This window comes from Glutamicibacter bergerei (assembly GCF_054495185.1).
The window spans coordinates 2,473,498-2,530,099 of record NZ_CM137131.1 but is presented as its reverse complement, the minus strand read 5'-3'; the positions used below and the strand labels follow the sequence as shown (position 1 = coordinate 2,530,099).

The following is a 56,602-nucleotide window of genomic DNA, read 5'->3' as shown; positions in this document are numbered from 1 at the left end:
CTTTCTTCGTTTAAATATTTCTTACTCTTCTTTGGATGATGACTTCATCGCCAGAGCTCTGACCTGTTCCATCAAGGTCTCGTCGAACGGTTCCCCCACCGTGGGAGACTCTGCATTAACATCGTGGCCATGAACCGCGGTATGGAGCCGTTGCATTTGCAAGTCCAACTTTTCCGCGGCGTTTGCCGCATCGGTGAGCTCTTCGACCAGATGTTCAGGAACATCACCCTCGTACTTGTAAAAAATCTTATGTTCAAGACTTGCCCAAAAATCCTGGGCGATGGTGCGTATTTGGACTTCAACGATGACCGGGACTGGACCTTCGGATAGGAAGACCGGGATCTCCAGAATTAGATGCAAGCTCTTATACCCATTGGGTTTTGGATGCTTGATGTAGTCCTTGATCTGCAACACTTTCAGATCATTTTGTGCGGTGAGCGTGTGCAGTACCTTGTAAGTGTCTTTGATGAAACTGCAAGTGATACGGATACCTGCAATATCGGTGATGTTGGCTCGAATGGATGCCAGATCCGGATTGATGCCACGTTTGACGACTTTGCGCAGAATACTCTCCGGAGATTTCACGCGTGACGAAACATGTTCGATGGGGTTGTACTTGTGCAGGTACAAAAACTCCTCGCGCAGAATCGAAACCTTAGTCAGCACTTCGTCAGCGGCGAAACGGTACTCCATCATGAACTTCGGAAGCGACTGCCGTAGCGAATGAGCGAAATCGTAGACCATGGCGCCGTTGGAATTTGAAAACTCCGTGGCAGGCATTGGAATCACCGCGTGGGGTTCATCTGAATTGGAAGAAATCTCGACCACCTCTAGCTCAGTTAGCAGACTCGAAACACACTATTTGTTCGTCTTTTCTTTCAACCCTAATCCTGTCGACTAAGAATTGCGCATGAATCCGATGCACATTGCGCGTGCAGATCCGAGATGTTCAATGCTCTAACGTTGAATGCAGAACTTGTTGAAAGGCGCAGATGATTCTCGAACGTGAAAACCGGCAGCTTTGCCATGGCATTAGCTTCTCGCCGCATGAGCCAGTCCCAGTGCTCAGACTGCGTCGCGGTGAAGAATGGGTTAACGAACCACTGAGTGAAAACCGCTCAATCAGGTTGCGCGTTGGGCAGACTAAATTTTGTTTAGGTTATGTCACCATGCGTGATGATGGCTCACGAACATTGCATAGCTGCCCCAAGCTCAAAGGACTAAATACCGGAACTCAATGCGACGGGTGCCGGCGCTTGGACCAGAGCAAATTCATGCACCAGTTTCACAAGACCGGTGAAGCACCACAGGGCCTGCGCAAATATTTAGAGCAACCACATTTCCTCTATGTCGCAAGTTTTGCCCATGGAGCCACCAAGGTTGGTACGACCTCCACACAGAGTAAATGGACCCGTCTGGCACAGCAAGGAGCGGTGAGCGCCCGATATGTGGCGCGTGCCAGTGACGGTGGTGCGATTCGAGTGTTGGAAGATCTAGTGACTGAGCACGTGGGTCTTAAACAACAAGTCCGGCAGAAATCCAAGGTCAAGGGGCTGACCTCCTGGGAGCTAGACGAAGTAAGTTTGGACGCAGCCAATGCGTTAGAGGCGACACGTGCCAAGAAATTCTTGGAGTCCCAAGGTGAACTAGCCGCCTACGGAGTGGAACTGCTAGACCAAAAGTGGGTGCAGCCTGCCTACGCTCTGGAAGTGGTGCGAGCCTGGGATTCAAAAACAGTACATCCGTGGACGGAGCCCATTGCCGGCCATGAAATGAATCTGCGCGTGCGCGGAGTACTAGGGCAGAGCATCCTGGTCGACAGCGGGGAAAACACTACTTTGCGCTTGCTAGACGCGGCGGAGTTGAAAACCCGTGAAGTGAATGTCGAAGCGCAACGCGGTGAGTTCTTCGAAGAACAATCACCACTGTTCTGAGTTTCACCCGTGTTATCGCTTCATCTGGGCTTTGTACCGCGCACTCTGAACTAAACTGGATGCCATGACCAACACTCCATGGGAAGCGGCCTCACCGCGCTACAAAAAGTTTGTGTTCACTGCCATGGGGGTCATGGGCTTTGGCATCATATTGGCAATTATTGGCTCGAACATCCCCTCGCTGTCGCTGGTATACACGGCCATAGGCATCATGATCGTTGGCATGCTGTGCCACATCATCGGCTTGGTTATCCGTGCCAGGGACACCCGCAAGTGGCGTATCGCCAATGGGCTTGCCGTTCCGCGCGCCAAGAAGCAAAAGTAACCGAGTAACTCGCAACGTTCAGGAGAACTAATGGGTATCAACCCTGACCTCGTGGGGCATATTTACCCCGCTGGCGCGTCCTACCAGGTAGGTCGCGAAAAAATTCGTGAATTCGCCACGGCCACAAAAGCTAGCTCCCCGGCGCACTTTGACGTGCAGGCCGCCCAAGCATTGGGTTACGCAGATTTGGTGGCCCCACCAACTTTTGTCATCATTATCGCGCAGCGAGCAGATGCTCAGCTGATCGCAGATCCTGCCTCCGGAATTGACTTCTCACGTGTGGTGCACGCAGATCAGCGTTTCACCCACCACCGCCCTATCGTGGCCGGAGACGAACTGCTGGCAGAACTCTATGTGGACCAGATCCGCGAAATGGGTGCCGGTGCAATGATCACCACGCGCGCCGAAATCACCACGGTGTCCGGCGAGAAGGTCGCCACCACCACATCATCGCTACTGGTACGGGCAGGGGACTAAACCATGATCAAATTCTCTAGCCTAGAAAAAGGTCAAGTAATCGGTTCAAAGACCGTCACGGTGAACCGTGGTGACCTGGTGCGGTACGCAGGTGCCTCGGGAGACTTCAACCCGATCCACTACAGCGAACGCTTTGCAACCGAAGTTGAGCTACCCTCGGTAATCGCCCACGGCATGTTTACCATGGGTGCTGTTGTTGATCTTGTCGGCGCGTGGGTAGGAAACCCGGGCGCCATTGTGGATTACCAGACCCGCTTCACCAAGCCGGTAGTGGTAGAAGATCCCGCAGGGAGCAACCCGAGCGATGCCGAAGGTACCGCCATTGAGGTTGAGGGCAAGATCGGTGCACTGGACGAAGAAGCGCAAACGGCACGCGTGGACCTGACGGTCACCGCTAACGGCACGAAGGTACTGATGAAGTGCCAGGCGGTAGTCCAGCTCTGAACAAGCAACTAGGCGGCGAGGGCACGGTATTCGCCTGGCGCAACGGGCTACTTGCCGCCTACCTGGCCAGCGGCCTCTTGATCTCTGCCCTGGTCTCCAGGCTCCCGGCATTGCGCGATGCCTTGCAACTAGACCACGCAAATGTGGGCTTACTACTGTTGTGTCTGAGCGCCGGTTCGTTTTTGTCCGTGGCGTTGTCCGGACAGGCAGTGCTGCGGCTAGGAGCCACCAGCGTCATGCGCATCGCTTCGACCCTGGCAGGTTGTTCGTTGCTGCTGATCGGTATCAGCGCCTCGGTGTTTGAATCCACCTTGCTGACCGGGATTTTCCTGTTCACTCAAGGATTGGGTACCGCTTCGTGGAATGTGGCCTCGAATGTTCAGGGCGCAGCCATGGAACGGGCGCTAGGCCGAAGCATTATGCCGGCGCTTCATGGATTTTTCTCCATTGGCACCGTGCTGGGGGCCGGCGTTGGCGCGCTGGCAGCGGCGGCTAATCTGCCGCTCTATGTGCACTATGCGGTGATGGGCGTGATTATCGTGGTGACGGTGCTGGTCAGTGCCCGGAGCTTCGGTGAAGATTTCAGCCGTACCCCACGCAACCATTCGGGCCCGTCTCTGGCCCAAGCGTGGAAAGAACCACAAACCATCTTGCTTGGCGTGCTGGTCCTAGGCATGGCATTGGCCGAGGGAGCAGCAGGGGATTGGGTAGCCTTGGCATTGGCCGACGGTTACCAAACGAGCGAGGCCACCGGCGCGATTGGGTATGGCGTATTTGTCAGCACCATGACTCTCACGAGGCTACTATCCGGTGATCTGATCTTGCGTCTGGGACGCGTGATCATGATTCGATCCAGTGCCATTGCAGCCCTGATAGGTGTCTTGCTTTTTGCCTTTGCTGGAAACCTGCCCTTAGCATTTATTGGCTTAGCCATTTGGGGAATGGGAGTTGCCCTGACTTTCCCACTGGCCATGAGCGCCGCCTCACAGGACCCACTGCGGGCAGCGACCCGCGTCTCGGTGGTCTCCACCATTGGTTATGGCGCGTTCTTAGGCGGACCGCCGCTGCTGGGCCTTTTAGCCGGGGCAATTGGCCTGTTGCCGGCATTAGGTTCCATCTCGATTCTGGTGGTCCTGGCCTTCTTCCTTTCTTCGAATGTAGCCGATCACCGAAGCGAAAAATAGCACCGCGAAAATATGCGAAAGTAGGAGCATGCTGAAGAATTTGACGACCTCACAGGTCGGCGGGCCCGCCGACCAGTTGGTGGTGGCAGGTACCGAAGAAGAGCTGGTCTCTGCGCTGGCTACAGCCGACGCTGCCGGGACACCGGTACTGCTCATCGGTGGAGGTTCAAACCTGGTGATCAACGATCGTGGCTTCCGGGGAACCGCCATTCAGATCGCCACCCGAGGGTTGCAGCTTGAAACTTTGGACACCAATACGGTGTTGTTGCGCGTCGCTGCCGGTGAGAATTGGGACGCTTGCGTGGAGTACAGCCTCGTAGAGGGACTGAGCGGCTTGGAGGCGCTGTCCGGCATCCCCGGTTGTGCCGGGGCCACCCCGGTGCAGAACGTGGGTGCCTACGGAGCTGACGTGTCCCAGCACCTGGCGTGGGCGCGGGTTTATGACCGCCACCTAGGTACCGGGCTGACGCTGCATCGTGAAGAGCTCGAATTTTCTTACCGGGATTCGCTGATTAAGCGCACCAGCGTTGCCGGTTCACCACGCTTTGTGGTGCTCGAAGTTGCCTTTGAGCTTACTCGTACGGATGATTCGGCGCCGATACGTTATGCGGAACTAGCTCGCCGTTTGGGCGTTGCCCCCGGTGAATCGGCCCCGGCACAGCTGGTGCGCCAGCAGGTGCTTGAACTACGCCGCTCCAAAGGCATGGTTTACGAACCGAAGGACGTGGATTCGCACTCCACCGGGTCCTTCTTCACCAACCCGATTGTTGACGTATCGGTGCTTGAACGATTGCCAGAAGGTGCCCCAAATTATCCGGTGGACACTGACGGCCTGGTGAAGCTTTCCGCAGCTTGGCTGATCGATCAGGCGGGATTCTCCAAGGGCTTCGGGCTCGAAGGCACCGAGGGGTTCAGTTTGGCTCATGGCCGCGCTAGCTTGTCGACCAAGCACACCCTGGCGGTCACCAACCGGGGAAGTGCTACCGCTGAAGACCTACTGACTGTCGCCCGCGCCGTGCGTGCCGGGGTACAACAACGCTTTGGCATTGAACTGGTCAACGAACCGTTGCTCATTGATTTAACGCTTTAGCGCACAAAAAGCCCCTTCGAATCGAATTCGAAGGGGCTAAATGTTTGTCTTTACAGGCGACCTTGAGCGATGGCCAGCATGCGGCGCAACGGCTCTGCGGCGCCCCAGAGCAGCTGGTCACCGACGGTGAACGCGGAGATGTACTTAGGTCCCATTTCCAGCTTGCGAATACGGCCCACCGGGATATCCAAGGTGCCCGAGGCAGCGACCGGGGTCAGCCTATCCATGGTGGCTTCCTTTTCATTTGGCACCACCTTGGCCCACTCATTGTCCTCGTCGAGCAGCGATTCGATCTCCGAGACCGTGAGGTCATCCTTCAGCTTGATGGTCAACGCTTGCGAGTGTGAACGCATCGCGCCGATACGCACGCACAGGCCATCAACAATGATGTGATGATCCCCGGAGGTCTGCAAGATTTTGTTCGTCTCGGCTCCGGCCTTCCACTCTTCGCGGGACTGGCCGTTGCCTAGGTCCGCATCGATCCATGGGATCAGCGAGCCACCTAGCGGTACCCCAAACTGGCTGGCGTCCAGTCCACCGCGCTGAGCTTCGAGCACCTTGCGGTCAATGTCCAAGATGGCGGAGGCTGGATCAGCTAGTTCGGCGGAGACCGCCGAATTGATGTCCCCAAACTGGGTCAGCAGCTCGCGCATATGGCGTGCGCCGCCACCGGAAGCTGCCTGGTAGGTCATGGAAGTGCTCCACTCAACCAGGTTGTTCTTGAACAGCCCACCCAAACCCATAAGCATGCATGAGACGGTGCAGTTGCCGCCGACAAAGTCTTTAACGCCTGCGACCAACGACTGGTCGATGACATTTCGGTTCACCGGATCCAATACGATGACCGAGTCTTCGTTCATACGCAAGGTTGAGGCTGCATCGATCCACAGGCCATCCCAACCGGACTTACGCAGCTCGCTGTGCACCTTAGCGGTGTAATCTCCGCCCTGTGCGGTGACGATAATCGGCAGCTTGGCCAAAGTCTTAATATCGTAGGCGTCCTGCAACGGCTCGGCACCCTGCGCAAAGCTAGGGGCTGCGCCGCCGGCATTCGACGTCGAGAAAAAGACCGGGTTCAGTTGCGCAAAATCGCCCTCGTCGAGCATGCGCTGCATCAGCACGGAACCAACCATGCCACGGTAACCAACAAATCCAACAGATGAAGTCATATCTCCATGTTAGGACGCTTCACGGCAACCGGCTCGGTTCGTTACAGCAGTTAAAGCAGAATCACACCCGAGCCCCAGCAGGGTTCGAGTGTGATTTGAGTAAGCAGAAGCTTTACTTCTCCTCTAGCAACAGTTTGCGATTTTTGATCGCCCACATTGCGGCAAAGATAAATAGTTGGGTGGGAACCAACAACAAGATGAGGCCGAAGATCTTAGCGCCGTCGAGCACCATGAAGAATCCCAGCACCGCTACCACAAGGGCGAGCAACGGGAACAGCATGTATCCGAGGATAAACAGGGCGTCAGAGTGTTGTTTGAGCTCGCTCAAGTATTTTTTCACGTAGGTTAGTCCTTTTCACGGATCCAGGATTCGAAGCGGTATTCGGTTCCGCTTTTTGAACTGTGCCATTGCTCAGCCGGGTCGGCTGAGGACAGGACAAAGTCTTTAGTCAATGTGGGGGCTTTGGTATCCCCGGTGGGATTGAGGTTCAGCCGTGTAATCACGGCGATGTCCAACAAATCCAGGGTGGCGGCGTAGAGCTTGCCTCCGCCGATAATCCAAATTTCTTCGCTGCCTTCGCTTTGTTTAGCAAGAGCTAAGGCTTCGTCTACCGAGCCGACAGGAAGTGCGCCGGCGGTGCGTAGCTGCTCGTGGTCACCGGAGGTCACCACGATATTACTTCGGTTCGGTAGCGGCCGATATTTCTCCGGGAAAGAGTTCCAGGTATTGCGACCCATCACCACCGGATGACCGGCTGTGACTCGTTTAAAATGCGCGAGATCTTCTGGCACATGCCAGGGCATCGTGCCGTCAGCACCAATAATGCCGTTGGCGCCCTGCGCCCAAATGGCACCTATGAGGCTCTGAGATTCTTTGGCGTGGCGTGAACTCATACCGCAACGCTCCCCTTGATCGTTGGGTGATGCTGGTAATCCTTGAGCACAAAGTCTTCGAGCGTGTAGTCAAAAAGCGACTGTGGTTTGGACGCGAATTCCAGCGTTGGGTACGGATACGGATCGCGGCTGAGCTGTTCACGAACCTGGTCCAAATGGTTGGTGTAGATGTGTGTGTCTCCACCGGTCCAGATGAATTCGCCCGGTTCCAAATCAAGCTGTGCGGCGACCATCTTGGTCAGCAGCGCGTAGGAGGCAATATTAAAGGGGACTCCGAGGAACATGTCAGCGCTACGCTGATAAAGCTGGCAGGAGAGTTTTCCATCGGCGACATAAAATTGGAAGAACACGTGGCACGGAGGCAGCGCCATGTGCTTAATTTCCGAGACATTCCATGCCGAAACGATATGACGACGAGATTCCGGATTGCTGCGCAGGGATTCCATGACCTCGGAAATCTGGTCAATGTGCGAACCGTCCGGGGTGGGCCAGCTACGCCATTGCACACCATAAACCGGACCGAGCTCGCCGTCTGCATCGGCCCACTCGTTCCAAATGCGCACGCCTTGATCCTGCAACCACTTCACATTCGATTCGCCACGCAAAAACCACAGCAGTTCCGCGGCGACAGATTTGAAATGCACCCGCTTAGTGGTGATCAGGGGGAAAGATTCGCTCAGATCAAAGCGGAGCTGACGACCAAACACCGAAAGTGTGCCGGTGCCGGTGCGGTCCTCTTTTGCGGTGCCGTTTTCCAGCACGTCACGCAACAGATCTTCGTATGGGGTCTCGATGTTCTGGGAAGTCACCATTACATCGTAGCTGTAGCGCGGAAGCTCGCGCGAGAGCTACAGGCGAAATGTGAGACTTCGCTAGCTATTGTGTGGCAACCATGTCGTGGTATTCCGGGTAGCGGTTCAAATAGTCCTGCACGTAGCTGCACTCCGGAACGATTTTTGCTCCCTCGGCACGTAACTTATCTAGCACCATGGTCACCAGCGCACGAGCGTAACCACGCTTGCCGAATTCCTCATTCACGATCGTGTGTTGCAAGGTCACCAGCTGATCTTCGCGCTGATAACCAATAAAACCGATGAAGGTCGAACCATGCCAAAGGCTGTAGCGCTGGCGACTCTCGTCATGATCCAGACGCAACCCTTGATGCACAATCTTCTGAACCGGCTGCTCTGGCTGATGAGCGGACATGGCATTAGCCTCCTTGGACGTGACTTCTCTCACCTCTAGTCATAGTCTCTTTTAAGGGTAGATGCAACGCGTGTCCAGCGGTTAGTCGTGATAAGGCGCGTGGATCTCCACCGAAACGAACTTATGTTTGGATCCGGGCACCTGATGGGCGACAATAACTCCGCCCGGTTCTAAGAATGGATCACTGCTCGGCAGCACCGCGGCGGCCTTCGCCGGAAGCTTAGAACGCAATACTGCAATGACTAACGGAAGCACCGGGCGATGCATGCACACCACCTGAGAGCGTGTCTTGGCAACGAGCTTCTCAAGGGCGCGGGTGGCCTTCTCTGGTTTTCGATTGGCCGCGTGCTCGGTGATCGCGTTGATGGTTTTCAGTTTGATCTCGTGCAGGGACACGTAGGGGGTCACCGTTTGGACACAACGAATCCAGGGGGAAGAAGCGACATGTGATGGACGCCAAGCTTCGAGCATCCGGGCCACCGCGAGCGCCTGCCGTCTGCCGGTAGCAGCTAACGGACGTTCCCCCTCAGCACGAGTCCATTTGCCGCGCGGCTTCGCTTTGGCATGACGCACGATGATCAGAGGCATGCTTTCTAAACGCTGATGGGCATGTGCCTTGATCAGGTCATCGAGCGGAGCGATATCCGAGGGGTTAGTTAATTGCTCCCGAGCCTGTTCTGCCTGGACCCAGAGCGACTGATCACATTCGCTCCCGTCGGGTTGCTCAATGATTCCAGCACCAACCTGTGCCGCCCAATAGTAGACAACCTTCGTTTTGTTTTTGACCGTGTATGCGGTGGCCGCTAGCGGCAGTCCTAGGGTGATATTCAGCCCGACTTCCTCGCGGACCTCCCGAATCGCGCATTCGGGGATTGATTCTCCGGCGTCAAGCTTGCCCTTGGGCCAAGACCAATCGTCATAGCGCGGACGATGGATGAGCAACACCTGCAATTGTCCATGTTCAATTCGCCAAGGGATGGCGCCGGCCGCAATTACCTCAAATTCGCCGAGTCGGATCTCTTCGGCATCGCTGGAACGTTGCAGTGAACAAAGCACCAAGCGGGAGTCTGGAGTACTGGTCACTAGTTGTGCAGCCCGCTCATTCGACGTCGGGCATGTTCTTCCATGAGCCAAAATTGGATATCCGTCAGCGGGTTTCCATCGGCATCACGATGATGTCGGGTCCAGGCCCCGTCGGGTCCCAAATGCCAGCTCATGGTGGAGTCATCCATATAACGCTTCATCAGTCCCGTCATGGTATCGATGTCTTCCTGATCGCGGAGTGAAACCAATGCTTCCACTCGACGATCCAGGTTTCGATGCATCATGTCGGCGCTGCCGATATAGACCAAGGGGTCTCCGGAATTAGCAAAGACGAATACTCGGCTGTGTTCCAAGAATCTGCCGAGGATCGAACGAACCTCGATGTTCTCGCTCAAGCCTGGAAGACCTGGGCGCAACGCACAAATACCGCGCACGATCACATTGACCTTAACCCCGGCCTGGCTGGCTCGGTACAGCGCGTCAATAATGGCTTCATCAACCATCGAGTTGACCTTGATGTAGACCGAGGCATCTTTCCCGTCGGCGGCGCTGCTGATTTCTTTTTCAATCAATTCAAGTAGCCCGGTACGTACGGTGCGTGGGGCCACAAGCAACCGGTGATAGGTGGAGCGCGGGGCGTAACCCGAGAGCTGATTGAAGAGTCTTGAAACGTCTTCGCCTACGGCTTCATCACAGGTCAGTAAGCCGAAGTCCTCGTAATAGCGGGCCGTGCGTGGGTGGTAGTTACCGGTGCCGATATGGCAGTAGCGACGTAGCTTGTCGCCTTCCTTACGAACCACCAAGGAAAGCTTGGAATGAGTTTTTAGGCCCACAATCCCGTAGACCACGTGCACGCCGGCTTGCTCCAGTTTGCGGGCCCAACTGATATTTGCCTGCTCATCAAAGCGGGCCTTAATTTCCACCAGGGCCAGGACCTGTTTGCCAGCCTCCGCAGCGTCAATCAATGCGTCAACAATGGGGGAGTCTCCACTGGTGCGGTACAGGGTCTGCTTGATCGCCATGACCTTAGGATCAGCGGCTGCTTGCTCCAAGAAGGCCTGCACCGAGGTGGAGAAGGAATCGTAGGGGTGGTGCAACAGAATGTCGCGCCGGCGGACCGCACCAAAAACGTTGGCGGCCTTCGCGGTTTCCGATTCGTTGAGGAATCGGGAGGTATGGCCAACATGCTTGGTGTAGTGCAGTTCGGTCCGGTCCAAGGATGCGATAACACCGAGCCCACGTAAGTCCAGTGGAGCGGGAAGTCTGAAGACCTCGTCGTCTTCGATATTTAGTTCGCGCACCAACAGTTCGAGGATCTGCGGATTAACATCATCGACGACTTCCAAACGAACCGGTGGGCCAAAGCGGCGGCGCAACAGTTCCTTCTCCAAAGCCTGGAGAAGATTTTCTGCATCGTCTTCTTCAACCTCTAGGTCCTCGTTACGGGTCACCCGGAAGAAATGATGCTCCACGATTTCCATACCTGGGAACAACAGATCCAAGTGCACCGCGATGAGTGCTTCAAGCGGGATGAAGCGTGCGGTGCGTTGGGAGGAGTGAGCGGCTTTGACACCATCGATGCCTACTAGCCTGGCAATGGTGTCCGGCACCTTCAGACGGGCAAACAGTTCCTTGCCGGTCAGTGGATTGCGCACTACCACTGCAAGGTTCAGCGATAGCCCCGAGATGTACGGGAACGGGTGGGCAGGATCCACGGCGAGCGGGGTGAGTACCGGGAACACCTGGGAGACGAACCATGCGGAGAGTGTTTCGCGTTCGGTATCGCCTAGCTCGTCCCAACGAGTAATGCGAATGCCTTCTTCGGCTAATGCCGGACGTACCTGGTCGGCAAAAACCATCGCATGGCGGGTCTGCAGTTCATGAGCTGAATTGAGCAGCAGTTCAAGCTGGTCTACCGGGTTCATGCTGTTGGCTGCGGGAACTGCCATGCCTGTGGCAATACGGCGTTTGAGCCCGGCCACACGCACCATGAAAAATTCGTCCAGATTTGAACCGAAGATTGAGAGAAAATTGACTCGTTCAAGCAGCGGCAGGCTGGCGTCTTCGGCGAGTTCTAGGACTCGCGCGTTGAAGTGCAACCAAGATAGTTCGCGGTCCAAGAAGCGTTCATTGTTAAAATCACCCTCGGGGTGCCGCACGGGCGATTTTATCGCCGGCTCAATGCGGTCCTCATTCATCTTGGATGCTGGCACATCACGAAGTTGTGATGCCGGCTGTTTCGGGGTGGTAGTCATCTACTTAACTCGCTTCTTTCTGCAAGTGGAAACCTCATTGCACCTCAACGCACCGTTCAAAAACTGGTTTATCGCTGGGGCACTATTATTCTATCGGCTGTGGGCCGTACATGATGTCGGTGTCCCAAAGTGTGAAGCCCAATGACCGGTACAGGTTTACCGCAGGCTCATTATCTGCGTCTACGTACAGCAGTACCGAGCCAACGCCGAGCTCCAGCAGGTAGTTCACACCCATAGCCGTCAAGATTCGGCCCAGACCCAAGCCTTGTGCCTCGGGAATCACACCGACGACATATACCTCGCCCATCGGGCGAACCTCGTCGGCTGTTGCTGGATGGATCTTGGTCCAGTGGTAGGCGACCAACTGTTCTTCTGCATCAAAAGCCAAGAAGAAGCCCGTAGGGTCAAACCAGTCCTCGGCCATGCGTGAATCTAGATCCGTCAAGGTCAGCGAGCCCTGTTCCGGGTGATGCGCGAAGGAGGCGCTATTTGCTGCCAACCAGGCAGGCTCGTCCTCGCCCACGCGGAAGGTACGCACCGTGCTGCGTTGTTTGAGTTCGGGAACTTCTAAAGCTTCGGAATCATCACGACGTAACTTGTAAAGCTCGCGCACGGTGGCAAGGCCGATGCCGGCTGCTAACTTTTTAGCTGCTGGATGTCCACCATGAGCCCAAGCCTGAATGCTGCTCAATTCAAGGTCTTCGCCTAGGCGTTCAAGCAACGCTGAACCAATTCCTTGCTCGCGGTGTTCTGGATGCACCACAAGTTCTACCACCCAGCTATTTGACGTGGTGTCACGTACCGCGACAAGCACGCCGACCAAGGCAGTTTCCCCTGGTTCTAGCTGGAGTTCTGCGCGCAGGCTGAGTACCGATTCGGCGGAATCTTCCGTGGCTAGAGCCACCAGAGTCTGGTCGCTGAGCGGGGGATTCCCATCGGATTCTTGCGCCCTGGTGGCAAGTTTGCGAACGTCGGAAAGGTCGCGTTCTTCCAGTTCACCTTGCGTTTTTTGGATGGACAAAGTTGTCTGTGGCAGTTCGCTCATACCTTCACCTTAGCCCGATGATCCGCGCGTGGACTAGTAGCGGAACAAACTTAAACTTCGCTGTGGAAGCGGTAGCCGACATTTCGCACGGTGCCAATCAATTGTTCGTGATCGGTACCAAGCTTTGCGCGTAAACGACGCACGTGAACGTCCACGGTTCGAGTGCCTCCGTAGTAGTCGTAGCCCCACACCTCGTGTAGTAGCTGTTCACGGGTGAATACTCGGCCAGGAAATTGCCAGAGATATTTGAGCAGCTCAAATTCTTTGTACGTCAGATCCAGTATGCGGCGATCGATTCGAGCGGTGTAACTAAGCTCATCGATGGTTAATCCGGAAGTGTTCTTCGGAGCAACGGTTTCGGGTTGCGCCGAAAGGATCAGCCTGAGACGCGTTTCGAGTTCTCCGGGTGCCGCGGTGGGCATGATGAAATCCGAAACGTTCCATCCTGCGTTCAACACTCCAAGGCCACCCTCGCCAATGACCAAAAGCAGTGGCAGGTTGGCTGTAGAGTGTATGGTTTGCGCCAAGGTTCGGGACGCGACTAGGTCGGTGCGAGCATCAAGAATGACCGCTTCGCTCTCACCTAGTTGACTTAGAGCCTCGGAGTTTGCAGGCAGGCAACGAACTTCGTGAAGCAGTAGTTCTAACGCCGGAAGTACCTGAGCGCCGGTGTCTGCATTATTGCTCAGGAGCAGTAGGTGCGCCATGACGGACTTCCTCCTGCCAAATAGTTACAAAAATTTAGTTTTTACGTGTCACAGTATAAGGAAAGAACCATTCAAAGCGTGCATGTGGACATGCAAGTGCCCCGACTATTACCGATGGGAAATTTGGTTTGCGAATCAAGGTACTGATCAGTGGGCTGCTGGCGGCCGCCCTATTGCTTGGAGCTGCCGCTTGGAGTTCGGTGAACTTTGCAATGGCAGTTGTCGCCGTAGTGGTGCAACTAATTTTTGCCTACGCTTGGCCTCGTATGACACGTTCGGAGACTCCGTGGACCCTGAGCGTGATCCTCTCGATCTGTGCGTTAGCGTCCACCGCGGCGACCCTTTTTATGCCGGGAGCCACGCAAACTTCACATAGCGTGGAGGTCATTGCCGCCGGCGTGCTATTAATTTTCATTACGCAAGTATTGCGTGGTGCTTCCTCCGAGGGACGACTAGCCGGTGTGGTCTCTGGAGTGACCGGTTTGGCCATTGTGACCCAAGGTTCCGGGTGGGCTGCGATTGGGCTTACCGACGGGGCCTTTGGAACCACGCTGACCACGTTGTTGGCGCTGCTCGGTGCCGGAGCTATCGCGATTACCCGCTGGCCTGACCGCATCACCTTTATCCTTGCACCGCTTATTGGTGGCGCCCTTGGTGCGCTAGCTAGCGCGTTGACCTTTGGCCCGGACTGGGCTCCGGCGCTTTGCATCGGAATTCTTTCAGGACTGCTGGTCGGTAGCTTGCGCGCGTTGGCTTTGTCCTCGCGCAGTGTGCGCACTATCTCAGGAGTACTCGCGCTAGCCTGTGGAATCTTGCTGCTGGCCGGGGCACTGAGCTGGTATGCGATGGCCCTGTTGAACTAATTGAAGAAATGTGATGCCTGCTTCGTCACGAGTGTCGGAAATGGCAAGGCGCTCGGGCTAAGATGTAGGCATGAATGAAAATTACCTTGCACTCGAAATTTTCTTCCTCGCCTTGCTGACCGTTGCAGGTCTGGGCATGGCCGGATTCGCTGGACTTGTTGTAAAGCGTCTTTTCAAGGGGCAGAAGTAGAAATAGCGCACACAAAAATGTGTGCGCTATTTTCATTTAACGAGGCTTTAAGGAGCAGCTAGTTTAATGGCTTTTGATATTCCCACGGATCTCACGCCGGAACTCGTCCCCTTTGCTTGGCTTATTGGTAGCTGGGAAGGGACCGGGCGCCTCGGTGAAGGGGAAGAGTCGGATCCGCACTTCTGGCAACATGTCGCCTTCCGCGACGTTGGCGCACCATATTTGGAATACCGTAGCGAAGCGTGGCTGACTGATGTCGATGGCACCAAGCTACGCATCCTGTCCGTGGAAAACGGCTTTTGGGCGTTAGAACGCCAACAGCAAGATGCCGACGCCGGTCCAGGAATGACACCCGGAGATATCTTCCCGGCACTACGTTCGGCAGATGATGTGCAGAAATTGCACACCAAAGAGGGATTTAAGATCCAAGCGCATATTGTGCAGCCTGGCGGAATCTCGGAACTTTATTACGGGCTCATTGATGGCCCGCGTATCCAGCTGGCTACCGAAGCGCTACTGCGTAGCAAAAATGCTAAGCAGTATGCCTCGTCCACCCGAATGTATGGACTCGTTAACGGAAACCTGTTCTGGCGGTGGGATGTTTCCTTAGGCAACAACGACCTCAAGGCACATGCCTCGGCCGCCCTCAAGCGCGTCACTGCAGAAGCGATGGAATCCTAAAGATGAGCGAAAATTCGTACCGATCGGTACTCCTAGACCGACAGTCAGCGATTGCAGGTACCGGTGCAGACGCCGGTGTGGCATCCCACTACGGTGCACCCACCCGCGAAGCCCGTGACCTCTTTGCGGGCAAGGCCATTGCTGATCTAAGCCACCTGGATGTGTTGGAGCTACGCGGTGAGGATCGCCAAAGCTGGTTGAACACGCTCAGCAGCCAATCGATCACCAACCTGAAGCCCGGAGAATCTAGCCAGGCGCTGCTGCTCTCGGTGCAGGGACGTATTGAGCATGAGATGAAGGTGCTCATTGACACCGATCGGGTACTGCTCATTACCGAGCTTGGCCGTGCCGAGCCACTGCGTGAATTCCTTAATTCAATGCGATTCATGTTGCGTGTAGAGATTACGAATCTCTCCGAAACCCACGGTGTACTCGGTGCAGTGCGCGAGATTCCCACCTGTAATGACCTGGTGTGGCGTAACCCTTGGCCACAGGTCAATGCTGGTGGCTGGGCCTACTCACGCGAGGACCACCCCGGTCTGGAGCGCCCTTGGTTCTTGCATATTGTTGAACTTGATCGACTGGCTCAGGCCGTTGGCGAGGAACAGCTTGCCGGAACAATGGCTGTGGAGTCTCTTCGCATCGCGGCGTGGGAACCACGCTTTGGCTTTGAAAATGATGACAAAACCATTCCGCACGAGCTGGATTGGTTGCGTACCGCGGTACACCTAGACAAGGGTTGTTACAAGGGTCAAGAGACCGTTGCCCGGGTGCACAATATTGGACACCCGCCACGTCGTCTGGTCTTTTTGCACCTAGATGGTTCGATGCATACTCTTCCAGCCGAGGGCTCGGAGATTAAGCTTGGCGAACGCACCGTTGGAAAGTTGACCTCGACGAGCCTGCACTTCGAAGCGGGTCCGATTGCCTTGGGTGTCATCAAGCGCAATGTTGATCCCGAAGCGGTGTTGACCGTGGTGGATGGCGAAAGTAATTATCCGGCCTCACAAGAAGTTATTGTGGCCCCGGACGCCGGACAAACCGCTGGCCGGTTCACCGGGTTCTTGCGTACCCCACCGAGCAAGTAACACACCACGCATCAAAAATGGTCGTGTCCTTCCGGAATCCGGAAGCACACGACCATTTCTTTTAACGTGTTTTAGCCGAAGAGCACACGCGCCTCTTCATAACGATCTGTAGGTACACGTTTGAGGTTATTCAACGCCGCTCGCAGTGGCACCCGGTTTACCTTGGTGCCATGAATAGCCACCATGGTGCCCCATGCCGAGTCCGCCACCGAATCTACAGCTGCCATACCGAGACGCGTGGCTAACACCCGGTCGAAGGCGGTGGGGACGCCACCGCGCTGGATATGTCCCAGTACCGTGGCGCGAGTTTCTAATCCGGTCTGCTCTTCGATAAGTGGGGCGAGCATTTCACCGATGCCGCCCAGCCGTGCCCGGCCGAAACTATCCACCCCGCGCACGGAGAACGCTTCATCAAGACCTTCGGGAACAAAGCCCTCGGAGACAACAACGAGCGGGGCGCGTCCACGCTCATGTGCTTCGCGGACCCACTGGTAGATCTCCTCCATGGTCGTGGAAACCTCGGGGATCAGGATTGCGTGAGCGCCGGAGGCCATGCCAGCGTGCAGGGCAATCCAGCCCACGTGCCGTCCCATCACTTCGGCGATCATGCACCGGTGATGTGAATCGCCGGTGGTGCGCAACCTGTCGATTGCTTCAACGGCAATCTGGTTGGCGGTATCAAAACCGAAAGTGTAGTCGGTGGCATCAAGATCATTGTCGATAGTTTTGGGCACACCCACCACCGGCAAACCGGCCTCGCATAGGCGCTGTGCGCCGGCCAGAGTTCCTTCGCCACCGATGGCAATCAGTGCATCGATTTGGTGCTCTTTGAGCATTGCCGCGATATTTTCCGCCCCGCCATTTTCACCTTCAAAAGCGTTGGTGCGTGAGGTTCCCAGAATGGTTCCGCCTTGTTTGGCGATACCGCGTACTGCGGTGCGTGGCAGCTCGAAGTAGTCTGCGTCTTTGACCCCGCGCCAGCCATCGCGGAAGCCAACAAATTCATAGTCGTAACTTTTGATGCCGTTGAGCACGGCTCCACGAATCACTGCGTTGAGACCCGGGCAGTCGCCACCCGAGGTCATGATTCCAATGCGCATTAACCCTCACTTAGTAAGCAGGGAAGACCTCGAATATTCGGTGAACCTAAGAAATATTATGTGCATTAGGCGCCGGATATCCGCGGAAAACCCTTCGGACGTCTTTCGATTCCGCGCGCCATTGAGCATCGAGTTGTGTTCGATTCTACGTGTTTAAAACCACAAGAGCGAGTTGCCTCCACTACTAATGGAAAGCAACCCGCTCTATGGGGAAGAGATGATTAGAACTTGCGGAGCATCTTCTGCAACACAATGCTGTCGTCCTGCGCCGGGATGAGCAGCCACGCCACGATGTAGGCGCCAATACCAATGACCGGTAGGAGGAAGGAAAGCAGCATGCCAATGCGTACCAAGGTGACATCCCAACCGAATTTTTCGGAAATGCCGCCGGCGATCCCGGCGACCATGCGGGCTGGACCGCGGCGTAGTGGCATTGAACGGATCTGGTTAAAGAAGGTATCCATGATTTCTCCTGAAGTTATTTGTTGTTGCTAGAAAAGTTGTCGTTGTTCTTGAGTTTAGCTTTGCGTGCCGACGCAATACCCGAAAAAATCATGGCTACACCGGCCAGTGCTACGAGGCTGATGAAGAATAAGGGAGTGTCGAACTGCCAGTTAAAGACGGTCTGGCTGAGCGAGGCAAGCGCAATGACGATCAGGATCAGACCGAAAACCAGCGTGCCGGCAGGGAACTTTGATTCGCTCTGTGGTGAGGTGTTCATGGTGTCTGCTCCTTAGAAATCTGTCTTGGTTTCGGTGAGGCCCGGTGTTGAAATGCTGGTGTCAAAACTGGAAAAGACACCATCAATCTTGACCGTGAGCACCGGAGCGTCTGCTGGAAAATTCATGTTGTCCTGGGGCAACTGCGCACCATCATTGGAAAGAAAAAGCCCGTTAGTTTCGATTTGGACCGGCACGTTCGCCGGTAAGGCAATATCAAGCTTCGAAAAAACCGAATCAATTTCAACGGTTTTTGGGGCGGTGATGTTGTTCAGGCCCCGTAAATCCACGGTTGAACTGCTGAAGACCGCGCTGTACTCACTGTCCTTATCAGCTGACTGATAAATTCCGTTATTTCCCGGGCGGAAGTCTGAACCGGAAAAGACGACCGTTAGGACGAGCAGGGGGATTGCTAGTCCTAAAAGCCCGCCACTGGTGCGATTTGAAAGTGCGGCAAAGACCATGGACAGGCCCACAAGGAACAAACCGGATGCTAAGGCTACGGACCAACCGTTTCCTGGCAGATCCACCATCTTGAGGTAGTCGAGGCTGAGAATCAGTGCGACGGCTAGAACAGTCACACCGAGGATTACCGTTGAGACCCATCCGGGGATCGGAGGAGCGTTGCGTAACTTCTTTGCCGGCTTACCGAAGGGTGGATCCTCCTGTGGCGGCGTGTGGCGTGGCTCTTGGCCGGCGCCGTAAGTATCGGGTTCCACTGGCTTCTCCTCAAACTTCGGTTGCTGCTGACGTGTGGTGGCGAAGGAAGTGGTCGCCGAATCTGCGGCAGTCGGCATGGTCGCGCTGACGCTAAAAGATGACTCACCGGGATCTCGCCACGGAACTTCGATGACCGACCCAGTGCGCGGATGGGGCGCCGACGTGGTGTCCGTCGCTGGAGTTTTTGTTTTGTGATCCTCCGAATGTGGAGCTTTAGACCCGGCGAACTTACTGTTTCTGCGGCTAAAGATCACAAATGCGATACCGGCAATCACCAAGACCGGCCAGAGCACTGGTGCCACGGTACTCAGAAGCCACGGGGCAACGAAGATGCCAACACCTAGAAAAATGGAAGCACCGGTTAATGCAGCGGCCCATTCTTTGTTGACAATAGCTTGTTCCAAATGGATTTTTCCGCTGGTATCAGCCAGTAAGGCCCAAGCAATCGCGTAAATAATGAGCCCGAAGCCAGCCAACAAACTCAGTGCAACAAAAACGCCACGCACCAACACGACATCAACGTTGAGTCGAGTGGCGATACCGGCCGCGACACCGCCGAGCCACTGCGAGTCTTGGCGATTGATGCCTGCGCCGCGCAGTCGCTCAAAGATATTGCTGGGTGAAGGGTGTTCGTTGTTCATGCTTCAATCCTCTCGCGTGAAGCGTGTTGACGCTATGAGGGGCTACCCTGATTCTTCCCCTAGTGGACCCCCACTTCTGCTCCAAGCCCAGTTTTATTCTGAGGATCATGCTTGACTTGTCACTATGGAAAGTTCTGAGCAGCGCACTTCGATTGTTCGCAGCGATTCAGGGCTCATCGCGGGGGTATGCGGCGGGTTAGCGGCGCACCTTGGATTCCCGGTGAGCTATGTTCGTTTCGGATTTGTCGCACTGACCGCGTTAGGCGGGGTAGGAGTGCTGCTCTATGCCTGGTTGTGGGTTTTTACCCCTAGTGCCGAAGAATCCAAAGCAGACCAACTGCGTTCGTGGGGGACAAGCAGGCGAACGCTCGCCGAAGAAATGGGTCGTGTTCAGCAAGGGATCCCAAGCCCTAAGGAAATGACAGCGAAGCTCGCCTCCTGGCGGGAGACGCTCATGGGTACCGGCTTATTGCTTATTGCGGTGTTGGCCTTAGCGCAATGGCTGGGACTGAACATCCGCTGGGACCTGATCTGGCCGGCCATGGGCATTGTGGCTGGTGTGCTTTTGGCTTGGCTGCAGATTGATGGGCAGCGTTTATCTGGGGATAGCAAGTCCAGGGCAATGGTGCTCGGACGGTTGATCCTGGGGCTGATTCTTGCCATCGGTGGGTTACTGGCTATTTTGAGCGGTACCGTGAGCACCTCGGATCTAATCGGTGGCATGTGGGCGGCGTTAGCAATTATTGCCGGCGCGGTGGTGGTGTTGCTGCCGTGGGGTGCCCGCTTGTGGCGTGATTACCTCGCCGAGAGAAGTTCTCGCCAAGCCGCCGCACAGCGTGCTGACTTTGCCGCGCACCTACATGATTCGGTCTTGCAAACACTGGCTGTGATCCAAAAACGTAGTGATGATCCGGCGGCCGTGCGTACCTTAGCCAGGGTGCAAGAACGTGAACTGCGAGCATGGCTTTATGAGACCGAAGACCTCGATGAAGAAGACGTTGTCGTGGAGTTGCAGTCCGAAGCAGATAATATCGAAAAACTGATGTTACGTGATGTTGATGTGATTGCAGTGGGTCATGCCAAAGGATTCGACGGACAACAGGCTCTAGTCGCAGCAAGCCGCGAGGCAATGATGAACGCGGCGAAACATGCCGAAGGAAAGATTTCCGTATATCTAGAGTGCAACAAGGAACTGGTAGAAATATTTATCAGGGACCGAGGCAGTGGCTTTGATGTCGAAGCCATTGAAGAGGATCGGCATGGGGTGCGCGAATCGATTATTGGACGTATGGAGCGTGCCGGGGGCAAAGCCGTAATCCGCAGTAGTGAAACCGGCACCGAAGTGGCCTTGAGCATGCCGCGAAGCAGCGAGCAGGAAGAACAAAACAATGAGTAGCGAACTGAGCAATGAGCAGAACATTCGTGTTGTCCTAGTTGATGACCACGGAATTTTCCGCTCCGGCCTACGTGCGGATCTCAGCGAAGATCTAGTGATCGTTGGCGAGGCAGGCAGCGTCGAGAGCGCCATCGAGGTCATCGAGCGAGAGCGCCCCAACGTGGTGCTGCTCGACGTGCATTTACCTGGTGGGCGTGGTGGCGGAGGTGCAGAAGTACTTGCCGGCTGCGCGCATCTTTTGGGCAACACTAAGTTTTTGGCGCTCAGCGTTTCAGACTCCGCACAGGACGTCGTCACCGTAATTCGTGCCGGAGCGCGCGGATATGTCACCAAGAGCATTTCCGGGACAGAGATCTCTGACGCGGTCCGGCGGGTGGCCGGTGGGGATGCGGTCTTCTCGCCACGGCTAGCAGGGTTTGTGCTGGACGCCTTTGGAAGTTCCAGTGTGGCCGAGGTGACGGGCATCGATGAAGAGCTTGATCTGCTTTCGGACCGTGAACTGCAAGTGATGCGTCTGATTGCGCGCGGGTACAGCTATAAGGAAGTAGCCAAAGAACTATTCATCTCAGTGAAAACTGTTGAATCGCATGTATCTAATGTCTTGCGCAAACTACAGCTTTCAAATCGCCATGAGCTCACCCGTTGGGCAGTAGACCGAAAAATCCTCTAAGAAACCGGTAAAACACGTATGGCTCGATCTTCAAGGATCGAGCCATACGCGTTTTGCTTGAAGATTTATTCGGTGTCGCCTAGCAATTTAGCCATGCGTGAGATACCCTCGGCGAGGTCTGCATCGCCTAGCGCGTAGGACATGCGAATGTATCCCGACGGGCCAAAGGCTTCACCAGGAACGACTGCTACTTCAGCCTGCTCAAGAATGAACGCGGCTAGCTCGGCGCTCGTGTTGTTCACAACTCCGCGGATCTTGCGACCTAAGAGGCCACGCACGTCCGAGTAGGCGTAAAAAGCACCATCGGGCATTGGGCAGTGCAGCCCCTCGATAGAGTTCAACCCCTGGACAATAGCCAGACGGCGACGGTTGAAAGCCATCTTCATTTCTTCAACCGCATCCAGTGGACCGGCAACGGCGGCCAAAGCTGCCCGTTGGGATACGTTGGCCACGTTTGAAGTCGCATGGGACTGCAGGTTAGTGGCGGCCTTGATGACATCTAGTGGCCCGGCCATCCAGCCCACGCGCCAACCGGTCATGGCGTAGGTTTTGGCGACACCGTTGAGGATGACCACACGATCCTCGAGCTCAGGGACCAGCGTGGCGATCGAGTTGAAGGTAACATCCCCATAGGTGAGGTGTTCATAGATTTCATCGGTGACTACCCATAGACCCTTGGATGCAGCCCAGCGACCAATTTCGGTGATTTGCTCCGCGGTGTACACGGCGCCGGTCGGGTTAGACGGTGACACAAACAGAAGGATCTTTGTTCGTTCGGTGAGCACCGACTCTAGTTGTTCAATGGTGACCTTGTAGCCTTGCTCGGGTCCGGCAAAGATTGATACTGGCACACCACCGGCGAGCTGGACGGACTCCGGGTAGGTTGTCCAGTACGGCGCGGGGATGATGACTTCATCGCCTGGATCAAGCAGGGCTGCAAAGGTGTTGTAAACCGCTTGCTTGCCACCGTTGGTCACCAGTACCTGAGATCCGCTGAGCTCGTACCCGGAATGACGCAAGGTCTTCTCGGCGATTGCTTCGCGAAGCTCCGGCAGACCTGCTGCGGGGGAGTACCGGTGATTCTTTGGATCCTTGGCTGCCTCGACTGCTGCCTGGACTATGTAGTCCGGGGTTGGGAAGTCCGGCTCGCCGGCGCCGAATCCAATCACTGGACGGCCGGCGGCTTTGAGTGCTTTCGCCTTGGCATCTACTGCGAGGGTGGCGGACTCGGAGATGGCGCCGATGCGGCGAGAAATTCTAGACATAGAAAGTGCATCCTGACGGTACGTGAGCTGCTGTTACCTGCAATCCTAGTAGCCTGCAATTAGCTATGCTCGGCGAAGTCGGTAAATGACACGAACTGTTTATGATCAGTGGCGCGGAATGCGGTGTGCGACACACAGCGGGCAGTCAGTTCGACATTTGCTATTTCGTTGCGTAAAGTTATTTCTCGTTGCTCAGACATCGACAACGACATGGTCAAACACCTATCGGCTAAGATGTGTGTAGTAAGAGCGGTAGCTCAAAGGGTAGTGGCGCAATTGGTAGCGCAGCGGTCTCCAAAACCGCAGGTTGCAGGTTCGAGTCCTGTCTGCCCTGCGCAGTTGCGATAATAATCGCACAGCGAATCTCAAATCACGGTGTGTTGTGGTCGGTCCGGCTGCGACGCACCGTGATTGTTTCAACTGGCCAAAAAATTTGAAACGAGGATCAAGTTGAGCGAATCAGCTGCCGTTAATCCCGGAAACGGTGACAAGGCAAAGAAGGGCTTCTTCGGACGCATCTTCCTTTTCCTGCGCCAGGTAATCGCGGAACTAAAAAAAGTCGTGACCCCAACGCGGAGCGAGCTGATCAATTACACGCTCGTCGTAATCGGTTTTGTTTGCATCGTCATGTTGATCGTTACGGTGCTTGACCTCATTTTGGGCCAAGGCTCGATCCTCCTGTTCACTAATCAGCCAGAACAGTAAATTATTTGCCACGGCGGTATAATCGCCGGCAGGTAGTTAGATGTCATTCAGTCAAAGAAAGCAGGAGCTGCAGTGTCCGACAAGGAACTCGAACCGCAGATTAATGACGAGGTCGAAAACGAGTTCGTTGAAACTGAAAGCGAGCAGGTAGAAACCTCCGCTGACGTTGCAACAGACGAGACCGAAGCTCCAGCCGTTGTTGCTGAAGAAGAAGTTCAGACCGAAGTTGTTGAAGCTGAAACTGAAGAAGCTGTCACTGAGTCTGCAGAAGACGAAGTAGAAGCCGATGAAGAAGAAGCGGATTCTGAAGAAGACGTAGTCGCAAAGCTCAAGGAAGAATTCCGTTCGAAGCTGCGCCGTCAGCCAGGTGACTGGTTCGTTATTCACACCTACGCAGGTTACGAAAACCGCGTCAAGCTGAACCTTGAGACTCGTATTCAGACCCAGGACATGGATGATTTCATCTATGAAATCCAGGTTCCGATGGAAGAAGTCGTTGAGGTCAAGAACACTCAGCGCAAAATCGTTCGTCGTGTACGTATCCCGGGCTACGTCCTGGTTCGTATGGAACTGACCGACGCTTCGTGGGGTGTAGTTCGACACACTCCAGGCGTCACCGGCTTCGTAGGAAACGCTCACGATCCGAACCCTTTGAACCTTGACGAAGTGTTCTCCATGCTGGAGCACACCGTGGTTGATCCGATCGAACAACCATCGGCTTCCAAGCCAGGCCGTTCGCCAATCACCGAAGTCACCGTCGATTTTGAGGTCGGAGAAGCGGTTACCGTCAACGACGGTCCATTCGAGACCATGCCGGCGACGATTTCCGAAATCAAGCTGGAATCTGCTCAGCTGGTTGTCCTCGTTTCGATCTTCGAACGCGAGACCCCAGTGACCTTGAACTTCAATCAGGTCACCAAGATCCAGTAGTATTAAGTCTTCGTGCCCCATTCCGTTTGCTTTACGGGGTGAGGGCGCGTTCGGCTGTCGCGCCACGACAGCCACAACCCGTAACACGCTCCTGTGTTATGGGAACTGCAAGAGCATAAGGACCCGACATGGCCCCAAAGAAAAAGGTCACTGGACTCATCAAGCTGCAGATCAATGCAGGTGCCGCTAACCCGGCTCCGCCAATTGGTCCTGCACTTGGCCAGCACGGTGTCAACATCATGGAATTCTGCAAGGCTTACAACGCAGCGACTGAGTCGCAGCGCGGTAACGTTGTACCAGTTGAAATCACCGTGTACGAAGACCGTTCATTCACCTTCATCACCAAGACTCCTCCAGCTGCAGAGCTGATCAAGAAGGCTGCTGGCGTTGCTAAGGGTTCAGCTACCCCGCACACCGACAAGGTTGCAAAGCTGACCCAGGCACAGGTTGAAGAGATCGCCAACACCAAGATGGCTGACCTCAACGCTAACGACTTGGCTGCCGCCTCGTTGATCATCGCCGGTACCGCCCGTTCCATGGGCATCACCGTCGAAGGCTAATTTTTAGCTTTTCGTAGTTCACCTCGGTGACTACACCAAAGAATTTATTATCAAGGCGAGCAGGGAACCCCCAGCTTGCCCGTGGCAGGACCGGGCGCGGTCCATATGACCACGACTGCATAAGGAGATAACGCAGATGGCAAAGCGCAGCAAAGCATACGTAGCCGCCGCGGCTAAGATCGTGGCTGACAAGTTCTACGAGCCAACCGAGGCAATTGCCTTGGCCAAAGACATCGCAGGCGAAAAGACCAACTCGACCGTTGAGGTTGCTTTCCGCTTGAGTGTTGACCCACGCAAGGCAGACCAGATGGTTCGCGGTACCGTGAACCTTCCGCACGGCACCGGTAAGACCGCCCGCGTGGTTGTCTTCGCCAACGGTGACAAGGCAGAAGCAGCCCGCGCAGCCGGCGCTGACTTCGTAGGCTCGGACGACCTGATCGAAAAGATCCAGGGCGGCTGGACCGACTTCGACTCGGCCGTAGCAACCCCAGACCTCATGGGTAAGGTTGGCCGCTTGGGTAAGATCTTGGGTCCTCGTAACCTGATGCCAAACCCTAAGACCGGCACCGTGACCATGGATGTGGCCAAGGCTGTTACCGACATCAAGGGTGGCAAGATCGACTTCCGCGTCGACAAGCACGCCAACCTTCACTTCATCATCGGCAAGGCTTCCTTCGAAGCCAAGCAGCTGAACGAGAACTACGCAGCAGCACTGGAAGAAGTACTTCGCTTGAAGCCTTCTTCTTCCAAGGGCCGCTACATCTCGAAGGCAACCATCTCGACTACCTTCGGTCCAGGCATCCCTGTTGACTCGAACGTAACTCGCGTCGAGGCCTAAGCCTTACGAGTACTAAAACCGCGGGGTAGATCAGAGAAATCTGATCTACCCCGCGGTTTTTGTAATTCCACGAACCAAAGGAAACCTCGGTAGCTTTGGCGAGCTAAAGTTGTGGTGAGTACCCTCTCAAAGGGGCCGTGTTTTGTGCCACCGCAGGTTTTTGGCAACCGGGGGACCAGGCCATGACTAGAGGTAAAGCAGCAGGGAAATTCTCGCAGCAGCTAGAGATGCGAATTGCCTGAGTTTTGCCGGTGATCTGTCTGAGATGTGTTCCTTTGCTTCAATAAGTGATGATAAGGTTTAAGTACCGACTTGATCGGCAGCTTCTACATGGGCCCCCCAAGACCATGTAGGACCTGGATATAAGAGTTTCCCCAAAACTTTTATATCGACAAGTAGCCTGTTGTCAGCGTCCCCCAAGTGCTGGCTTCAGGCCTTGTCTTTTAACGACCATTAAGTGAGTCGAATCATGGGGGCTGTGCGGCTATCGATTTGGAAGATGCCACAATCCCCGTTTAGACTAGAGATACCGAAGACCGTCGGCCGGACATATGCATGCATAAGTCCCGAAGAGCTCGCAAGAGCGGCCAACGCAGGTTTCATAGATTTGTTTTAACTTGAATTAGTTGAAATGCCCTGTGCTCCTGCGCGGGGCCTTTTTTATTGGCCTCGCCGGTTATGAAACGGTACCGAACAAATCCCCGGAAGGAGTGTTATGGCAACGCCTACCAAGACTGTAGCGATTGAAGCAATCGCTGCAGACTTCAAGGAATCAACTGCGGCTGTCTTGACCGAATACCGTGGGCTTACCGTTGCACAGCTCAAGGAACTTCGCCGCTCACTTGGTCAGGATACCAAGTACGCAGTTGTGAAGAACACCTTGACCGCTATCGCAGCGAAGGAAGTTGGCATCGATGCATTCGATGGTCAGCTTTCCGGTCCGACTGCAATCGCCTTCATCAAGGGTGACGCAGTTGCTGCCGCAAAGAGCCTCACGGAGTTCGCAAAGGCTAATGAGAAGCTTGTCGTCAAGACTGGCTTCTTCGAGGGCAAGGCCCTTGACCAGGCCGGCATCGCCGCTCTGGCAGCCCTGGAATCCCGCGAAACTCAGCTCGCTCGCGTTGCTGCAGTACTGCAGGCTCCGGCCTCCGCTGCTGTGCGCATCGTGGACGCATTGCGTCTGAAGCTAGAAGAAGAGAACGGTGGCGCAGCTGCCGAGGAAGCTCCGGCAGAAGCCTAAGCTTTCGCGACTCTTTCGCATCGTAACCCCAATTCATAGGCCTCAGGGCCAAAACCGAAAGGACGCCGACCATGGCGAAGCTCAGCACTGAAGAGCTGCTTTCAGCATTCAAGGAAATGACCATCATCGAGCTCTCGGAGTTCGTGAAGGAATTCGAAGAGACCTTCGACGTAACTGCAGCTGCAGTTGCCGTTGCAGGCCCAGCAGGCGGCGCAGCTGCTGCTGAAGAAGAGCAGACCGAATTCGATGTCGTTCTTGAGTCGGCTGGCGACAAGAAGATCGCAGTCATCAAGGAAGTTCGTGCATTGACTTCCCTCGGCCTGAAGGAAGCCAAGGAGGTCGTTGATTCGGCTCCAAAGGCTGTCCTTGAGGGTGCAACCAAGGAAGCTGCAGAAAAGGCAAAGGAAGCTCTCGAAGCTGCCGGCGCAACTGTAACCGTAAAGTAAGTACCGCGGTCACTCGCAACTTATTGTCAAAGGGTTCATGGACTTCGTGTCCGTGGGCCCTTTGGTCGTTAAAGTCAAATAATGTGTCTAATGCTTTATAACGTTTCTATTAACAGGGTTTATTCAAGTTCATTGTTTACAGTGAAATGGTGTCAACAACTCAAACTCAGGAAACGAAGAAGACAGGTGCACGGCTAGGTTTACTAGACGGCCTACGAATCAGCGCTGCCTTAATCGTGGTTCTTTACCACTACACCGCGTGGGGACACAGCCACTGGGGACTTAAAGCTCCAGAGGCATGGCCGATACTCTCGCAGTTCAGCCGCTATGGCTTGATTGGTGTACAGCTCTTCTTCTTGATCTCTGGCTTCGTGATCTTGATGTCCGTCCAAGGCAAGAACCTGATCCACTTCATCGGCTCACGTTTAGGCCGGTTATATCCGGCCTACTGGCTTGCGGTGATTGCAGCGGCAGTTCTCACCTTCAAAATTTGGCCTGACGCGCAAGACGGACGAAGTCGCGAGGATATCGTCCCAAACCTCACCATGGTCCAACAGGGCATGGGAGTGCGAGATCTTGACGGCGTGTACTGGACCCTGTGGGTGGAGTTCCGCTTTTATGTGTTGCTTGCACTGCTGTTAGTTGTCGGACTAGTTAAAATCAAAAACATCATGTGGCTGTCGTTTATCTGGCCGAGTCTCGGAATCCTCCTGCACGTAGCTGGCATGGACAAAGCCCAGGAGTGGATTGCTGGGCAATACGCGGCACAATTCGCCGCCGGCATGGTTCTGTTTTTGATTTACCAGAACGGGCACACCATCGGGCGTTGGGCTATGGTCGCATTCAACACCGTAGTCTCTGCTTACTTCACCGGATTGAAGGGTAGCTTCGATAACGACTACCTCTCTGGATTAACTGTCCCCGCCTGGCACTTCTCGCTGCTGGCAGTCCTCTGCGTAGCCTTGTTGGCAGTATGTACGCTGACGCCACTGAAAAATGTCCAGGCGCGATGGCTAGTCGTGGCAGGGTCGCTGACCTACCCGTTGTACCTCTTCCACCAAATCTGGGGATGGTGGATCATCCATAGCCTGAGCGACACCATGAACAAATATGTGTTGCTTGCGTTGACCTTCGCCATCATGCTTCTCGTGGCCTACCTGGTGGCTCGCTTTATTGAAAAGCCAGTAGGTCTCTGGCTACGCAATGAATCCATCAAGTCCCTGACTGCTTTGAGCGCTTGGGCTCAAAGACTTCCGGTTTCAGGCCTTGGCTCGGCTACTCGGAAATCGAAATATCGGCAATCGTGGCATCAAATCCGTTAACCAGGTCCTGAGGATCAACCAGTAGTCCGTGCTCGGGTTCACCGCATCCTAGAGCTACTGCCTCGGGGACAGGCTCTGTGAAAACGCTGGCATCGATATATACCGGAAGCACTGAATGAGAGCCGAACGGAGTAATCGTTCCGCGTACGTAGCGCGTGACGTCGTAGGCAATATCAGCATCTGGCAGTGAAAGCTTGTTAACTCCTACTACTTCGCGTAGTTTCGGCCAGCTTAGTTTCCGTCCGCCTGGCACCAAAGCAAATAGGTACGTGTCGTCGGAACGCTTAATAACAAGTGTCTTCAACAAATGGGCTGGAATCACACCGAGTAGTTCTGCGGCGTGCTCTAGAGAATTGGCCGGCTCACGCGGAACTATCTCAATAGGTATATCCCGACGTGAAGCATCGAGGCTGACTCGGGTAAGTGCTTCGTTAACCTTTGACTGATTCATGCTTCTGCACTCCTAGCTTTTGACTGCTATCTTCTGCGCCGGCTCAAGGCTTGCTGCCCATGGAGGGTTCAGCAGAAAAGAAGACTTCAATTTCCACTGATGCTCCTGCCACTTGGGTTTAGCCTTCCCCCGAGGCTAGCTCATAATCTTGAACTTTTGGAGATCTAGGACACACAGTCAGGCAATGGTAAGTCGAGCTTTACGTCTAATGGCTTGTTCTGCGTCTACGGTCTGCGAAGACTGTGGGTGGCGTGCGGGACCAAGGAGAACGGAAAAATCTTCAGACGGTGCACGTGAATCCTATTGCGCATCCCTGCCGGGGGAATTAAGGCGGAAGGTGCTCAATGGGAATGAGCGCACTATTGTTGGCTCGGTGCGAAGGCACAATGACCTAAAAGCAGCAGCCAAAAAAGATTTCATGAAAATTACGGTGCGATAGCGGACGCGATACTCCGTAGAGGTCGAAGTTGGTGAATTATTGCCACTGTGAGTAACTGCACACTGACGATAGACCGCGACGATTCTGTTTTCACTGCGGGGGAGTCCAGGTAGGCGGCCGATATTCGCCTAAGGTCCCGTTTTTGTTCTCTCACGTGGGTGAATGTGAGCGGAATTGCGACCAGAAAGGCATTCTGGGTATCGCCGGTGACAACCGCGAATGGCAGAAATGTGCCTGAAATCCGGTCGCTTCAAAAAGTAGCAAGAAACTATAGCATGAATTTCTCTCGCGGATATCGACAAGCTTAAAATACTCCGGTAGAGTAGAAATTTGCGCCATACCTGTTTGCGCGCGTGGCCTTCATATAGCGGTGGGTTCGCGTCGTCACACGAGGGCTTGTCCTATGACAGGCACCTTAGCACGGTTGGCGTTCGGAAACCTGACGGTCTTTGGAAGGATCCATCTTGGTCGCCTCGAGCAACCCTAACAACCAAACCGCTAGTTCGGCTCGCGATGCTGCATACGCTGGCCGACTTTCTTTTGCAAAGATTAACGAACCCCTTGAAGTGCCTAACCTGTTGGCATTGCAGACTGAGAGCTTTGACCGCCTCATCGGCAATGACCTGTGGAAGGCTCGCCTAGCCAAGGCCGAAGCCGCTGGTGACACCAGCGTGCCAGCTGTCTCGGGTCTGGCTGAAATCTTCGAGGAAATCTCCCCGATTGAAGACTTCCAGGACACCATGTCCTTGAGCTTCTCCGATCCGGAATTCGCTGATCCTAAGTACTCGATCGCAGAGTGCAAGGATCGCGACGCCACCTACTCGGCACCGCTGTACGTCAAGGCCGAATTCATGAACAATGAAACCGGCGAAATCAAGCAGCAGACCGTATTCATGGGCGATTTCCCACTGATGTCCGACAAGGGCACCTTCGTCATCAACGGCACCGAGCGTGTTGTTGTGTCGCAGCTGGTCCGTTCCCCAGGCGCGTACTTCGAGTCCACGCCGGACAAGACCAGTGACAAGACCATCTACTCCTCGCGCATCATTCCTTCGCGTGGTGCATGGTTCGAACTAGAAATCGACAAGCGCGACCAGGTTGGTGTGCGTTTGGACCGTAAGCGTAAGCAGTCGGTCACCGTGTTGCTCAAGGCCTTTGGCTGGAGCGAAGAAAAGATCCTCTCCGAATTCGGTCAGTACGATTCAATTCGTGCCACCTTGGAGAAGGATAACGTCAAGGATCAGAACGAAGCCTTGCTCGATATCTACCGCAAGCTTCGCCCAGGCGAGCCACCAACGGTGGACGCTGCACAGGGTCTGCTGCGCAACATGTACTTCGAGCCAAAGCGCTACGACCTGGCAAAGGTTGGTCGTTACAAGATCAACCGCAAGCTTGGTGTAGAGGTTCCGGTTGACGCCGAGAGCCCATCGGTTCTGTCCCAGGACGACATCATTGCAATGATCCGTTACCTCGTCGCGTTGCACGCAGGCGAGAAGACCATCTCCGGTACCCGCAAGGGCGAGATCGTCGACGTACCGGTCAACGTAGATGACATCGACCACTTCGGTAACCGTCGTATCCGCGCCGTCGGCGAGCTGATCGAGAACCAGATCCGCACCGGTCTTTCCCGTATGGAGCGTGTTGTGCGTGAACGCATGACCACCCAGGACGTGGAAGCGATCACCCCGCAGACGCTGATCAACATCCGCCCTGTGGTTGCTGCAATCAAGGAGTTCTTCGGTACTTCGCAGCTCTCGCAGTTCATGGACCAGAACAACCCACTGGCCGGTCTGACCCACAAGCGTCGCTTGTCGGCTCTGGGCCCAGGTGGTCTGTCCCGTGACCGCGCAGGCATGGAAGTTCGAGACGTTCACCCGTCCCACTACGGACGTATGTGCCCAATTGAAACTCCCGAAGGTCCAAACATTGGTCTGATCGGTTCGTTGGCTACCTACGGACGCATCAACTCCTTCGGCTTCATCGAAACTCCTTACCGTCGGGTTAAGGACAACGTTGTTTCCAACGAGGTTGACTACCTGACCGCAGATGACGAGCTTCAGCACTTCATCGCACAGGCTAACGCTCCACTGGCAGAAGACGGCCGCTTCCTCGAAGAGACCGTACTCGTTCGTGAAAAGGGCGGTGGCGGCGAGCCCGTTATCGTTGAGCCAGCCGAAGTGACCTACATGGACGTTTCGCCTCGCCAGATGGTTTCCGTTGCAACTGCACTGATTCCATTCCTCGAGCACGACGATGCCAACCGCGCACTGATGGGCGCCAACATGCAGCGCCAGGCTGTGCCGCTGTTGGCTTCGGAGTCGCCACTGGTTGGTACCGGCATGGAGAAGTTCGCCGCGGTTGACGCCGGCGATTCCATCGTTGCGCTGAAGCCAGGTGTTGTCACCGAGGTTTCCGCAGACCTGGTTGTTGTCATGAATGATGACGGCACCGAGTCGATGTACCCAATCATGAAGTTCTCCCGTTCGAACCAGGGCAACGCGTACAACCAGCGCGTGCTGGTTAACGAAGGTGACCGTCTGGAATTCCAGTCGATCATCGCCGACGGTCCGTCGACCGACAAGGGTGAGCTTGCCTTGGGTAAGAACCTGCTCGTGGCATTCATGTCATGGGAAGGCCACAACTTCGAGGATGCGATCATTCTTTCGCAGCGCATGATCTTCGAAGATGTGCTTACCTCGATCCACATCGAAGAGCACGAAGTTGATGCCCGCGACACCAAGCTTGGTGCCGAGGAAATCACTCGCGACATCCCGAACGTCTCCGAGGACATCCTGTCCCAGCTTGATGACCGCGGCATCGTCTACATCGGTGCTGAAGTTGAAGCCGGCGACGTGCTGGTAGGCCGTGTCACCCCTAAGGGTGAAACCGAGCTGACCCCAGAAGAGCGTCTGTTGCGCGCGATCTTCGGTGAGAAGTCCCGCGAAGTTCGCGATACTTCGCTGAAGGTTCCGCACGGCGAGTCGGGCACCGTCATTGGCGTTCGTATCTTCGATCGCGACAACGATGATGACCTTTCCCCTGGTGTAAACCAGCTGGTTCGCGTCTACGTGGCACAGAAGCGCAAGATCACCAATGGTGACAAGCTTGCCGGTCGTCACGGTAACAAGGGTGTTATTTCCAAGATTCTGCCACTTGAGGACATGCCGTTCCTCGAAGACGGAACCCCATTGGATATCATCTTGAACCCACTGGGTGTGCCAGGCCGTATGAACGTCGGTCAGGTTATGGAAATCCACCTCGCGTGGGCTGCCAAGCAGGGCTGGAACATCGAAAACGAGCCGGCTTGGGTGAAGGATCTGCCTAACTTGCCTCGTCAGTCCGGACCGACCACCGTGTCGACCCCGGTCTTCGATGGTGCCTCGGAAGAGGAAATCCGCGGAATCTTGGATTCAACGAACCTCACTCGTGATGGCGAGCGTCTGATCGGTAACACCGGTAAGACCCGTTTGTACGATGGTCGTTCCGGCGAGCCTTTCCCGGATCCGGTCGCTGTTGGTTACATGTACATCTTGAAGCTTCACCACTTGGTGGACGACAAGATTCACGCACGTTCCACCGGTCCATACTCCATGATTACCCAGCAGCCACTTGGTGGTAAGGCCCAGTTCGGTGGCCAGCGCTTCGGTGAGATGGAAGTTTGGGCACTGGAAGCCTACGGCGCCGCTTACACCCTGCAGGAACTTCTGACCATCAAGTCGGATGATATCCACGGACGTGTAAAGGTCTACGAAGCCATCGTCAAGGGCGAGAACGTTCCGGAACCAGGCGTTCCAGAGTCGTTCAAGGTGCTCATCAAGGAAATGCAGTCGTTGTGCTTGAACGTTGAGGTACTTGGTACCGACGGCAACACGATCGAAATGCGCGAATCGGACGAGGAATCGTTCCGTGCGGCGGAAGAGCTTGGCATCGACCTTTCCCGGTCGGAGCCAAACTCCGTAGAGGAGGTCTAGGTTTGATCGCTGCCTCAGGAGGCCAGCTGGCCCAGCGAGCGTAGCGAGAAACCAAGACTTACTTATTCGTATCGACTTCAGACACCAAAGAAGAGAGAAAAGGACCCTATGTCCAACGATTCCTCATTCGGCCTCATGCGCATTGGCCTTGCATCCGCAGAAGAAATTCGCGGTTGGAGCTACGGCGAGGTCAAGAAGCCGGAAACCATTAACTACCGCACCCTGAAGCCGGAGAAGGACGGTCTTTTCTGCGAAAAGATCTTCGGCCCTTCCCGCGACTGGGAATGCTACTGCGGTAAGTACAAGCGCGTGCGCTTCAAGGGCATCATCTGTGAGCGTTGCGGCGTCGAGGTGACCCGCGCTAACGTTCGTCGTGAGCGCATGGGACACATCGAGCTTGCAGCTCCAGTGACCCACATCTGGTACTTCAAGGGCGTTCCATCGCGCTTGGGCTACCTGTTGGATCTTGCTCCGAAGGACCTTGAAAAGGTCATTTACTTCGCTGCATACATGATCACCTCGGTAAACGAGGACCGTCGCCACGCCGAATTGCCCAACCTGCAGGCCCAGCATGATCTGGAACTGCGCAACCTGGCTAATAACGCTGAAGCAGACAAGAAGGCTATTGCCGCTGAGCTCGAAACCGAGCTGGAGCGCATGGAAGCCGACGGTGCCAAGGGCGCCGAGCTGAACAAGGCTCGCACCCTGGCAGAGAAGACCGTGCTCCAGATCGACAAGCGTTCAAAGGCTGAAGCCGAACGTCTGCGTGCCGTCTGGGAACGCTTCAAGGGCCTGAAGGTCGCCGACCTCGAAGGCGACGAAGGCCTGTACCGCACCATGCGTGAAAAGTACGGACTGTTCTTCGAAGGCTCCATGGGTGCAGAAGCAATCCAGAAGCGCCTGCAGAACTTCGACCTTGCGGCCGAAGCTGAACTGCTCAAGCAGATCATCGACGAAGGCAAGGGCCAGAAGAAGGCTCGTGCACTGAAGCGCCTGAAGGTTGTTAACGCCTTCTTGGTCAACGAGAACTCGCCTGAGGGCATGGTTCTGGATGCGGTTCCGGTGATCCCACCAGAGCTCCGTCCAATGGTTCAGCTCGACGGTGGCCGTTTCGCTACCTCGGACCTGAACGACCTGTACCGCCGCGTGATCAACCGTAACAACCGCCTGAAGCGTCTGCTTGATCTTGGTGCTCCCGAGATCATCGTGAACAACGAAAAGCGTATGCTCCAGGAAGCTGTTGATTCCCTGTTCGACAACGGTCGTCGTGGCCGTCCGGTCACCGGACCGGGTAACCGCCCACTGAAGTCGTTGAGCGATATGCTCAAGGGCAAGCAGGGTCGTTTCCGTCAGAACCTGTTGGGTAAGCGTGTTGACTACTCGGGCCGTTCGGTCATCGTTGTTGGTCCGCAGCTGAAGCTGCACCAGTGTGGTCTGCCTAAGCAGATGGCCTTGGAGCTCTTCAAGCCGTTCGTGATGAAGCGCCTGGTTGACCTCAACCACGCACAGAACATCAAGTCCGCTAAGCGCATGGTGGAGCGTTACCGTCCACAGGTTTGGGATGTTCTCGAAGAGATCATCACCGAGCACCCGGTACTGCTTAACCGTGCACCTACCCTGCACCGTTTGGGCATCCAGGCGTTCGAACCACAGCTGGTTGAGGGTAAGGCTTTGCAGCTGCACCCACTGGTTTGTGCAGCCTTCAACGCCGACTTCGACGGTGACCAGATGGCAGTTCACCTGCCGCTGAGCCCAGAAGCACAGGCCGAAGCTCGCATCTTGATGTTGTCCTCGCACAACATCTTGAAGCCTTCCGATGGCCGCCCGGTTGCTCTTCCTTCACAGGATATGATCATCGGTCTGCACCACTTGACGACCAAGCGTGCCAACGAAGCTGGCGCAGGACGCACCTTCACCTCGGTTGCCGAAGCCATCATGGCAATGGACCTGCGTGAACTGCACCTGAACGCACCGGTTAAGATTCGTGTTCCGAACTTCGTTCCTTCTGACGAGCAGCCTGCTCCGGAAGGTTGGGAGCCAGGTACCGAAGCACTTCTGGAGACCTCGCTGGGTCAGGTGTTGTTCAACGACACCCTGCCAGCGGATTACCCATGGGTGGCACAGGTTGCCGGCAAGGATGCACTCTCGGAGATCGTCAACGATCTGGCAGAGCGCTACCCGAAGATCGCCGTGGCAGAAACCTTGGATAACCTCAAGGATTCCGGTTTCTACTGGGCAACCCGCTCGGGCGTCACCGTGGCCATCTCGGACATTACCTCGAATATGGATAAGGCAGCCATCTTGGCTCCTTATGAGGTTCGTGCCGCGAAGGTTCAGGCTTCGTTCGATAAGGGCTTGATCGCCGATACCGAGCGTCGTCAGGACTTGATCGACATCTGGACCAAGGCTACCGATGAGGTTGCCGAGGCGATGAAGAACGGTATGGAAGAGCTGAACACCATTAACCGTATGGTGACCTCCAAGGCTCGTGGTAACTACCTGCAATTGCGTCAGATTGCCGGTATCCGTGGCCTGGTGTCCAACCCTAAGGGTGAAATTATTCCTCGCCCGATTAAGTCTTCGTACCGCGAAGGCCTGTCGGTTTTGGAGTACTTCATTGCTACTCACGGTGCCCGTAAGGGTCTGGCCGATACCGCATTGAAGACCGCTAACTCCGGTTACTTGACCCGTCGTCTGGTCGACGTTTCACAGGATGTTATCGTTCGTGAAGATGACTGTGGCACCCGCCGCGGTCTGACCGTGCCGATCGCCAACAACTCCGTTGGTGTACGCATGATGCACGAGACCGTCGAGAACTCGGCGTACACCCGTACGCTGGCTACCGAGGTCAAGGATGCTGACGGCAAGGTTCTGGCAGAAGCCGGTTCCGACGTGGGCGACGTGCTCATCGACCAGCTGTACGCAGCAGGTATCGATGAAATCCGCGTTCGCTCCGTGCTGACCTGTGATTCCGCCGTCGGAACCTGTGCACAGTGCTACGGTCGTTCGCTGGCCAGCGGCAAGACCGTTGACATCGGTGAGGCCGTGGGCATCATCGCCGCACAGTCCATTGGTGAGCCAGGTACTCAGCTGACCATGCGTACCTTCCACACCGGTGGTGTTGCATCGGCTGATGATATTACTCAGGGTCTGCCTCGTATCCAGGAGCTCTTCGAAGCCCGTACCCCTAAGGGTGTGGCTCCGATGTCAGAGGTCACCGGTCGCGTGTCGATCGAGGACGACGAGAAGCAGCTGCGTGTTGTAGTCACTCCAGACAACGGCGACGAGAAGCAGGCCTACCCGGTTCTGCGTCGTGCTCGCCTGTTGGTTGAAGAGGGCGAAAACATCATTGCCGGTACACAGCTGACCAGCGGTACCTTGGATCCGAAGCAGGTTCTTCGAGTCTTGGGCCCACGTGAAGCACAGAAGTTCCTGGTCCGCGAGGTCCAGGACGTGTACCAGTCACAGGGTGTAGGCATCCACGATAAGCACGTGGAAGTCATCGTCCGTCAGATGCTGCGTCGCGTCACCGTCATTGAGTCCGGCGAAACTGAATTGCTGCCAGGCGAGTTGGCCGACCGTTCGCGCTTCACCGCTGCGAACAAGAAGGCAGTCACCGAAGGCAAGCGTCCAGCTGCCGGTCGTGACGAAATGATGGGTATTACCAAGGCATCGCTTGCCACCGATTCATGGCTCTCGGCTGCTTCCTTCCAGGAAACCACCCGCGTGCTGACTCAGGCTGCGATGGAAGGTAAGGAAGATCCACTGTTGGGTCTGAAGGAGAACGTGATCATCGGTAAGTTGATCCCAGCCGGTACCGGCCTGGATCGCTACACCCAGATCAACGTTGAGCCAACCGACGAAGCAAAGGCAACTTTGTTCACCGGTTCCTCGGCATTCTCCTCGGGACTGTACGACGATGCTCTGGAAGGCAATCTTTCGCCAGAATTCCAGGCCATCTCGATGGATGACTACGACCACGGTTCAGACTTCCGCTAAACACGGATTTTTGACTAGTTAGTCAACACACCCGCCGGTACCTTTGGGTACCGGCGGGTGTTCCATTTAAGCACAATCGAAGGGGAGATAAGTCCCTTGGGGGAGTTCTCCACTAGAGGCTTGGATTGCAAGTTATGCACCGAGGTTCAGCCTGTGGTCATCTGCGGTATGGCCGGCGTTCAGCTTACCTAGTTATGCTCGGGTGATAGGTGAGATAGCTTACTGAACCTAGAGCGATGGCGGATTAATGCTAGACTGAAAGCAATTGTTTTAGGTGTGGCAAAATGGACACAGTCCGGGTTGCGGGCAGGTTGCGCAACAAATGCCACACTTTCGCACGCCTAGGGGCATTTAGTCCCATGGCTGTAAAGCAAGCAGCTAGCTCCACGATTTGGCAGATAACTGTCCGGTTGTGGTGCCGACAAACTTAGACAATGGAAGGACACGAAAGTGCCTACTATTCAGCAGCTGGTCCGTAAGGGCCGCTCGCCTAAGGTCGTCAAGACCAAGGCTCCTGCCCTCAAGGGCAACCCAATGCGCCGTGGCGTGTGCACTCGTGTGTACACCACCACCCCGAAGAAGCCTAACTCGGCTCTGCGTAAGGTCGCACGTGTGCGCCTTGCCGGTGGCATCGAAGTTACCGCTTACATTCCAGGTGTCGGACACAACCTGCAGGAACACTCCATCGTGCTCGTTCGCGGTGGTCGTGTAAAGGACCTTCCAGGTGTTCGTTACAAGATTGTACGTGGTGCTCTGGATACTCAGGGTGTTAAGGACCGCAAGCAGGCTCGTTCCCGCTACGGTGCAAAGAAGGATGGTAAGTAATGCCTCGTAAGGGTCCGGCGCCAAAGCGCCCACTAGTTTCTGATCCAGTCTTCGAATCCCCATTGGTCACTCAGCTGATCAACAAGGTTCTCGTAGACGGCAAGAAGTCCACTGCAGAGCGCATTGTTTACGGCGCACTCGAAGGTGCCGCTGCAAAGTCCGGCGCCGACGCTGTTTCGACTCTCAAGAAGGCCATGGATAACATCCGCCCGGCCCTTGAGGTTCGTTCACGCCGCGTTGGTGGCGCGACCTACCAGGTTCCTGTTGAGGTCAAGCCAGGCCGTGCAACCGCACTAGCTCTTCGCTGGTTGGTTGGTTACTCGAAGGCTCGTCGCGAGAAGACCATGATCGAACGTTTGATGAACGAGATCTTAGACGCCTCGAACGGTCTGGGTGCCGCTGTGAAGCGTCGCGAAGACACTCACAAGATGGCCGAGTCCAACAAGGCCTTCGCTCACTACCGCTGGTAAGAAACGCTTGGAAGTGCTGGGTGTCAACAGGCATCCAGCATTCCTTGCCTCACCTTTAAGGGAGACAACGTGGCACAGGACGTGCTTACTGACCTGAATAAGGTCCGAAATATCGGCATCATGGCCCACATCGATGCTGGTAAAACCACTACTACTGAGCGCATCCTTTTCTACACGGGTGTAAATCACAAGCTCGGCGAGACACACGACGGTGCCTCGACTACTGACTGGATGGAACAGGAAAAGGAACGCGGCATTACTATCACGTCTGCCGCCGTGACTTGCTTCTGGAACAACAACCAGATCAACATCATTGACACCCCTGGCCACGTTGACTTCACCGTTGAGGTGGAGCGCTCGCTTCGCGTGCTTGATGGCGCCGTTGCAGTATTTGATGGCAAGGAAGGCGTTGAGCCTCAGTCTGAGACCGTATGGCGTCAGGCTGACAAGTACAACGTTCCACGCATCTGCTTCGTCAACAAGATGGACAAGATGGGTGCAGACTTCTACTTCACCGTAGAGACCATTGTTAAGCGCCTTGGTGCTAAGCCATTGGTTATGCAGCTGCCTATCGGCTCCGAGCATGAATTTGTCGGTGTCGTTGACCTGATGACCATGAAGGCATTCGTCTGGGAAGGCGACTCCAAGGGTGACGTCACCATGGGTGCCGCTTACGAGACTCGCGAAATTCCTGCAGATATGCTGGAAAAGGCCGAGGAATACCGCGCCAAGCTGGTTGAGGATGTCGCTGAGGGCTCTGACGAGCTCATGGAGAAGTTCCTCGAAGGCGAAGAGATCAGCATTGCTGAGCTCAAGGCCGGCATTCGCAAGATGGTCATCAACTCGGAGATCTACCCAGTTTACTGTGGTTCGGCCTTCAAGAACCGCGGCGTGCAGCCTATGCTCGACGCCGTGATTGACTTCCTGCCAAACCCAATGGACGTCGGCGTGACCATCGGTCACGATCCAAAGAACGAAGAAATCGAGCTCACTCGCGAGCCTACCGAGGAATCACCTTTCTCGGCTCTGGCCTTCAAGATTGCCGCTCACCCATTCTTCGGTCAGCTGAACTTCATCCGCGTTTACTCGGGCCGTGCAACTTCAGGTACACAGTTGCTCAACTCGACGAAGCAGAAGAAGGAACGCGTTGGCAAGCTCTTCCAGATGCACGCCAACAAGGAACAGCCGGTAGACGAGATCCACGCAGGTCACATCTACGCCGTGATCGGCCTGAAGGATACCACCACCGGTGATACCCTTTGCGATCCAGCGAACCCGATCGTGCTTGAGTCGATGTCGTTCCCAGCACCAGTGATCTTCGTGGCCATCGAGCCTAAGACCAAGGGTGACCAGGAGAAGTTGTCGACCGCTATCCAGAAGCTGTCTGCAGAAGATCCAACCTTCACCGTTTCGTTGAACGATGACACCGGCCAGACCGAAATCGGCGGCATGGGCGAGCTTCACCTGGATATCCTGGTGGACCGCATGAAGCGCGAATTCCGCGTGGAAGCCAACGTTGGCAAGCCACAGGTTGCATACCGCGAAACCATCAAGACTGCCGTGGATAAGGTTGACTTTACCCACAAGAAGCAGACCGGTGGTTCGGGCCAGTTCGCAAAGGTCCAGGTTGCATTCGAGCCTCTCGAGGTTGTCGACGGCGTGAACTACGAGTTCAAGAACGCTGTCACCGGTGGTCGTATTCCTCGTGAATACATCCCATCCATCGATGCCGGTATCCAGGACGCCATGCAGTACGGTATCCTCGCCGGTTACCCAATGGTTGGCGTGAAGGCTACCGTCCTTGACGGTGCTTACCACGATGTTGACTCCTCGGAAATGGCGTTCAAGATCGCTGGCTCACAGGTATTCAAGGAAGGCGCACGTCGCGCTAACCCAATCCTGCTTGAACCACTGATGAGCGTCGAAGTTCGTACCCCGGAAGAGTACATGGGCGACGTTATCGGCGACCTAAACTCCCGCCGTGGCTCGATCCAGGAAATGTCCGACGCAGCTGGTGTGAAGGTTATCAATGCCTCCGTGCCACTGTCGGAGATGTTCGGTTACATTGGTGACCTGCGCTCGAAGACCCAGGGTCGCGCAGTTTACTCGATGACCTTCAACAGCTACTCTGAGGTCCCGAAGGCAGTTGCCGAAGAGATCATCCAGAAGGCCCGCGGCGAGTAATCGTCTAGGAACCAAACTTGGCCGTGACCCCGCCCGTGTGGGGGAGTGGCCGATCGCGAAGCCGGCTTTATTGCCAATGAAGCCGGCCTCGCAAACGGCCAACGAGGGATTTGCATCACATGCAGGGCCCGCGCAGGACCGAAATTTTTATATTTATCCAAGCCCCCAGTAGACTAATTTCAGTTCGTTTGCGAACCGCGCAAACGAAAGTAAGTCTTCTGTAAACGTTTCTAGGAGGAACCTGTGGCAAAGGCAAAGTTCGAGCGGACCAAGCCGCACGTCAACATCGGCACCATTGGTCACGTTGACCACGGTAAGACCACGTTGACCGCTGCCATCTCCAAGGTACTTGCTGACAAGTACCCAGATGTCAACGAGCAGCGCGACTTCGCGTCGGTTGACTCGGCTCCAGAAGAGCGCCAGCGCGGTATTACCATCAATATCTCGCACGTTGAGTACCAGACCCCGAGCCGTCACTACGCACACGTTGACGCTCCAGGCCACGCTGACTATGTCAAGAACATGATCACCGGTGCTGCTCAGATGGACGGCGCAATCCTCGTGGTTGCCGCTACTGACGGCCCAATGGCTCAGACCCGCGAGCACGTTCTGCTGGCGCGCCAGGTTGGTGTTCCAACCTTGATGGTCGCACTGAACAAGTCGGACATGGTTGAGGACGAGGAGCTCCTAGAGCTCGTCGAGATGGAAGTTCGCGAACTTCTTTCCTCGCAGGGCTTCGATGGCGATGACGCTCCAGTGGTTCGCGTTTCGGGCCTGAAGGCTCTGGAAGGCGATCCAGTATGGACCAAGTCCATCGAGGATCTGATGGATGCTGTCGATACCTACATCCCGAACCCAGTTCGTGATCGCGACAAGCCATTCCTGATGCCAATTGAAGACGTCTTCACCATCACCGGTCGCGGTACCGTTGTAACCGGTCGCGCCGAGCGTGGCACCCTGAAGATCAACTCGGAGGTCGAGATCGTCGGCATCCGTCCGATCCAGAAGACCACCGTTACCGGTATCGAGATGTTCCACAAGCAGCTTGACGAAGCATGGGCCGGCGAGAACTGTGGCCTGCTGCTTCGCGGTCTGAAGCGCGACGATGTTGAGCGTGGACAGGTTATCGTAGCCCCAGGCTCGATCACCCCACACACCGGCTTCGAAGCTAACGTCTACATCCTGTCGAAGGACGAAGGCGGACGTCACAACCCGTTCTACTCGAACTACCGTCCGCAGTTCTACTTCCGCACCACCGACGTCACCGGCGTCATCACGTTGCCAGAAGGCACCGAGATGGTTATGCCTGGCGACAACACCGAAATGTCGGTTGAGCTGATTCAGCCAATCGCCATGGAAGATGGCCTCGGCTTCGCTATCCGCGAAGGCGGCCGCACCGTTGGTTCGGGCAAGGTCACCAAGATCACCAAGTAGTTCGCTACTAATGATCTAGACCGACTGGTCTGACATAAAAGATCTCCACTACTTCTTTGCGAAGTAGTGGAGATCTTTTTGCTTAACCACGCGTGTAACCTCGCAAGTATATCTAGACAGTGGTCTAATTGGAGGAGTGGATATCCCGTGGTGGGCTCAACTAGTTAAGGGCGAAGTATGTTCTGGTTCATCGTAGTGATGTTGCTCTTGGCGTTGAGCTTTTTCATCGGATATCGAGTCGGTGAAAAGAAGCAGTCCACTGATGCCCAAGCAAAACAGCAGGCCTGGCAAGAGGGCTATAACGCAGCCACCAGCTACGCCGCACGCGAAGCCAAACAAGCGGCGCCGGCAACTGGGCAGGTGCAGCAGCCTGTCAGTAATGCACCGCCAACTACTGGGCCACTCACCGAGTGGACACCGGATGACCAGCTGCAAAGTACGCACGCAGGAGCTTATGCGCAGCCACCGGTTAAGCCTGCTGCTCCGCTAGCGCCAGCGCGTCCGGTCAAGGTGCTCACTGCACGCGAACGCGAACTACGCAATATCAACGTCACGTTGTACGTGGCGGCGCTGCTCATCGTGGCCGCCGCCGCCCTCTTCCTCAGCTTCGCGTTACCACCGCTTCCTAAACTCATTGCCCTCTTTGTGCTCGCCGCAGCGTTTTACGGCGGTGGCCTCTACGTGCATGCGGCAAAGAAAAACCTCAAGCCTGCCGCGAGCGCATTCGCCGGAACCAGTCTGGCCTTACTTCCGCTATCGGGAATCGCCACTTATCAGACGCTGTCGCTCTCTGCCCCGGTCCTCTGGCTGATCTTCTCGGTCATTGGCACGCTCGCCGTAGGTTTTGCCACGGTTCGATTACGTTCGCGGGTGCTCGCGTGGATTGCAGTTTTCGTCTTGGTCTCCACCACCATGGCCTGCGCAGCCACGGTGCAACGAGGCATCTTGTTCTACCTGCTCTTCTTGCTGGTGCTTTCGGTGGTTTTACTCGTGCTGGCCGTACGCAGCGAAAAGGTTCGCTCCTCACTGTTCTATTCGGCAGTTTTTGCCACCGGGCAACTTCTGCCGTTGCTAGTGCTCGGCTTAGCACTGGTCATGTATACCTCGTTGAACCCACGCGATCTGCTCTGGGTCTTCTTCCTGGTGACCGCTCACCTGCTACTCACGATTCGGCTCATAAAGCAGTTCCGGTTGTACCGGCTCTACGCGGCACGAGTGACCTTCATGCTGCTGATTTTTGCTACCGGCAATTACTTAGCGTTGGAAGCACAAACTACCTGGGCCATCAGCGCTGCGCTCTGGGCCGGACAAGCCTTAGCCGTCACATACTTCGCCCGAGGCTACCGCCAGCTCTTCTCGGTCCCCGCCAGCTGGTGGCGAACCGAACGCATTGCACTGTGGGTGCTGGTCGCCGGCTCACTGCTGGTGGCGTTGGCGCAGGTTACCGGACCAGTGGTGCCGTGGGGCTATGCCGTGCTACTGATTCCGTTGCTGCAGGTATTCTCGCTGTCTGCGCTGCATCATCGCGGAAAAATTGAGGCCGTCGCCATCGTGCTGCTGGCGGTGTTAGCCGTAGTAGCCAGCGACCTATTTGCTTGTCGAGTACTGCCAGCGTTGGCAGTAGCTATCCTTGGGCTGACCCTTGCGTTCCGCAACGAAACACAGCGTCAATGGCACCTTGTCTTGGATCTGACCCGCTGGCTTGGCGTACTTGTCTTCGGTGGTTTTGTGGGCCGAGCCCTGCAACAGCTGCTGACCGGGTTTGAGCAACCAACGGGCATTGCACAAGGCTACGGCCGAGATGCAGCGGTGTTCGAATCCTTGAACTTAGCATGGGTGGTGGGTTTATGGTTGCCGCTCTTTGCGCTGTGGTTGATCTCGACCCTTCGTAGCAGACGTCAGCTTCCGCCCACACGAGAACACCTCATTCATTTTGGTGCTTCGGTAATGCTCGCGGTGCTTACGCTGAGCTATGTCCTGTCGCTGCACAACACGGTGACTTCAATTGGGGAAGCGAGCTTCCTGACGCTGAGTGTAGGAACTTGGCTCGCCTTGGGGATCATCCTCGCGCTAGTCAATGTGATACTGGCAGGCTGGCGTCTGGATAACCATGGACAGCAACGAGATGCGCAAATACTGCGCATCATGGTGTTGGTAGCCAGTGCCGCACTGTTGATCTTTAGTTTCCAAAGTTTAGTGCTCATCGTGGCGGTTGTCGGACTGACAAATCTAAGCTTCTATCTACTCAATGCCCGCAAGGTCCAGGCGCCACAATGGAAAACGGTTTACGCCGCTGCCGCGCAACTGACCTTCAGCTTGAGTATTTGGTGGTTCGCGAACTACCTAGACGTCGACTTCTCCGGACGCTTCGCACTGCTGATAGTTTCGGTGATGCTTCCGCAACTGGTCCGCTTGTTCCTAGTGATGCGCGCAAAGCGTGCACTGAGTCGGGAAATGCGTTGGATTACCGTGGGCCTTGTCGCCCTGCTGCCGTTGGTCTTGCTCGTCGGTGACTTCGGCTTCGGGCTATATGACCGTGGCACCATGCTGTTAGGGATCAGCCTTTGGATTATTCACTCGGTGAAGGGATTCTACGCACTGAGGAAACAAACGACGCATGCAGAGTTCCTGTTATTCGCTACGGTGATCGGTCTCTGTGGGCTGGTCTATATTCAAGGTGTTCAGAGTTTCGAGGCGACTGGGTGGATTCACGGGCCTTGGTGGTCTGTGCAGGTGGCACAAATCCTGCTGCTCGCCGTGGCGCTACTGGCACTTGCCACGCAATGGCCCTTGCGGAATTCACAAACGCTGCGCTTTGCCCCAGTTTTTGGAACACTCTTTGCGCTGTTCGCCATCACCTTGGCCACCACCGGTGCGGGCTGGACCGCGTTGGTCCTGCTGGTTACCTCGGTACAACTAGCGCTTTTGGTGCATACCAAAAAGATTGCTTGGTTGGCGGCCGGATCCAGTGTGGCACTGTTCGCTGCCATTGGCCAAGGTATTGCCTACTGGCGTGAAGGCACTACCTTTAGCCTGCAGTCGTGGATGGATCTAACTTGGCAACTACTGCTCACCACGATTCTGTTACTGGTCACTTCGCTACTGCATGGCAGGTTCGCGGACCCTGCGCCGCGCTACCCACGGGACGTGCGCTCTTCCAAAGCCGCTGCCGGACAAGCCGCTCGTATTTATTTTGCTGCAACGATTCTCAGCACGGGGGTCGCTGGCTTACTGGTGCACTATAACGATCCGCGCACCGCGTGGATTATCGCCGGCGCTGTACTGATCTTTGCCGCCGGCGCCTTGACCAGGTACTTCGAATTGCCCACACGCTGGCAGCTGTGGGGGACTGACGCGCTGATAGTGCTCGGCGCATTCTTGGCCTTCAGCAGTTACGTTCAGATACGCCAGATGCCTGTAGCCAGTATCTACTTCCTCTACTTCACGATGATTACGATTATTCTGTCTGCGCGGCACTTCGTGGGCAAACGAGGTCCTCTTGCCCATCGGTATGTGATCATGAGCGCGGTCTTAGCCTCGCTGACCCAGATCAGTACCCTGATAGACGGTAATGGAGTAGCGCAGGTCTTTAGCCTGTTCTTCTTTGCCGCCTTGATTGTCCTGGGGCTCAAGCTTGGACGGAAACGCTACATCTGGTGGGGTGCGATTGCCATTACCGCGGCCGTATTGTGGTTCTTGCGTTATCTGGCCTTCCTCTGGCTGGTACTTGCCGGGATTGGCTTGATCGTGGCCGCGGTGCTGAAGCTGGTCCGGGTGGAACGCAAACCACGCACCGATGAGCAGCGAGGCGAAACCCACGCTGAGTTCGGTCAGGATGAAAATTCACGGCCAGATCAGGACAATTTGAACTCGTGAGGTCAAGATCACGGCGCCAAATCAGTCCAAAAGATTTGCGCGAGGGCGGTCGACCTGTCAGACTAGATAAGTTGCTTGATTGCAACCCGATCCCCGCGAGGGGTAATCGGAATTGGTTTGTTCGACAGGGATCGACTCTCACGCAGGATAATGCCTGGGGTTCGGGATCGATACAACGGTGACAAACAAAAAGATCTTCGCACAAGGTGATAACTATGTCGGAATTGTCGTGACTGAAAATTTCACGACACGCCCGACCGCGGGGGTCGGAGCCACCTGCGGGTGAGGAACCCGGATCTCATCCGGATTCAGTCGCAGCGTAAGGCGTGCCGGTTCGCAAGAACCCGTATATAGGCACAGTAATTTTTGATAGTGCTAACAGGAAGAGGCATGACGCCATGGCGGGACAGAAAATCCGCATCCGGCTGAAGTCGTATGACCACGAGGTCATTGACGTTTCGGCCCGGAAGATCGTTGAGACGGTCACGCGCGCAGGCGCAACCGTAGTCGGCCCAGTGCCGCTGCCAACGGAAAAGAACGTGTACTGCGTTATCCGTTCGCCACACAAGTACAAAGACAGCCGTGAGCACTTCGAAATGCGCACGCACAAGCGTCTGATCGACATTGTTGATCCGACCCCGAAGGCCGTAGATTCGCTGATGCGTCTCGATCTGCCAGCGGATGTCAACATCGAAATCAAGCTTTAAGGGGAGGTGGCGAGAAAACTATGACCGCAACCCGCAATGTAAAGGGCCTGTTGGGCACGAAGCTCGGCATGACCCAGGTTTGGGATGAAAACAACATTCTGATCCCAGTCACCGTCGTGCAGGCTGACAGCAACGTTGTCACCAAGCTAGTTAATGCAGAACGTGACGGCTACACCGCAGTTCAGATCGGCTACGGCCAGATCGACCCACGCAAGGTCACCAAGCCACTGGCTGGTCACTTTGAAGCTGCCGGCGTGACCCCACGTCGTCACCTGGTGGAACTGCGTACCGAAGACGTCGCAGAGTACACCGCAGGACAGGAACTATCCGTAGAGCTGTTCAACGCTGGCCAGAAGGTCGATGTTGTTGGCACCTCGAAGGGTAAGGGTTTCGCTGGCGTTATGAAGCGTCACGGATTCCACGGTGCTCCTGCATCCCACGGTGCTCACAAGAACCACCGTAAGCCAGGTTCCATCGGCGGCGCATCGACCCCAGGTCGCGTCTTCCGTGGACAGAAGATGGCTGGTCGTATGGGTGCTGAGCGCGTAACCACTCAGAACCTGACCATTCACGCCATCGACGCTGAGAAGAACCTCCTGCTGATCAAGGGTGCCGTTCCAGGCGCTCGCGGTCGCGTCGTTCTCGTACGCACCGCCGTGAAGGGAGCATAAGTAAATGACTAAGGCACTTAACGTCGAACTGCCAGAGAGCATCTTCGCCGTACAGACCAACGTCCCACTGTTGCACCAGGTTGTTGTTGCACAGTTGGCTGCTGCCCGTCAGGGTACCCACAAGACCAAGGACCGCTCGGAAGTTTCCGGCGCCGGTCGTAAGCCGTTCAAGCAGAAGGGTACCGGCCGCGCCCGTCAGGGTTCGATCCGTGCTCCACACATGACCGGCGGTGGCATTGTCCACGGTCCAACCCCACGCGACTACTCGCAGCGTACCCCGAAGAAGATGAAGGCGGCTGCACTGCGCGGCGCTTTGTCTGATCGTGCTCGCTTCGATCGTGTTCACGTGATCGAGAACCTGGTTTCTGGCGAAAAGCCATCGACCAAGGAAGCTCTGGCTACCTTGCGTTCGTTGACCGAACGTAAGAACCTGCTCGTCGTCATTGATCGCGCAAACGATGTTGCTGCCCTTTCGGTACGCAACCTTGATTCTGTGCACGTTCTATACGTCGACCAGTTGAACACCTACGATGTTCTGGTTTCGGATGACGTAGTCTTCACCAAGGCTGCCTTCGAAGCACTGGTCCAGAAGGAGGAAGCCAAGTAATGAGCATCTTCTCAAAGGCTCCGCACGACGTGGTCATCGCACCAGTCGTTTCGGAAAAGAGCTACGGCCTAATCGATGAAGGTCAGTACACCTTCTTGGTTGACCCACGTTCAAACAAAGCGGAAATCAAGAATGCCGTTGAAGCTATCTTCAACGTCAAGGTTGAGTCCGTAAACACCATGAATCGAACCGGTAAGCGCAAGCGCACCAAATTCGGGTGGGGTGCACGTAAGGATACCAAGCGTGCAATCATCACTTTGAAAGAAGGATCGATTGACATCTTCGGCGGTCCGCTTTCCTAAGCGGAGACCACTTTAACGAGGAATATAAATAATGGGAATTCGTAAGTACAAGCCAACTACCCCGGGTCTTCGTGGCTCGTCGGTAGCTGACTTCGCAGAAATCACCCGATCGACTCCGGAAAAGTCACTGGTTCGTCCACTCACCAAGACTGGCGGCCGTAACAACTCCGGTAAGATCACCACCCGACACAAGGGTGGCGGACACAAGCGTGCCTACCGCGTCATCGACTTCCGTCGTCATGACAAAGATGGCGTTCCGGCAACCGTTGCTCACATCGAGTACGATCCGAACCGCACCGCACGTATCGCTTTGCTCCACTACATTGATGGAACCAAGCGCTACATCGTGGCACCGAACAACCTCAAGCAGGGCGACAAGGTCGAGGCCGGCCCAGCAGCGGATATCAAGCCAGGTAACAACCTGCCGCTTCGTAACATCCCTGTTGGTTCAGTTATCCACGCTGTCGAGTTGCGCCCAGGCGGTGGCGCCAAAATGGCTCGCTCCGCTGGCTCATCGATCCAGCTTGTAGCTCGTGAAGGCCGCTTCGCGCAGTTGCGTCTGCCATCCGGCGAAATCCGCAACGTTGATGTGCGCTGCCGCGCAACCATCGGCGAAGTTGGTAACGCTGAGCAGATCAACATCAACTGGGGTAAGGCTGGCCGTATGCGCTGGAAGGGCGTTCGCCCAACCGTGCGTGGCGTTGCCATGAACCCAATTGATCACCCGCACGGTGGTGGCGAGGGTAAGACGTCCGGTGGACGTCACCCAGTCAACCCGAACGGTAAGCGCGAGGGTCGTACTCGTCGTCCAAATAAGGAAAGCGACAAGCTCATTGTGCGTCGTCGCAAGACCGGCAAGAACAAGCGATAGGAGCCTGGAAACATGCCACGCAGCCTGAAGAAAGGCCCCTTCGTCGATCAGCACCTCTTCCTCAAGGTCGAAGCTGAGAACGAAAAGGGCACCAAGAACGTCATCAAGACGTGGTCCCGCCGTTCGATGATCATCCCGGACATGCTGGGACACACCATCGCCGTGCACGACGGTCGTAAGCACATTCCTGTGTTTGTTACCGAATCAATGGTCGGTCACAAGCTCGGAGAGTTTGCATTGACCCGCACGTTCCGTGGCCACGTGAAGGACGACAAGAAGGGCAAGCGTCGCTAGGTCCCGCAAGGGATCTAGAGATGCTTAGCACTTCTTCGAAAGACGAGAGAAGGAAAGCAATGGAAGCCAAGGCAATTGCGCGCCATATCCGCGTGACGCCTATGAAGGCCCGGCGCGTCGTCAACCTTGTTCGTGGTCTACAGACGAACGAAGCGCTGGCTATCTTGAAGTTTGCCCCACAGGCAGCTTCGGAGCCAGTGTACAAGGTTGTCGCATCGGCAGTGGCTAACGCCCGTGCCGCCGCGGACCGCGCAGGTGAAGCATTCAATGAGGACGAGCTGATCATCAGCGAAGCGTTTGTTGACGAGGGACCGACCATGAAGCGGTTCCAGCCGCGAGCTCAGGGTCGCGCATTCCAGATCAAGAAGCGCACCAGCCACGTCACCGTGGTTGTTTCAACCCCGGAGAAGGGTGGGGAGAACTAAATGGGACAGAAGGTAAACCCGAACGGTTTCCGTCTCGGCATCACCACTGACCACGTTTCGCACTGGTTCGCCGATAGCAGCAAGCCAGGACAGCGCTACGCAGATTACGTAAAAGAAGACGTAAAAATCCGCGCATTGCTGTCTACCGGAATGGATCGTGCAGGCATTGCCCGCGTAGAGATCGAACGTACTCGTGACCGTGTTCGTGTGGATATCCACACCGCACGTCCGGGCATCGTTATCGGTCGCCGCGGCGCCGAAGCAGATCGCATCCGTGGCGCACTGGAGAAGATGACAGCTAAGCAGGTTCAGCTGAACATCCTCGAGGTCAAGAACCCTGACATGGAGGCCCAGTTGGTCGCCCAGGGCATCGCCGAGCAGCTTGCTTCACGTGTGGCTTTCCGCCGCGCGATGAAGAAGGCAATGCAGTCGGCAATGCGCGCTGGTGCCAAGGGCATCCGCGTTCAGTGCTCCGGTCGACTTGGCGGTGCAGAAATGTCCCGCAAGGAGTTCTACCGCGAAGGTCGTGTGCCACTGCACACCCTGCGTGCGAACATCGACTTTGGTAAGTTCGAAGCCAAGACCACCTTCGGCCGTATCGGCGTAAAGGTTTGGATCTACAAGGGTGACGTAACCGCCAAGGAACTTGCTGCACAGCAGGCCGCTGCCGCTCCGGCACGCGGTGGCCGTGGTGGCGCTGGCAACGATCGTCCACGTGGTGGCGAGCGTCGTCGACGTCCAGAACGTAGCAAGGGCGCTGCAGCTCCGGCTGCGGAAGGAGGACAGGCTTAAATGCTTATCCCACGTCGAGTAAAGTTCCGTAAGCAGCACCACCCAAAGCGCTCCGGCGCTGCCAAGGGCGGAACCACTGTTTCATTCGGTGAATACGGCATTCAGGCTCTTACTCCTGCTTACGTGACCAACCGTCAGATCGAGGCAGCTCGTATCGCGATGACCCGTCACATCAAGCGTGGCGGTAAGGTCTGGATCAATATTTACCCAGACCGTCCACTGACGAAGAAGCCAGCCGAAACCCGCATGGGTTCCGGTAAGGGTTCCCCGGAGTGGTGGGTTGCCAACGTAAAGCCAGGACGCATCTTGTTTGAACTTGATGGCGTCTCCGAAGAGGTAGCTAAAGAGGCATTGCGCCTAGCAATCCACAAGCTGCCATTGAAGGCACGTATCGTGCGTCGTGAGGGTGGTGAATAGGGATGGCTATTGGTTCTAAGGATCTAAGCGTCGAGTCCCTGGACGGCTTCGATAATGCTCGTTTGAACGAGGAATTGAAGAAGGCCAAGGCAGAACTGTTCAACCTGCGTTTCCAGTCGGCTACCGGCCAGCTAGAAACTCACGGCAACTTGAAGTCCATTAAGCGCGATATCGCACGCATTTACACTGTAATGCGTGAGCGTGAATTGGGTCTTCGTCAGGAAGTCGTTGTCCCGGTTGAAGAGACCAAGAAGGGCAAGGAAACCAAGTAATGAGCGAGAAGGATAACGTCGTGGATGCAGCTGTAGAGCGCAACGACCGCAAGACCCTCCGTGGTTACGTGGTTTCCGACAAAATGCAGAAGACCATCGTCGTTGACGTTGAGGACCGTGTTAAGCACGCCCTTTACGGCAAGGTCATGCGTCGCAACAAGAACGTGAAGGCTCACGACGAGAACAATGAAGCCGGCATTGGCGACTTGGTTGTAATCGCAGAGACTCGCCCATTGTCAGCAGACAAGAACTGGCGTCTCGTTGAGATCGTTGAGAAGGCTAAGTAAGCTTTCTTAGTGATTTCACGGATTACGTGAATATCTGAAAACGCCCCGAACACTTCGCAAGAAGAGTTCGGGGCGTTTTTGCGTGCCCGAATACTCTTGATCTTGTTGTTGGGCAGCTAGAAGGAGAGAGCCTATGCCCGCGCGTATTAGCCGGACTGCGGTGGAGCCCGCAAAATACGTCAAGTAATGTGAATTTGATGAATGACATGAATAGTGATGTTGCAGCCAAACAACCCGTTTTTCCAGGGCGCGTCGACCACGTGTATTGCATTTCAATCGACCCTTCGGAATCCGAACGTGAAGTTGTTTATATTGGTCAATCCGTGACTCCTGGCCGCGCTTTGAAGCATTTCAAAAGTCATAACACTAAGCTGCAACAGCGATTGGCTGGACACGAAGCATGGAGAATCAGCTTCCAGAACCTGGAGGTAGCTTCAGCTGAAGATACCAATATTTTTGAGAGCCTCGCTATCGATCTGGTTAAGCATGACGGGCGATTTAATTCAGTCAATGGTTTGGAGGGATCCACTGTATTTCGACCCCGTGCCTTCTATCCACAGCACAATCTCCCGGTAAAGAACGGCATTTATGTACGGTGGGAATGGATAGACGGGGTAAATCGAGCACTTGAGGTGACAGACATTGCACCGTCAACTGACCCAGCTGAACCAGGGGTATATCAGCGTTGGTGGGTGACCCCTTCATTGCGTTCAAAGAACTTGCACCCGGTTCTTGAGGGCATCAGAGCGTTGATTAAATCTGTAGAAGATCAAGGCGCCGTGCGATTCCAAAATCCGTACTTTCAGTACCTAGCTGATATGGGGCTGGATGCTATGGATTCTCTTCCAGCAGCAGGCCGAGGAGTAACACTCCAAGAGCTATATAAGGATCTTTCGGGTTCATTCGTTTATGTTCAGATCAATGACAAAGTCTTTGAAGACGTGGGTGATACACGCACCGGGTTACAACCCGGTTTGGGCCATGACGCATTGAAAGACCGTGTGGAAAAATTCTGGGACAAGAGTTCGTCCTCGCTAACTTCAGGACGTACGCTGAGCAGGTTACTCACGCCGGAAGACAGGGCCTTGTTGGCGGACTCGGAAAGACCGCGGTTTCTAGTAGGCGCAGTTAGCGGCACAAAAATTATCTTGGGTATCTGGAAACTAGATATTGCGTCTACAGAATCGTGGCTTGACCCAGGACAGGGCAAAGTGGTCTTTCCGATAACAGACCCAGCCAGTAAGGACCTTCTTGCGACGTATGTGGGAGCGCGGATAGGTGACCACTTAGACATGAATAGCAAAGCTGTGAAATGGATCGACGTCGCTCCGTCGATGTGACAACTGAGGAAAAACTCAAAGTATGGTCGGTGTAGCCACGAAGGTACAGCCCGCCGCCAATTGTCGATCACGGGGAATCCGGCTGTGCCTAAAGAAAACCTAGAGCAAAACTGGAACTGGTGGAACCAGAGTTCATCACAACTGCGATGAACTGAACTGAACCACGTGTTGCAGGATCATGATTACGGTCTGGTTGAGTCGGCTGAGCCGCCGAACGCTTGTTATTCCATGGCGCTGTACTGCCAGGACGTGGACGAGCTGCTGGCCAAGGCCGTGGCTACCGGTGCGCATATTCGAGAGCCGGCGGCAACCTTCGTGTCGGGAGATCGTTTCGCGTCAATTATTGATCCCTTCGGTGCGCGCTGGTCACTGATGTGCAGAGTAGTAGATCTTTCCGAAGAAGAGAGCAAAGAACGTGTTGCGCGGTGGGCGACTGAACAGCAGGGCTAGCCGATGTTGAACCGATAAAGTCGACATATGAGAAAAGACGGTCAGCAACAACAGCAGAGCACTTTTTTGATTCTGTTGATCGTCATATCGGCGCTCCTCGCCGCCTTGCCGTATGTGCCCTGGTTGGCCGGCGGAATCGTTCCTAAGGTTCAAGCCTTTGCCAGTTGGTTGTTGCTCGTCCCGCTCGGGGCTTTGATTCTCACGATGTTGAAAAGGAAACGCAGGACAGCAGTGGTGTTTGTGGTCTTGTTAGTCATTGGCCTTATTCCGCAGGTACACATGGCGCCATCCGGCCAAAGCGAATCCACGGCTGAGTTACGAGTGCTGAGCTTCAACGCCTACCGCGCCGAAGCAAGTAGCAATGAACTGGCCGCGCTGATCAAAGAAGTACAACCTGACCTTCTGATCTTGGTGGAGACCAACGAGAGACTACACAAGGACTTAACTTCTCTTGGTGCGTTGGAAGGCCTGGATTTCAGGACAGCGCAGGCGCCTGCCGGGGGAGTGCGTGACACCGTGATCTTCTCCAAGAACCCGATGACCGAGATCGATTCGGGGCTCAGCGAGCGAGATACCGGATGGTTTGCCATGCCAACTGTCGAGGTAGACGTGGCTCAGCAACGTGTACTGGTTGCCGGTGTGCACGTCTATCCGCCGCTGAAGGATGCAAAGCGGTGGCGCCGAGGTTTGTCGGCAATCGATACGTGGGTACAGGCGCATTCTGAATCCCCGATGATTCTCGCCGGTGATTTCAACTCAACTCGGGGACACCGGCTGTACACAGATGCCGTTGCCGGCTTGGCCGAGGCAAGCGGCTTGCGTCCGCAAGCGACGTGGCCCCAGGGAATGCTCCCGTTCCCGGTCATAGAGATAGATCACATTATCGGACAGGCCGTGACGTTCTCTCAAGCGGGTGCGACGCCGGTCTCCGGTTCGGATCATCTTGCGGTGCATGCGACCGCGCGGTTCTAATCCCCGAAATTACGCGGTAGATCCCGGGATGGTGTGACCAACAACGCTCAGTTACGCCCTACCACACCATTTCTAAATGATGCCAATCTAGGCTAGACTTGAAAACCTGTGCGCGCTTCATTCGGGGACTATCCACCTTCGGTGTAGTGCAGTGCGGCCTGACACCGTCTTGCCGCGCAGTACAGCCTCGGTATTTTACGCCTCGGCCCTGCCAACAATTGGGATCAGCATTCGGTGCGCCCGCGTCGGTGGGGGTAAGCGATACGTATCGTGGAGACCATATCCGTTCCGCAAGGCTCATTTATGAGAACCAGCGAGACGACAGGAGTAAGCAGTGATTCAGAAAGAGTCGCGACTTAAGGTTGCCGATAACACTGGTGCTAAGGAAATCCTTACCATCAACGTGCTCGGTGGCTCCAAGCGTCGCTACGCAAGCATTGGTGACACTATTGTCGCCACCGTCAAGGATGCAATCCCAGGCGGCAACGTAAAGAAGGGTGACGTCGTCAAGGCTGTCATCGTTCGCACCAAGAAGGAAATCCGTCGTGCAGACGGTTCCTACATCAAGTTCGACGAGAACGCTGCAGTGATCCTCAAGGGTGACGCCGCAGATCCTCGTGGAACTCGTATCTTCGGCCCAGTGGGCCGCGAGCTTCGTGACAAGAAGTTCATGAAGATCGTTTCCCTGGCTCCGGAGGTGCTGTAAGCATGGGTGCAAAGATTAAGAAGGGTGATCTGGTTCAGATCATCTCGGGCAAGGAACGTGGCAAGCAGGGCAAGGTCCTGACTGTCATCACCGCCACTTCGCGCGTACTTGTTGAAGGCGTTAACCGCGTCACCAAGCACACCAAGGCCGGCCAGTCCGAAAACGGAACCACCTCCGGTGGCATCGAGGTTGTTGAGGCACCAGTTCACGTTTCTAACGTGGCAGTGGTTGACCCAGAAACCAAGAAGCCAACCCGCGTTGGTTTCCGTGAGGAAACTGTCGAAAAGAACGGTGTGTCCAAGACTGTGCGCGTCCGTTACGCCAAGGCTTCCGGAAAGGATCTGTAATGACTGAGACAGCCACCAAGATCCAGCCACGTCTGAAGGCTAAGTACGCCGCAGACATCCGCCCTGCATTGCAGGAGCAGTTCAGCTACGGCAACCCAATGCAGGTTCCAACCCTGACCAAGGTTGTTGTGAACATGGGTGTCGGCGAGGCCGCTAAGGATTCGAAGCTCATCGAAGGCGCCGTTCGCGATCTGACCGCAATTACCGGTCAGAAGCCAGTGGTTACCAAGGCTCGCAAGTCGATCGCACAGTTCAAGCTGCGCGAAGGCATGCCAATTGGTACCCACACCACCTTGCGCAATGATCGCATGTGGGAATTCGTTGATCGTTTGATCACCCTGGCAC

General features: G+C 55.5%; 58 protein-coding genes and 1 tRNA gene (1 of these 59 cut by a window edge). 43 read left to right on the top strand and 16 right to left on the bottom strand.

The genetic code is table 11. The features are described 5' to 3' along the window. Positions 1-21 precede the first annotated feature (21 nt). A complete protein-coding gene (locus ACX5K5_RS11755) occupies positions 22-780 on the bottom strand; it encodes a GTP pyrophosphokinase (RefSeq protein ID WP_096257079.1) in 759 nt (252 codons plus the stop codon). A 212-nt stretch (positions 781-992) separates the two neighbouring features. On the opposite strand from ACX5K5_RS11755, the gene ACX5K5_RS11750 reads away from it, so the two are divergent. The 6 genes from ACX5K5_RS11750 (at position 993) to ACX5K5_RS11725 (ending at position 5,454) form a co-directional block, all read left to right on the top strand. Further along, positions 993-1,934, top strand: a complete 942-nt coding sequence (locus ACX5K5_RS11750; RefSeq protein ID WP_240520556.1) for a DUF2797 domain-containing protein — start codon at positions 993-995, stop codon at positions 1,932-1,934. A gap of 64 nt (positions 1,935-1,998) precedes the next feature. Then, a complete protein-coding gene (locus ACX5K5_RS11745) occupies positions 1,999-2,259 on the top strand; it encodes a hypothetical protein (protein WP_096256940.1) in 261 nt (86 codons plus the stop codon). A gap of 30 nt (positions 2,260-2,289) precedes the next feature. Beyond that, complete coding sequence (locus ACX5K5_RS11740) at positions 2,290-2,736, top strand: MaoC family dehydratase N-terminal domain-containing protein (RefSeq protein ID WP_096256939.1); 447 nt, start codon at positions 2,290-2,292, stop codon at positions 2,734-2,736. A 3-nt stretch (positions 2,737-2,739) separates the two neighbouring features. Beyond that, entirely contained in the window at positions 2,740-3,180 is a 441-nt protein-coding gene (locus ACX5K5_RS11735) for a MaoC family dehydratase (protein ID WP_188684981.1), read from the top strand. Continuing rightward, the gene (locus tag ACX5K5_RS11730; protein WP_229677067.1) at positions 3,156-4,364 is read left to right on the top strand and encodes an MFS transporter; all 1,209 of its coding nucleotides are present in this window, start codon (positions 3,156-3,158) and stop codon (positions 4,362-4,364) included. The genes ACX5K5_RS11735 and ACX5K5_RS11730 overlap by 25 nt, the downstream gene beginning before the upstream one ends. A 28-nt stretch (positions 4,365-4,392) precedes the next feature. Next, positions 4,393-5,454, top strand: coding sequence for a UDP-N-acetylmuramate dehydrogenase (locus ACX5K5_RS11725; RefSeq protein ID WP_188684979.1), 1,062 nt, complete (start codon positions 4,393-4,395; stop codon positions 5,452-5,454). A gap of 50 nt (positions 5,455-5,504) precedes the next feature. Here the strand turns inward: ACX5K5_RS11725 and asd are convergent, their stop codons facing one another. From asd to ACX5K5_RS11680, 9 genes are all read right to left on the bottom strand, one after another. Further along, on the bottom strand, positions 5,505-6,587 hold the full coding sequence (gene asd, locus ACX5K5_RS11720; protein ID WP_459175440.1) for an aspartate-semialdehyde dehydrogenase: 1,083 nt from the start codon (positions 6,585-6,587) through the stop codon (positions 5,505-5,507). Positions 6,588-6,735: 148 nt separating this feature from the next. Continuing rightward, complete coding sequence (locus tag ACX5K5_RS11715; RefSeq protein ID WP_096256935.1) at positions 6,736-6,963, bottom strand: NF038396 family protein; 228 nt, start codon at positions 6,961-6,963, stop codon at positions 6,736-6,738. 5 nt (positions 6,964-6,968) lie between these two features. Further along, positions 6,969-7,517 carry a dihydrofolate reductase gene (locus ACX5K5_RS11710; protein WP_096256934.1) on the bottom strand — a complete coding sequence of 183 codons (549 nt, stop codon included), beginning with the start codon at positions 7,515-7,517 and terminating at the stop codon, positions 6,969-6,971. Beyond that, on the bottom strand, positions 7,514-8,329 hold the full coding sequence (locus ACX5K5_RS11705; protein ID WP_188684975.1) for a thymidylate synthase: 816 nt from the start codon (positions 8,327-8,329) through the stop codon (positions 7,514-7,516). Before ACX5K5_RS11705 ends, ACX5K5_RS11710 begins: the two co-directional genes overlap by 4 nt. A 64-nt stretch (positions 8,330-8,393) precedes the next feature. Next, complete coding sequence (locus tag ACX5K5_RS11700) at positions 8,394-8,723, bottom strand: GNAT family N-acetyltransferase (protein WP_188684973.1); 330 nt, start codon at positions 8,721-8,723, stop codon at positions 8,394-8,396. Positions 8,724-8,804: 81 nt separating this feature from the next. Then, positions 8,805-9,806, bottom strand: a complete 1,002-nt coding sequence (locus tag ACX5K5_RS11695) for an NUDIX hydrolase (protein ID WP_096256931.1) — start codon at positions 9,804-9,806, stop codon at positions 8,805-8,807. Then, positions 9,806-12,022, bottom strand: a complete 2,217-nt coding sequence (locus ACX5K5_RS11690) for an RNA degradosome polyphosphate kinase (RefSeq protein ID WP_459174428.1) — start codon at positions 12,020-12,022, stop codon at positions 9,806-9,808. The genes ACX5K5_RS11695 and ACX5K5_RS11690 overlap by 1 nt, the downstream gene beginning before the upstream one ends. A gap of 85 nt (positions 12,023-12,107) precedes the next feature. Beyond that, positions 12,108-13,067: a mycothiol synthase gene (gene mshD, locus ACX5K5_RS11685; RefSeq protein WP_346059053.1), complete on the bottom strand. Its 960-nt coding sequence runs from the start codon at positions 13,065-13,067 to the stop codon at positions 12,108-12,110. Positions 13,068-13,117: 50 nt separating this feature from the next. Continuing rightward, positions 13,118-13,774: a winged helix-turn-helix transcriptional regulator gene (locus ACX5K5_RS11680; protein ID WP_188684970.1), complete on the bottom strand. Its 657-nt coding sequence runs from the start codon at positions 13,772-13,774 to the stop codon at positions 13,118-13,120. Between the two features lie 128 nt (positions 13,775-13,902). Between ACX5K5_RS11680 and ACX5K5_RS11675 the strand changes: the two genes are divergently transcribed. The 3 genes from ACX5K5_RS11675 to ygfZ all read left to right on the top strand — a co-directional run bounded on the left by ACX5K5_RS11675 (position 13,903) and on the right by ygfZ (position 16,596). Next, positions 13,903-14,637: a hypothetical protein gene (locus ACX5K5_RS11675; protein WP_459174427.1), complete on the top strand. Its 735-nt coding sequence runs from the start codon at positions 13,903-13,905 to the stop codon at positions 14,635-14,637. Between the two features lie 256 nt (positions 14,638-14,893). Continuing rightward, on the top strand, positions 14,894-15,508 hold the full coding sequence (locus ACX5K5_RS11670) for a heme-binding beta-barrel domain-containing protein (RefSeq protein ID WP_346059050.1): 615 nt from the start codon (positions 14,894-14,896) through the stop codon (positions 15,506-15,508). Positions 15,509-15,510: 2 nt separating this feature from the next. Continuing rightward, a complete protein-coding gene (gene ygfZ / locus ACX5K5_RS11665; RefSeq protein ID WP_188684964.1) occupies positions 15,511-16,596 on the top strand; it encodes a CAF17-like 4Fe-4S cluster assembly/insertion protein YgfZ in 1,086 nt (361 codons plus the stop codon). Positions 16,597-16,667: 71 nt separating this feature from the next. Here the strand turns inward: ygfZ and ACX5K5_RS11660 are convergent, their stop codons facing one another. From ACX5K5_RS11660 to ACX5K5_RS11645, 4 genes are all read right to left on the bottom strand, one after another. Then, entirely contained in the window at positions 16,668-17,696 is a 1,029-nt protein-coding gene (locus ACX5K5_RS11660; RefSeq protein ID WP_096256924.1) for an ATP-dependent 6-phosphofructokinase, read from the bottom strand. A gap of 221 nt (positions 17,697-17,917) precedes the next feature. Further along, positions 17,918-18,160 carry a PspC domain-containing protein gene (locus ACX5K5_RS11655; RefSeq protein ID WP_096256923.1) on the bottom strand — a complete coding sequence of 81 codons (243 nt, stop codon included), beginning with the start codon at positions 18,158-18,160 and terminating at the stop codon, positions 17,918-17,920. Between the two features lie 14 nt (positions 18,161-18,174). Then, positions 18,175-18,417: a hypothetical protein gene (locus tag ACX5K5_RS11650; protein WP_096256922.1), complete on the bottom strand. Its 243-nt coding sequence runs from the start codon at positions 18,415-18,417 to the stop codon at positions 18,175-18,177. Positions 18,418-18,429: 12 nt separating this feature from the next. Beyond that, positions 18,430-19,776: a PspC domain-containing protein gene (locus ACX5K5_RS11645; RefSeq protein WP_346059049.1), complete on the bottom strand. Its 1,347-nt coding sequence runs from the start codon at positions 19,774-19,776 to the stop codon at positions 18,430-18,432. Between the two features lie 124 nt (positions 19,777-19,900). Between ACX5K5_RS11645 and ACX5K5_RS11640 the strand changes: the two genes are divergently transcribed. Further along, positions 19,901-21,172, top strand: coding sequence for an ATP-binding protein (locus tag ACX5K5_RS11640; RefSeq protein ID WP_188684960.1), 1,272 nt, complete (start codon positions 19,901-19,903; stop codon positions 21,170-21,172). Then, positions 21,165-21,842, top strand: coding sequence for a LuxR C-terminal-related transcriptional regulator (locus ACX5K5_RS11635; protein WP_096256919.1), 678 nt, complete (start codon positions 21,165-21,167; stop codon positions 21,840-21,842). Before ACX5K5_RS11640 ends, ACX5K5_RS11635 begins: the two co-directional genes overlap by 8 nt. A gap of 65 nt (positions 21,843-21,907) precedes the next feature. Here the strand turns inward: ACX5K5_RS11635 and ACX5K5_RS11630 are convergent, their stop codons facing one another. Then, entirely contained in the window at positions 21,908-23,107 is a 1,200-nt protein-coding gene (locus ACX5K5_RS11630; RefSeq protein ID WP_096256918.1) for a pyridoxal phosphate-dependent aminotransferase, read from the bottom strand. A gap of 261 nt (positions 23,108-23,368) precedes the next feature. Here ACX5K5_RS11630 and ACX5K5_RS11625 point away from each other — a divergent pair. The 8 genes from ACX5K5_RS11625 (at position 23,369) to ACX5K5_RS11590 (ending at position 29,148) form a co-directional block, all read left to right on the top strand. Then, positions 23,369-23,441 (top strand) — tRNA-Trp (locus ACX5K5_RS11625). Between the two features lie 116 nt (positions 23,442-23,557). Then, entirely contained in the window at positions 23,558-23,812 is a 255-nt protein-coding gene (gene secE, locus ACX5K5_RS11620) for a preprotein translocase subunit SecE (RefSeq protein WP_096257076.1), read from the top strand. Between the two features lie 72 nt (positions 23,813-23,884). Beyond that, a complete protein-coding gene (gene nusG, locus ACX5K5_RS11615) occupies positions 23,885-24,742 on the top strand; it encodes a transcription termination/antitermination protein NusG (protein WP_096256917.1) in 858 nt (285 codons plus the stop codon). A 128-nt stretch (positions 24,743-24,870) separates the two neighbouring features. Then, positions 24,871-25,302 carry a 50S ribosomal protein L11 gene (gene rplK / locus ACX5K5_RS11610; protein WP_096256916.1) on the top strand — a complete coding sequence of 144 codons (432 nt, stop codon included), beginning with the start codon at positions 24,871-24,873 and terminating at the stop codon, positions 25,300-25,302. A 136-nt stretch (positions 25,303-25,438) separates the two neighbouring features. Next, positions 25,439-26,140, top strand: coding sequence for a 50S ribosomal protein L1 (gene rplA / locus ACX5K5_RS11605; protein ID WP_096256915.1), 702 nt, complete (start codon positions 25,439-25,441; stop codon positions 26,138-26,140). Between the two features lie 715 nt (positions 26,141-26,855). Next, positions 26,856-27,380 (top strand): 50S ribosomal protein L10, encoded by a 525-nt coding sequence (rplJ, locus tag ACX5K5_RS11600; RefSeq protein ID WP_096256914.1) that lies wholly within the window; start codon positions 26,856-26,858, stop codon positions 27,378-27,380. Between the two features lie 71 nt (positions 27,381-27,451). Further along, positions 27,452-27,826 (top strand): 50S ribosomal protein L7/L12, encoded by a 375-nt coding sequence (gene rplL / locus ACX5K5_RS11595; RefSeq protein WP_096256913.1) that lies wholly within the window; start codon positions 27,452-27,454, stop codon positions 27,824-27,826. A gap of 146 nt (positions 27,827-27,972) precedes the next feature. Beyond that, positions 27,973-29,148, top strand: a complete 1,176-nt coding sequence (locus ACX5K5_RS11590; RefSeq protein WP_459174426.1) for an acyltransferase family protein — start codon at positions 27,973-27,975, stop codon at positions 29,146-29,148. Here ACX5K5_RS11590 and ACX5K5_RS11585 read toward each other — a convergent pair. After that, positions 29,102-29,599 (bottom strand): aminoacyl-tRNA deacylase, encoded by a 498-nt coding sequence (locus ACX5K5_RS11585; RefSeq protein WP_096256911.1) that lies wholly within the window; start codon positions 29,597-29,599, stop codon positions 29,102-29,104. The genes ACX5K5_RS11590 and ACX5K5_RS11585 overlap by 47 nt on opposite strands. Before the next feature lie 903 nt (positions 29,600-30,502). On the opposite strand from ACX5K5_RS11585, the gene rpoB reads away from it, so the two are divergent. The 24 genes from rpoB to rplE all read left to right on the top strand — a co-directional run. Further along, positions 30,503-34,009: a DNA-directed RNA polymerase subunit beta gene (gene rpoB / locus ACX5K5_RS11580; protein WP_459174425.1), complete on the top strand. Its 3,507-nt coding sequence runs from the start codon at positions 30,503-30,505 to the stop codon at positions 34,007-34,009. Between the two features lie 108 nt (positions 34,010-34,117). Continuing rightward, entirely contained in the window at positions 34,118-38,008 is a 3,891-nt protein-coding gene (locus tag ACX5K5_RS11575) for a DNA-directed RNA polymerase subunit beta' (protein WP_443443414.1), read from the top strand. A gap of 450 nt (positions 38,009-38,458) precedes the next feature. Next, the gene (gene rpsL / locus ACX5K5_RS11570) at positions 38,459-38,833 is read left to right on the top strand and encodes a 30S ribosomal protein S12 (protein ID WP_047119685.1); all 375 of its coding nucleotides are present in this window, start codon (positions 38,459-38,461) and stop codon (positions 38,831-38,833) included. After that, complete coding sequence (rpsG, locus tag ACX5K5_RS11565; RefSeq protein WP_096256908.1) at positions 38,833-39,303, top strand: 30S ribosomal protein S7; 471 nt, start codon at positions 38,833-38,835, stop codon at positions 39,301-39,303. The genes rpsL and rpsG overlap by 1 nt, the downstream gene beginning before the upstream one ends. Before the next feature lie 69 nt (positions 39,304-39,372). Beyond that, complete coding sequence (gene fusA, locus ACX5K5_RS11560; RefSeq protein ID WP_459174424.1) at positions 39,373-41,487, top strand: elongation factor G; 2,115 nt, start codon at positions 39,373-39,375, stop codon at positions 41,485-41,487. A gap of 243 nt (positions 41,488-41,730) precedes the next feature. Continuing rightward, positions 41,731-42,921: an elongation factor Tu gene (gene tuf, locus ACX5K5_RS11555; protein WP_188684945.1), complete on the top strand. Its 1,191-nt coding sequence runs from the start codon at positions 41,731-41,733 to the stop codon at positions 42,919-42,921. Between the two features lie 177 nt (positions 42,922-43,098). After that, positions 43,099-46,797: a hypothetical protein gene (locus tag ACX5K5_RS11550; RefSeq protein WP_459174423.1), complete on the top strand. Its 3,699-nt coding sequence runs from the start codon at positions 43,099-43,101 to the stop codon at positions 46,795-46,797. 398 nt (positions 46,798-47,195) lie between these two features. Further along, the gene (rpsJ, locus tag ACX5K5_RS11545) at positions 47,196-47,504 is read left to right on the top strand and encodes a 30S ribosomal protein S10 (protein WP_013349689.1); all 309 of its coding nucleotides are present in this window, start codon (positions 47,196-47,198) and stop codon (positions 47,502-47,504) included. A 20-nt stretch (positions 47,505-47,524) separates the two neighbouring features. Continuing rightward, on the top strand, positions 47,525-48,175 hold the full coding sequence (rplC, locus tag ACX5K5_RS11540; RefSeq protein ID WP_096256903.1) for a 50S ribosomal protein L3: 651 nt from the start codon (positions 47,525-47,527) through the stop codon (positions 48,173-48,175). Positions 48,176-48,179: 4 nt separating this feature from the next. Further along, a complete protein-coding gene (gene rplD / locus ACX5K5_RS11535; RefSeq protein WP_188684941.1) occupies positions 48,180-48,782 on the top strand; it encodes a 50S ribosomal protein L4 in 603 nt (200 codons plus the stop codon). Next, positions 48,782-49,084 (top strand): 50S ribosomal protein L23, encoded by a 303-nt coding sequence (gene rplW, locus ACX5K5_RS11530; protein WP_096256901.1) that lies wholly within the window; start codon positions 48,782-48,784, stop codon positions 49,082-49,084. The genes rplD and rplW overlap by 1 nt, the downstream gene beginning before the upstream one ends. A 31-nt stretch (positions 49,085-49,115) precedes the next feature. Beyond that, positions 49,116-49,955 (top strand): 50S ribosomal protein L2, encoded by an 840-nt coding sequence (rplB, locus tag ACX5K5_RS11525; protein WP_096256900.1) that lies wholly within the window; start codon positions 49,116-49,118, stop codon positions 49,953-49,955. Between the two features lie 12 nt (positions 49,956-49,967). Then, entirely contained in the window at positions 49,968-50,249 is a 282-nt protein-coding gene (rpsS, locus tag ACX5K5_RS11520; protein ID WP_096256899.1) for a 30S ribosomal protein S19, read from the top strand. A gap of 59 nt (positions 50,250-50,308) precedes the next feature. Continuing rightward, on the top strand, positions 50,309-50,674 hold the full coding sequence (gene rplV / locus ACX5K5_RS11515; protein WP_096256898.1) for a 50S ribosomal protein L22: 366 nt from the start codon (positions 50,309-50,311) through the stop codon (positions 50,672-50,674). Beyond that, positions 50,675-51,466 (top strand): 30S ribosomal protein S3, encoded by a 792-nt coding sequence (rpsC, locus tag ACX5K5_RS11510; RefSeq protein WP_096256897.1) that lies wholly within the window; start codon positions 50,675-50,677, stop codon positions 51,464-51,466. Continuing rightward, complete coding sequence (gene rplP / locus ACX5K5_RS11505) at positions 51,467-51,883, top strand: 50S ribosomal protein L16 (protein ID WP_096256896.1); 417 nt, start codon at positions 51,467-51,469, stop codon at positions 51,881-51,883. 2 nt (positions 51,884-51,885) lie between these two features. After that, positions 51,886-52,155, top strand: a complete 270-nt coding sequence (rpmC, locus tag ACX5K5_RS11500; protein ID WP_096256895.1) for a 50S ribosomal protein L29 — start codon at positions 51,886-51,888, stop codon at positions 52,153-52,155. Beyond that, positions 52,155-52,442: a 30S ribosomal protein S17 gene (rpsQ, locus tag ACX5K5_RS11495; RefSeq protein WP_096256894.1), complete on the top strand. Its 288-nt coding sequence runs from the start codon at positions 52,155-52,157 to the stop codon at positions 52,440-52,442. Before rpmC ends, rpsQ begins: the two co-directional genes overlap by 1 nt. A gap of 197 nt (positions 52,443-52,639) precedes the next feature. Continuing rightward, positions 52,640-53,782, top strand: coding sequence for a GIY-YIG nuclease family protein (locus ACX5K5_RS11490; RefSeq protein ID WP_346059040.1), 1,143 nt, complete (start codon positions 52,640-52,642; stop codon positions 53,780-53,782). Positions 53,783-53,947: 165 nt separating this feature from the next. Further along, a complete protein-coding gene (locus ACX5K5_RS11485) occupies positions 53,948-54,232 on the top strand; it encodes a VOC family protein (RefSeq protein WP_459174422.1) in 285 nt (94 codons plus the stop codon). 27 nt (positions 54,233-54,259) lie between these two features. Beyond that, on the top strand, positions 54,260-55,204 hold the full coding sequence (locus ACX5K5_RS11480) for an endonuclease/exonuclease/phosphatase family protein (protein ID WP_459174421.1): 945 nt from the start codon (positions 54,260-54,262) through the stop codon (positions 55,202-55,204). A 334-nt stretch (positions 55,205-55,538) separates the two neighbouring features. After that, positions 55,539-55,910 carry a 50S ribosomal protein L14 gene (gene rplN, locus ACX5K5_RS11475; RefSeq protein WP_096256889.1) on the top strand — a complete coding sequence of 124 codons (372 nt, stop codon included), beginning with the start codon at positions 55,539-55,541 and terminating at the stop codon, positions 55,908-55,910. 2 nt (positions 55,911-55,912) lie between these two features. After that, the gene (gene rplX, locus ACX5K5_RS11470) at positions 55,913-56,257 is read left to right on the top strand and encodes a 50S ribosomal protein L24 (protein WP_096256888.1); all 345 of its coding nucleotides are present in this window, start codon (positions 55,913-55,915) and stop codon (positions 56,255-56,257) included. Further along, a protein-coding gene (gene rplE, locus ACX5K5_RS11465; protein ID WP_096256887.1) for a 50S ribosomal protein L5 crosses the window boundary here: on the top strand, positions 56,257-56,602 show its 5' portion. The gene runs 224 nt beyond the window's last position; 346 of the gene's 570 nt are visible here — the first part of the coding sequence; its start codon is at positions 56,257-56,259; its stop codon lies beyond the right edge, outside the window. Before rplX ends, rplE begins: the two co-directional genes overlap by 1 nt.

Excerpts from the sequence above, each read along its gene's own strand:
- rpsJ (WP_013349689.1), top strand. The coding sequence starts at position 47,196 with ATGGCGGGACAGAAAATCCGCATCCGGCTGAAGTCGTATGACCACGAG.
- ACX5K5_RS11480 (WP_459174421.1), top strand. The coding sequence starts at position 54,260 with ATGAGAAAAGACGGTCAGCAACAACAGCAGAGCACTTTTTTGATTCTG.
- ACX5K5_RS11650 (WP_096256922.1), bottom strand. The coding sequence starts at position 18,417 with ATGAACACCTCACCACAGAGCGAATCAAAGTTCCCTGCCGGCACGCTG.
- ACX5K5_RS11630 (WP_096256918.1), bottom strand. The coding sequence starts at position 23,107 with ATGTCTAGAATTTCTCGCCGCATCGGCGCCATCTCCGAGTCCGCCACC.
- ACX5K5_RS11700 (WP_188684973.1), bottom strand. The coding sequence starts at position 8,723 with ATGTCCGCTCATCAGCCAGAGCAGCCGGTTCAGAAGATTGTGCATCAA.
- rplV (WP_096256898.1), top strand. The coding sequence starts at position 50,309 with ATGGAAGCCAAGGCAATTGCGCGCCATATCCGCGTGACGCCTATGAAG.
- rpsG (WP_096256908.1), top strand. The coding sequence starts at position 38,833 with ATGCCTCGTAAGGGTCCGGCGCCAAAGCGCCCACTAGTTTCTGATCCA.
- ygfZ (WP_188684964.1), top strand. The coding sequence starts at position 15,511 with ATGAGCGAAAATTCGTACCGATCGGTACTCCTAGACCGACAGTCAGCG.
- rplW (WP_096256901.1), top strand. The coding sequence starts at position 48,782 with ATGAGCATCTTCTCAAAGGCTCCGCACGACGTGGTCATCGCACCAGTC.
- rplB (WP_096256900.1), top strand. The coding sequence starts at position 49,116 with ATGGGAATTCGTAAGTACAAGCCAACTACCCCGGGTCTTCGTGGCTCG.
- rpsS (WP_096256899.1), top strand. The coding sequence starts at position 49,968 with ATGCCACGCAGCCTGAAGAAAGGCCCCTTCGTCGATCAGCACCTCTTC.
- ACX5K5_RS11490 (WP_346059040.1), top strand. The coding sequence starts at position 52,640 with ATGAATGACATGAATAGTGATGTTGCAGCCAAACAACCCGTTTTTCCA.
- ACX5K5_RS11690 (WP_459174428.1), bottom strand. The coding sequence starts at position 12,022 with ATGACTACCACCCCGAAACAGCCGGCATCACAACTTCGTGATGTGCCA.
- rpsQ (WP_096256894.1), top strand. The coding sequence starts at position 52,155 with ATGAGCGAGAAGGATAACGTCGTGGATGCAGCTGTAGAGCGCAACGAC.
- rplJ (WP_096256914.1), top strand. The coding sequence starts at position 26,856 with ATGGCAACGCCTACCAAGACTGTAGCGATTGAAGCAATCGCTGCAGAC.
- ACX5K5_RS11710 (WP_096256934.1), bottom strand. The coding sequence starts at position 7,517 with ATGAGTTCACGCCACGCCAAAGAATCTCAGAGCCTCATAGGTGCCATT.
- ACX5K5_RS11725 (WP_188684979.1), top strand. The coding sequence starts at position 4,393 with ATGCTGAAGAATTTGACGACCTCACAGGTCGGCGGGCCCGCCGACCAG.
- ACX5K5_RS11670 (WP_346059050.1), top strand. The coding sequence starts at position 14,894 with ATGGCTTTTGATATTCCCACGGATCTCACGCCGGAACTCGTCCCCTTT.
- ACX5K5_RS11590 (WP_459174426.1), top strand. The coding sequence starts at position 27,973 with ATGGTGTCAACAACTCAAACTCAGGAAACGAAGAAGACAGGTGCACGG.
- rpsC (WP_096256897.1), top strand. The coding sequence starts at position 50,675 with ATGGGACAGAAGGTAAACCCGAACGGTTTCCGTCTCGGCATCACCACT.
- ACX5K5_RS11640 (WP_188684960.1), top strand. The coding sequence starts at position 19,901 with ATGGAAAGTTCTGAGCAGCGCACTTCGATTGTTCGCAGCGATTCAGGG.
- rplC (WP_096256903.1), top strand. The coding sequence starts at position 47,525 with ATGACCGCAACCCGCAATGTAAAGGGCCTGTTGGGCACGAAGCTCGGC.
- ACX5K5_RS11575 (WP_443443414.1), top strand. The coding sequence starts at position 34,118 with ATGTCCAACGATTCCTCATTCGGCCTCATGCGCATTGGCCTTGCATCC.
- ACX5K5_RS11550 (WP_459174423.1), top strand. The coding sequence starts at position 43,099 with ATGTTCTGGTTCATCGTAGTGATGTTGCTCTTGGCGTTGAGCTTTTTC.
- rplP (WP_096256896.1), top strand. The coding sequence starts at position 51,467 with ATGCTTATCCCACGTCGAGTAAAGTTCCGTAAGCAGCACCACCCAAAG.
- ACX5K5_RS11745 (WP_096256940.1), top strand. The coding sequence starts at position 1,999 with ATGACCAACACTCCATGGGAAGCGGCCTCACCGCGCTACAAAAAGTTT.
- rplX (WP_096256888.1), top strand. The coding sequence starts at position 55,913 with ATGGGTGCAAAGATTAAGAAGGGTGATCTGGTTCAGATCATCTCGGGC.
- ACX5K5_RS11705 (WP_188684975.1), bottom strand. The coding sequence starts at position 8,329 with ATGGTGACTTCCCAGAACATCGAGACCCCATACGAAGATCTGTTGCGT.
- mshD (WP_346059053.1), bottom strand. The coding sequence starts at position 13,067 with ATGAGCGAACTGCCACAGACAACTTTGTCCATCCAAAAAACGCAAGGT.
- ACX5K5_RS11635 (WP_096256919.1), top strand. The coding sequence starts at position 21,165 with ATGAGTAGCGAACTGAGCAATGAGCAGAACATTCGTGTTGTCCTAGTT.
- ACX5K5_RS11755 (WP_096257079.1), bottom strand. The coding sequence starts at position 780 with ATGCCTGCCACGGAGTTTTCAAATTCCAACGGCGCCATGGTCTACGAT.
- ACX5K5_RS11585 (WP_096256911.1), bottom strand. The coding sequence starts at position 29,599 with ATGAATCAGTCAAAGGTTAACGAAGCACTTACCCGAGTCAGCCTCGAT.
- ACX5K5_RS11655 (WP_096256923.1), bottom strand. The coding sequence starts at position 18,160 with ATGGATACCTTCTTTAACCAGATCCGTTCAATGCCACTACGCCGCGGT.
- ACX5K5_RS11750 (WP_240520556.1), top strand. The coding sequence starts at position 993 with ATGATTCTCGAACGTGAAAACCGGCAGCTTTGCCATGGCATTAGCTTC.
- rpmC (WP_096256895.1), top strand. The coding sequence starts at position 51,886 with ATGGCTATTGGTTCTAAGGATCTAAGCGTCGAGTCCCTGGACGGCTTC.
- ACX5K5_RS11680 (WP_188684970.1), bottom strand. The coding sequence starts at position 13,774 with ATGGCGCACCTACTGCTCCTGAGCAATAATGCAGACACCGGCGCTCAG.
- rplA (WP_096256915.1), top strand. The coding sequence starts at position 25,439 with ATGGCAAAGCGCAGCAAAGCATACGTAGCCGCCGCGGCTAAGATCGTG.
- rplK (WP_096256916.1), top strand. The coding sequence starts at position 24,871 with ATGGCCCCAAAGAAAAAGGTCACTGGACTCATCAAGCTGCAGATCAAT.
- ACX5K5_RS11660 (WP_096256924.1), bottom strand. The coding sequence starts at position 17,696 with ATGCGCATTGGAATCATGACCTCGGGTGGCGACTGCCCGGGTCTCAAC.
- ACX5K5_RS11740 (WP_096256939.1), top strand. The coding sequence starts at position 2,290 with ATGGGTATCAACCCTGACCTCGTGGGGCATATTTACCCCGCTGGCGCG.
- rplD (WP_188684941.1), top strand. The coding sequence starts at position 48,180 with ATGACTAAGGCACTTAACGTCGAACTGCCAGAGAGCATCTTCGCCGTA.
- rplL (WP_096256913.1), top strand. The coding sequence starts at position 27,452 with ATGGCGAAGCTCAGCACTGAAGAGCTGCTTTCAGCATTCAAGGAAATG.
- asd (WP_459175440.1), bottom strand. The coding sequence starts at position 6,587 with ATGGTTGGTTCCGTGCTGATGCAGCGCATGCTCGACGAGGGCGATTTT.
- ACX5K5_RS11735 (WP_188684981.1), top strand. The coding sequence starts at position 2,740 with ATGATCAAATTCTCTAGCCTAGAAAAAGGTCAAGTAATCGGTTCAAAG.
- ACX5K5_RS11645 (WP_346059049.1), bottom strand. The coding sequence starts at position 19,776 with ATGAACAACGAACACCCTTCACCCAGCAATATCTTTGAGCGACTGCGC.